Origin of the sequence: Spiroplasma mirum ATCC 29335 (genome assembly GCF_000565195.1) — a bacterium.
Lineage (GTDB): Bacteria > Bacillota_I > Bacilli_A > Mycoplasmatales > Mycoplasmataceae > Spiroplasma > Spiroplasma mirum.
On the sequence record NZ_CP006720.1, the window covers coordinates 576715 to 634385 of the forward strand.

A 57671-nucleotide genomic window follows, 5' to 3' on the forward strand; every position below is an offset into this window, starting at 1 on the left:
GATGAACTAGCCGAAGATGATGTAATTGATCCGCTTCGTAATTTTAAAGATGCTGAAATTGACCAGATAGAAGAATTAGGAGGGGAGCTTGATGAATTAAACTTAGGAAATAAAAATCGTTTTGTGAATGATGATGAAACTAATTATAATAATCCCCAACCAATTTTAAATGTTAATGAAATGCATGAGCGTTGAAAAGCCAATAAACAAAATTCAGTGCAAGAACGATTAAATTTCTTGCGTCATCGTAGCCAAGAACCAAAAATAAAGGGACGACAAAAATATAATTTTTTAGTTCCCAAGTCCTTAACTAATATTATCAAAAAACCAAATCCCGTGGTAATTGATGCTACTCCAACGGCTGGGAGTAATGAAGTTTTTGGTGAACGACGATTTTTTAATAATCCGAATTTAATTAAAAAAGTTCAGAATCAGGATAAAGAAGACATGGCAGAGGAAGTGAAAACTAATTCTTTCAATGAGGAAGGAAGAGCTTTTAATCCATTATTGCAAAATATTTTACAAGCAGCAAAACAAAATAAGGCAGAAGTTAACAAAGAAGCAATTTTTATTAATAATGATGATTTTCTTGACCCTGATCATTTAACTCCTGCTCAACGGTTAAAACTATTAAAAGCAGCAAATGATCCCAATGACCAACAACGTAAACAAATTTTACAAATGAAGTTAAACCGGGGAGTAATGGGATCATTATCCCAGGTTGTCAAAGAACGTTTACATAAACTTGAAAATGGGGAGTTAGAATTAGTCGAAGATGCTAACGAAAATGGTGATGATAATAAAAAATAAATATTTATTTTTTTTAAATGTCCTATAATTACCATAGGAAAGTATGGAAAAATATGAGAAACAAAAAATATTATGATGTCATTGTGGTAATTGTCAAAAATGAGTTACCCAGGAGATTAATATGGAAACAATTGATAAAATTTTAAACAACCACTTTTTAAAGTCAATTAATGAATTACTAGAAAAATTTAAAGCCACAACTATTATTTAGTAAATTAGAATTAAAAAATCACCATTCCGAATTTCTGTGGTTAATAAATTATTATAATAATATTAAGTTTATTGTTATTCACTTAAAAATTGATCATAATGAAAAATTAAAGTTAATCTTAAATTTCAAAACATTGCATTTAGAAGGATTTATCAATGCTAATACCAAATAATACTTACTATTATTTTATAAATTCAACAATTACCCAACTGCCAAGTGATTATTGTCAAAATAATGAAAATTTAGTATATAGTTCACATTATGAAGAATAATTAATTGGGGATGACAGTTTAAGCATTAATAAAAATGTCATTTTAAGTAAATATAATGCATTATAATGAAGAATAAAATATTTCTAAGGATTTTACAATAATCCTTTTTTTTGTTAAATTAAGTTTAAGTTGAGATCATTAATTTTAAAAAAATAGGGGACTATTATTGTATTAAACAAGTTATAATTAAACAAAGGAGTTGAAAAAAATGTTCTTGTTTAATGATGAATTTAGTTTATCAATTTTAATCGCTTTTATTATTATCCAGGCAATTTTTTTAACTTATTTACTAATTACTTACCAAAAAATTATAATTCCGGATCCAAATGCAAATTATTCTTCATCTAAAAATACAACTGCGCTCCAAATTATTGATAGATATCTGCTAAAGAATAATATTACTAATTTAAATGTTGTTAGCCATCCAGAAATGCTTAAAATTAAACGCTGTTATCGTCGTCAGACCTTTGTAATTAATGATTTACAAATTTTTAATCGTTCATATACTTTAACCGGATTGGGGTTAGACTATGTGTTGGGGAGATTATTTTATGCGAGTGAAATTCACCAAAAGAATAAACAGGTTCGCTTTTTAAGCTTTTGACTATACTGAGCACCCGTTATTTTTAATATTTTGTTTTACTTATTTGTGGCCTGTGGAGTTGCTTTTTACTTATTAGTCAAAATTCGCAGTGATTTATTAAATAATAATATTATTTATATAATTAATAAACTTCATATATTTACCTTATTAGCAACTATTTGTTTTGGGTTATTTTTATTAACAATTGGAGTTAATAATAAATTAAAACAAAATTTAGAGAATTTGTATGAACAAAAAATGACAAAGTTTGTAAAAAGTGATTTTCCTGAGTTATACTATGATTGAGGAATTGCTCGCCGTTATTCGTGTAGTATCAATTTTACCTATACATTTGGCTGTTCTTGAATCTTTCAAAAAAATTATAAATATACGGGACCATTTGGCTTATAAGGCATAGTGTAATTAATCCGGACCTGCAAGATAAACCGCTGGTTGTGAGTTCACCATCCCGCTGGGCAATTGTGGTCAGTGCTAATTATGTGGCTCGTAGTTACGGGATTCAAAGTGCGATGCCATTATATCAAGCCAAAAAACTATGTAGGGATTTAGTGATTGTTGACTTTGATTACCAATTATATGTTAACTTTGCGCAAAAGTTATTTGATTATATTGCTAATAACTATACCGATAAAATTGAAGTTGCTTCCATTGATAAATGTTATCTTGATGTGACAGAACAGAGCTTTACCCAAAATTTCATAGTGCTTTAAACTTAGCGAAAGAAATTCAGAGCAAAATTTACCAAGATCTTGGGTTAAGTAATAGTATTGGGATTTCTTACAATAAAGTTCTGGCGAAACTAGCAAGTGACTTAAAAAAACCAATGGGGATTACTATTATTCGTGATAGTGATATTGCGTTAGTTGTTCATCCCTTAGCAGTTAATAAATTATGAGGTGTTGGAAAAGTTACCACCCAAAAATTAGCAACCTTAAATATTAAAACAATAGGGGATTTAGCCCACTATGATAATCCGATTGCCCAGTTAAACTAATTGGCAGCCAAACGGCCCATGCGAATGGCGAAGGCAATGATGAAATTAATTTAGGAAATAATAGTATTAAATCAATCAAAACAAGTTACTTTGTCACATTATACAAATGATATTAATGAAATTTTACCATTAGCCCTTAATTGTTTTGAAAAATTATGAAACGGTTCACCGATTCGCTTAATTGGCGTGGGGTTAGTGGGAATTATTAATAAATATGATTTAAAAGAACAGTTAGCATGGGATAATTTTTTAACAACTTCCCTAACAAGTGACACTGAAAAGTTAATTAAAAAAATTAATTACCATTTTAAACAAGACATTCTCTTAACCGGTGCCAAATTAAATGAATCTAATCTAGCTAAAATTTTAAAATGTCGTTTTGACCAAGCAACCATTGATGAAATTGAAGCATCCGAATGGTTAAACTGACCACCAGAAAAAATCAGCGCCAATGTTGAATGATTAATTACGAAAAAATAAATTTTTATTCTGCCAATATGGTAAAATTCTTAGGAGAGAGTAAAAAAAATAAAATTATTATTTATAAGGTTCGCAATAATATTTTCAAAGAAGTCAACAAAATTAAAACATTATTAGCAATCTTAGGAGTAATTAGTTTTGTGGCAACAAATTCGATTAGTGTTGTTAGTTGCCCACCATTGCCTAATGATGGTAAAAGTTATTTATTAAAAGTAACAATGGATGCTAATAATACTGAACATTATAAGTGGCAAGCAAAAATAACTTTATTAGTAGTGGCAGCAACACTTGATTTAATTTATTTTAGTGGTGATTTTTCCCAAGATGGAAGTTATTCAATAAATTATACTAGTCAAGCAGAATTAATTAACGCAATTAATAGTGATGCTAAGATGAATCCAGTGATTAAATCTGCTGTTGCCTCGAGAGGTATTATTGTTACAACAACAACCAAAATTCTTCCTAATAATTAACCAACCGTTGTGCAAATTACGATTGATGCAACTAATACTAAAACCTATTTTAGCAAAGCAATTATTAAATTAACCGTTAAAAATAATTCCAATGATCCTTTTACAAACAATTAAGATTGGTGTGACCCAGTCAAAATCATTTAATGGGACTTCTTCGCCCTGATCCTGATATTCGACACAGAGTAAAAATTTTGTAGACTATTTAAGATTATGCCGATAGTATGGATAGTTTTTCAAAAAAATATCCAACAACAATTAATATTTCTGGTAAATTTTATGCTTAAAGTCAAAAAAATATCTTAGTGTTTTAAATGTTTGAACCGCTAGTATCATAGCACGTCATGCAGATCCATTTATTGATTTAAAAGTTGGCGGTCAATTTGCTGCAGCTTACCAGGTTATCCAATTTACTTTTGAAATTTATAATAATTATTATGAATCTTCTCAACTACATAATCTTTATTGAAAATATATAATTAATGAATATTCTACGTTGTGTAATGAAGGAGTATCTTATATTTTTAATATTGATAATATTACATTTAGTAGTTAATCAAATATTTTCTTAAAATAAGCAAGTTATTTAACACAGGTGGTTATAATACCAAAAAAATTTTTAAAAATATTTACAAAAATAACTTGTTTTTTTTATTTTTTGTGTAAAATTAATTAATATAAAGGGATTTATTAATTTATTAAACCAAAGGACAAAAACTATAAAAAATATAAGTCTTAACTTTTTGTATTAAACATGTACACAAGAATCAACGATATACTGATTAGTAGTATATTGTTGATGATACTTCTAGTCCGCAATTAAAAACAGCAGTGTTATCAATTCCAACGTTAAATGCCACTCTTAAAATGGCCGTTAATGATCCAAGCTCATTTTTAACAACTAAATATATTTTATCTTATGATGGCAAATACCATAATGTACGAATTGAAATAAATGCCAATAATACTTATCATTATACTGGTACAGCAACTGTTAGGATGAAGTTATGGGCAAAAAATGATATTAGTATTTTTAACCAAGACATTAGTAGTTTAGGCGATGTTGAAATTAAATCGGGAACACTTCAAAGTGTTCTAGAAGGGTTATTAAGTTCACCGCTTGTCTATAACAATATTTCCAAAACATTATATAGTACTTTACAAGATAGCAAAATTATAATTACCTTTGACCAACCAATTCCTAATGATAGGGCACCACATGTAATTTAGGTTAAAATTAATGGGGAACAAACAGAAAACTATTTTGGAACAGCAATTCTAAAAACAAGTCTTATTATTAAATAAAAAAGTGAAAAGGATAAAACTATGGGCCTAAAAGAAAAAGTATTCGCTGGACAAACAAAAAAATTTAAGCGAAAAGCTTCGAATCTTTCAATTATTAAATTTGCAGTTGCACGAGTTAAAAGTTCAATTATTATTTGAGTTTTATTGGGTTTATCTTCCGCACTATTTATTGGAACTGGTTTAATGCTCTTTTTATCATCTTCAACAGCTGAAAGTTTAATAATTAATTTTCAGTATGGGGTGTTAATCTTTAATAATATCTTTTTAATCTTATTTATTTTATTAGTAGTTACGAAAATATTTAGTCAAGAATTTGTGAATGGAACATACTTATTAATTTTATCAAAACCATATTCTCGTTTTAGTATTTTTCTTTTAAAGTTATTGTCAGTATGGCTAATGGTATTTTTTTTCCTTGGTTCTAACATGTTAATCGCGTTTTTAATTGGTTATCTTGGCGAAGTTATTACTAATAATGAAAATTATTTTAATTTATATAAAAATTTAATTTTAAAATTATTAATTTATTCATTGTTGTTAAGTTACTTTACGATTAGTGGAACAATTTTTACTTCAACTTTTTTAAATTCCCAAGTGGTATTAATTATTAATGTCATCTTTTGTAGTTTGTTTTTAATCGGGGGGATGCCATATTCATTAATTATGAATATTGGTAATAACATTAGTTTAAATTTTGAAAATGTGACCCAAGATTATCAAGTCAAGAATATTAAAAATGTGCTATTATTTCATGAAAATGTTGAAAAAGAAAAGGTTAAATATCCAAAAATCTCAAAAGCAATTTATGATTTTTACATGCAAAAAGATCTTCCAACAATAAATTTAATTCTTGCAAATAATGATGATAATAATTCTCACACTGAACGATTAGATAATTTATACCATCAAGTTTTTGACTTAACAAAATCTCAGCAACTGAATAAACTAACGGGAACTGATGTTTCAGCTTGAAAGGGAACTTTTAATGGTCAATCAATTAGTACTATTATCACTGCGAATGTTACCAATGGAAAAGATACTAATATTAATGTTACAGTTACTAACAAGTTTGCTTTTAAAACGATTGAGGAATTAGATGATAATCCTTACCAACAAGAACTTAAACAATTAGTTAATTATTATGCTCAAAACTTTGATTGAAGTACATATTATAATTTAAGATTATTTTATTTTAATTCTTTAGTAACCTTTGATCCCAACGAAACTTATTTTAATGTGTATGGTAGTTGTGATCCCGAACCAACAATTAATGATAAAGGTATTAACACCATTGATATTTTTCAAACTTTTTATCAACAAGATAATGGTGGGTCACTGCCTTACTATGTTATTAATGATCAAACATTTAAACAAAAATTTAAAGATTTTTTTCAAAACCCAGTTTTATTTGTAACTCAGGAACTTGAAAAAAATATTATTCAAAAAGTTTATGATTATAAAATAATTCAAACTCAACCAGTGAAAATTACTAATAATCTAAAACAATATCAATCATTATCGGAAAAATATAGTTTAATTTCGAAAGTAAATATTATTGAACATTGAAACCAAATTTGAACAAGTTCACTTTCTTATTTACCAGTAGGTTTTGCTCCGTTAGAAAATAGTCATATTGATTTTGATAACCAAAAAAACTTACTAATGAGTTATCAAAATTTTCCTTTAAAGTTAACAGCTGCCAATAAAATTGATCTTAATTATCAGTCTTATTTAAACATTGCCTTGATTCGAAATATTTATCTTTACTTAGCTGCCGGGTTAATTATTTTATCCACCATAATTTTACAACGTAAAAATATTACATAGCACGGAAGGGAGGTGAAGTATGAGAAAACAAAATATCACAAAGCTAACTAATGCACCAGTTATTATTGTTGATAATTTTGTTCGAAAATTTAAAAAAAATACCATTGGACCCTTTAATTTCAATGTTGCCAAAGGAAAGCTCCATACTATTTTAGGAGCATCCGGAAGTGGAAAAACAGTTTTAATTAAATCGCTAATTGGAGGATTAAAGGGATATAAGGGTTCAATTACAATCGAAGGTAAGAAGGCGGGGAAAATTGCCGCCAAACAAAAAATTGGTTATGTTCCCGAGTATATTACATTCCCGGAAAATATTAGTGCCTGAAGTTTTTTAAAAAACTTTGGTAAAGCTAACGGAATCCATGGGAAATATTTAAACTATCGATTGGAATACTTAATGAAGTCCTTAGGAATCTGAGATTCACGAAACAAAGATGTTAATTCATTTTCTTCAGGTATGAAAAAGCGGGTGATGATTATTCAGGGAATTATCCATGATCCCGAAATTTTAATCTTAGATGAACCTGAAGCGGGATTAGATGTTGAAAACCGGGAAAAAATAATTAAATATTTAAAAGCATTAACATTACGGGGTAAAACAGTCTTCTTTTCATCTCACTTGTTAAATGAAATTAAAGACTATATTGATGAATTTACAATGGTGATGAATGGTACTCAATATTATACTGGTAATTTCAAACAGTTTAACCTTAGTAACACTTACTTTATTGAATGTAAACGTCTGGACTTAATTTCGCGGTTCCTAACAGTCAATAAAGTAGTTAATTGGTATGATAAAAATACTAATCGGTTATTTTTTATCATTTCATCCCCCCTATCACTATTTTATATCACTAATTTTGCACTTAAATATAAAATTCCGGTCACTAAAATTTCAACTGCGGAGTTTACTTTTAATTTTTTAAATCAAAAAATTACCCATAATCAAAAATAACTTATTAAAGGAGAGGATAGTATGAAAAAGCTATTAATAATTTTAGGTACGATTAGTTTAACAGCTGGAGCAATAACGACACTAATTGCTTGTACCGGTTCTAAAACAAATAATGCTACTTCAGGTGCTACAACAACCAAAGATGCCAAAGTTTTAAATAATATTGTTAACAAAACTAATAAATATTTTTTAGACTTTTTAAATTCTAACCAATATGTTGATACTACGCAATATGGTTCAGAGGTGTTTGCTAATTTCTTCAATAAAGTTAATAAACAAGAACCAACTGCGGTTATTGATATTGCTGATAGTAATTTTAATCAGGGGATTAATAATATTAATACTATTTTTAAAAACTATTTAGACCAAATTAATATTAAAATTGCTCAAGAATACTCCAACGTATATGTTAACAGTTATCCCTTAACTTGAAACCTGGAGAAAAATATTAGTACCCTAAATTTTATTAATTTAGAAGATTTACATAATTTAAATCCGGGTGTCGGGATTGATGGTTTAAAAGCTGTTAACTACCAACTTAATATTAACTATACAGTTAAGTATAAAGAAATAACTTCAATTAATAAGTTTACCTTTAGTTTTATTGTGATAAATAATCCTGATAAAATTAAACAATTTCAAACTGAATCAATGGCGAAGTTATCAAGGAATATTATGAAATATTTTAGTGGGGAAGATATTATTATTGATAAAAATCCAAATTATCAGAGACTATATGATGAATTCGATATTAATTATTCGTGTGCCCACATTAATTTAGATAATATTGTGCAAACAGAATTAATTAACTTTTTAAATAAAGATACCGACTTAACTGATTTAATGAAACATGTTACTTGAAATGATGATAAATCAATTTTAACGTTATTAAGCGGAGCGTTAAACGATGCTACAAGTGACAAGTGGTAAAGCATTATCGTCATTACCCCAAAATAGTTCTTATGTTTGAACTGATGAAGGACCGTTTGATGCTAATAAAGTAACCGCAGAGGTATTTTATAAATTTTTAATTAATTTATTACAAGTATTTAATATTAGCGATGATGAATTACAATTAACTAACTTTAATGTTAACTTAGCAAAAATTTAGTGTATCAGGAATATCATTATCAGGAGCTGTTAGTAAACATGGCAAACCATTAAATGTTATCATTGGAATTTCCCAAGAAGGGTTAAAACAAAAATTAATGAATTATTCCCAAATTGTAGTTGCCTTCTATGTTAATCGAAATTAAAAATAACTTAATTAATATAATAAAATTTTTAAAACTATCTTAATAAAACAACATAAATAACATTAAAAAAGATTATATTAAATTAAAATATAATCTTTTTTTAAACTAGTCATTCAATTAATTCGTTAGCAAATAAACCATTATTAGTTGGTTATTGGTATGAATGAAATGATCAAATTAGTATGAAAAATGTTGAGTAATTGATGTTTCATTCATGACAACAATGACAGGGGCGTCAATATTTTTGCCCAAATTACAGCTGATAAATTAGTAATTGGTCTTCCTGCAACTCCAAGTGCAGCTGGTAGTGGGTATGCTACCAAAGCCGATATTAAAAAAGCTTATAATCTTTTAGTTAACAACCATGTTAATGCGCGGGAACTAATGACATGAGCTGTTAATTATGATGCAAAAAATAACTGAAATTTTGCCAATGCCTTTAAAGAAACTTGAGGTAAACAATAAGTTATTTTATGAATATAAAGAACAATTAACTAGTTTTATTCGAACTTATGAGAACATTTCTAAAATATTAATTGCAAAATTTATTTTTTTCAATTATAATAAAAGCAGTTAATGAGAGTACGAAAAGTACCAAACAAAAATTAATCTGTTTGGTACTTTTCTTTTATTAACATCTGAAAAAAATGAAAAACTTACATAATATAAAGGAGGGAAAATAAATGGAAAGCCAACATAATCAATCTAAATTATGTAAAAAATGTTATCAAAAAATTATTAATTTTTTAAAAACAAAAAATGATATTAAAGATTTAATTATTTTTAACGTTACTTCAACTGATAATTTTAGTGAAGAAAATAAAATTAACCCTGTTATTATCTTTAAATGTCAAAAACATTTTTTTGGATTATTTACAAGAAATAATTTAAGAGAAAATCCGCAGCAAGTTAATTTTCAAACCAAAACAGTAGCTTTACCTACTAGTTTAGTTATTAAGAAGTTTAAAGAAAGCAAAAAAATTCTTGATGTTAAAGTAAATAAAAATTCTCTTGTCAACGTCAAACCTTGACCTCTTGTCCCGGTTAGTTCACCATTTTCGTTAGAACCTACAAAAAAAGAACTTGCTTATTTTTTTAATAAGCAACAATTAAAATATTATAAAACAAATGTTTTTAACCAACATAAACATTATTTTAAAACATTATTTTTAAGATCAAATCATCGTTTTACCATCATTTCATTGTTAATTGGGACTTTACTGTTTGGTTTAGGAATTGGTGGGTGACAACTGTTTGAAGATTTAAACCATCCCCAAGCCCATGTTGACCGTCGGATTAATATTTCCCACGATGGGGGTGATTATTATAAAACCAAAGCAATTATTCATAATACTTCCTCAAAAGAATTATTATCCGCTGTTCAGCATATACCAAATTTAAACCCTGATTTACAAAGTGCAATTAATGATAATACCACAATTTTAACAACTAGTGATCCGCTCCAATATGATGGGGGATATCACTTAATGAAAATTAATGTTAATGCACAACATTCCGAGATTTTTGAAGGAATTACCAGCATTACGATGAATATTAAATCCAATAAATTTGATATTTCCTGGTTAGATGGTAACTTTACCCATAATAATGATGTTCATATTGCTAACATTGATCCAACTAATTTATTAAATGACCTAAAATTATTACCCAATTTGAATTCTAATTTAGCAAGTGCCTTACGTGAGAAGGGGATTAAAGTTATTAACATTAAGGGAAAAATGATTGATGATGGTTTCCCCCACCCAATTAATTTTACGCTGGATGCCAATAATACAAATGACTTTAAAGGACAACTTAATTGTCAGTTAAATTTAATTTCGGATAAATTTGATATTTCTAATTTAAAAAATGATTATACAACATCATCATCAGTTACAATTCATGATACTAGTTTTAATAGCTTAGTTTACTTAATAACTTCGGTAGCAGGCATGGATAAACATTTAATTGCCGCGGCCCAAGATGCTAATATTATTTTAACTACTGCTTCGCAATTACCGGATGATGGTCAATGTCATTTATTAAAAGTAACAATGGATGCTACTAATACACTTGCTTATAGTGGAAGATTGACAATTATGATTTCAGCCATTGCTGGTAAAATGAAAATTAACACTCTCAGCCAAGATTTAACCGCAAAACCACCCGTAGTTGAAACAAATACGGATGAAGAAAGTTTACGAAATGCGTTGCAAAAAGTGCAGGGTATTAACCAAACAACTTTAAATGTTTTAAAAGAAAGTAACTTGTTAATTGCTACTCATTCTAATTTACCAGATGATGGTTTACCTCATGAACTTGATATTAGTTTAAATGCTTATCGAACTTTAGATTATACAGGTACTGCCACAATTAAACTAATGGCCAAAACAAGTAAAATTGACATTAGTAAGGATGGGGGAAACTATACGACTTATGGAAACATTATTAGTACTAATGTTGATTCACCATCTTTAATTAAAGCGTTAAAACAAATTAAACAAACTAATCCGGTGATTCTAAGTGCCATTAATGATCCGAAGGTAATTGTTACCACAAATTCGAAATTACCCCAAGATGATTTAATCCATGACATTGAAATTACTATTAATGCCGATCAATCACAAGATTATACCGGAACGGCTAAAATTTTAATTTCAATGGTTTATCCAAAAACAGATATTACCAATTGAAACCAAGATTTAACAAGTTCACCGCCAATTGTCGAACCTGATTTAAATTCAAAAGAATTATTAGATGCCTTAACAAAAGTCAATGGTTTAGCAACTGATTTAAAAAATATTTTAACCTTACAAGGTCTAACCTTCACGACAGATTCAAAACTAATTTATGATAATCACCCCCATCCAATAACAATTTTTATTAATGCTGATAATACTGAACATTATAAAGGGCAAGCAAAAATAACATTATTAATAAATGCTAGTACAATTGATTTAAGTTACTTTAATGGTGATTATTCAACATATGGTGATTATACTATTAATGGTGTTAGTCAAGAAGAACTGATTAAAGCAATTACAAATGATCCTCATATGAATCCTGTTCTGAAAGCTGCTGTGGAAACCACCGGAATTACTGTTAGTACAACCACAAAAATTCCTCCTAACAATAGTGCTGTTAAAACAACAATTACAATTGATGGAACCCACACAAAAAAATATTTTGGCCATGCCACAATAACAATGATCTTACGAAATAATTCAACCGCCCCATTCCAAATTAATATTGGTTTTAAATCACATCAGTCTTATAATGGAACTTCTTCTAGTGATCTCCATTCGGAAACTCATATCTTATTAGATTATTTTGACTATGCTGATAGTTGAGATAGTTTTGTTAAAAAATATCCGTATGTAACCTTAAACGGTTCATTAAGTGTTCATGCCTGAGGAGAGGAGGGCAGTCTTACTAAGATGAAAACGACAACAACAAATATTGCTTTAAATAATCCCGAAACTTCACCCGCCACATGAGAATGTAAAAAAAGTGGGAGTGTTGTTGGGAGTCAAATTATGGCGGTTTGATTCTATTTATGACATGATGATCACAACATCTATTGAGCATTCCAACGTCAAGAATATTCGTTCTGATGTAGTTCATCACCCTATTATTATGCTAATTTAAATAGCATTTATTTTGGACAATAAGATAATTCAATTATAAAGAATGCTGATTAGAAAAATCTTAAGTAAAGCAGCATTTTTTTTTATTTTCTAGAACGCAATTTGTTAAAAAAATAAAATAGGATATAATAATATTAAGTAATATGGTAGCAAAACAACAGAAAAGGGGAATCAATTTTATGGGAAAACCAACTTTTTGTCTAATTCATTTAAAAATTCATGAATGTTCAGAAAATACTAACCGGGCAATATCTTCAGCTAATGAAATAAAAATTAAAGCAAAAATGAGTCGCATGTTAAATCCAACAATTGCGACTGTTGAATCAGTAAATGCGGAAAAGGGGACAATTCAATACATCTTACAAAATGCCAAAAAAAATAATGCTTTGTTAAAATCAAAATTAGGATTAGAAACAGAAGAGGGGATGTCAACCGGTGTGGATGAAAATGATATTAAAGCAAAAATGGCTCGTTTAAGAGCAGCTATTACTGGTCATCAGCCAGCTGCTAATTCCCCTGCTCTTAATTCGTCAAATTCGGGGTTAAGAGAAATTATTGATCATGCTTACCAAGCTAATCGTCATTTTAATAAAAATGTTCCTAATAATAAAGATGACAATAATAATACCTTATCAGCCATAATCTTAGCAGATGCTGATTTAGATCATCAGTTAAATCCTGAAATGACAAAAAAACAATTAACACCTAATAAACAAAAAAAATCCGGTTTTCCTGCATCGAAATCACAATCAGCGGATAAACCATTATCTCAAGTTGATAAAACGGCTAATAATAATGGTAAAAAAACATCAGCTAATAAAAAATTAACAACAGCAAAATTAACAACTAATAAGAAAGTACCTAATAAAGAAGAAGTTAATAAAACTGTCGTGTTATCAATTAATGAAGTTGAAAAATTAATTGAAGCTGCTGTTAATAAAGCAATTAATAAAAAAAATAAATAAAAAAAAGAATAGGAGATTTAAATTATTTATTGGTTTGTAACAAACCACCACATTCCCAGAATATTGATTGTTAAAATACTAAATATTAATAATAAGTTAGTATGTTGATAAGGCAATCTTTAATTAATTTCCTAATAAATTTATCAATTTTTATAGAAATATTTACTAGATTTAATTTTTATATATTATAAAAATAAGTTTATTTTCAATCTTTTCGCTTTTAGGAAGTAGATGTTTCTATCATATAATTGTCATAATGAATAAAATTTGATTAAAATCTAATCAAATTTTATTCATTATTAGAAGTTTTTATTGCTTGTAAGAAGGAAAAAGTTTTTTTGCCAATGATTGTTTTTTTATCGGTTTCCCCATCAACATTATAAATTAATTTTTTCGTGATTCCCTTAACAGCAATTCCAACAATAGCTTTCAGCGGGATTTCTTCATCTAAAAAGAAGATAACATTGTCATTAACTTTAATTCATAAACTATTCAAACATTGGGTTTGAATTATTAAATAAATTAAGATTAAACCATAATCAATTAAACCAATAATAACATATAAGTAAGAAAAAACCGGAGCAGTATCGGGGATCGTTAATAATAAAATATAATCAACAATAATAAAAATAATAATGGGGGTTAAAACAGCATAGATAAAAATAAAAATAAAACTAAGCATCGCAGTTCACCGAAATTCTTGATTATAGTCTTTAACACCCCGTTGGCGATGATATTGCATCATGAATAAAAAATTAAAAACATACAATGCTAACGCTAAAATTAAGGTAAAAACTAATATTATATGTAATTCCATTTTAACTTCCCTTCTCTGTGGTAATTAATTTTTGTTGTTGTAATAATAGTTTATATAGGATCATTGATATTTTAACATTTTTTGTTAAAAACTTATAAATATTATTCTTGGTACTAATGAAAAAACCAACTTCAAACGCAATATTAAGATTAAAAATGCTTGGATAGAAATAAATAATATCTTTTAACCAGATTATTTTATAAGTTTTAATATCATCAATTAGCACTCGTTTATTAGTAACATATAGATTTCCATTGTATCTTCTTGCACGGTGCGGTGATTTTAAGTTAATATAGCCATTTAAATTTTCAATTTTATATTGGGGTTGTTTGGGCTTTACCGGAGGGTATAAATAAAAACTATTATTATTAATTTCTTTGGTGTTTTCCAAGATATATACTTCAACTTCTTCTTTAGCATAACACACTTCATCAGATGGCAGTTGATAATCAATGGTAATTGCTTGTAAAGGGATTGTTAATTCTTGGTGTTGATCAGTAATTGCCGCTTGGAAACTACGATAAACCTTTTTATAATTTTGAATTTTAACTTGTTGGAGAATTCCTAAAATTAAAGTGATCAATACTGAAATTCCCATTACGCCAAAGAAAATAATAAATCCAATTTCCATGTTGCTACTCCCCTTCTGTTTGTACTTTTTTAATTAAATATGGTGTTTTTAAATCATTACTAATGATAAAATACTTACTTTGCTCATAATATAAGAAAAATCCCTGGTATAAGCGCTGATTAATCCGAATTATTGATAATTCTAAGTTAGTAATTTTTGTTAGCTCCCAAATCGTAGTAATTTCGGGGTTAACAATTAAAATTCGTTGGTTGGTAATAAATAAATACCCTTCTTGAAAAACAACTGGAACAGGATTTTTTAAAAAACGATTTTTCCCGGTATAACCAACGTTAATTCCCCCCGGAAATTCAATTACATATTTAGATTTAGAATAGTTACTAACTTGTTTTTTGTCTAATAAGGGCATTAAATAACTGCTAATTGCTGTTGTATAATATACCACTTCATTTCGTTGTAATTTAATCTTAACTTTAATTGGATTAACGGTTAGTTGGGGATAATCATTATTAATAAAACTTTGGTTATCAACTTCTAATTTTTTAAAAATTTCAAAAATAAGGTGTTTTTTCTTATAGTTAAACCATATTAAAAAACCAAGAAAAATTAGTGATAATCCGATAAATAAGCCAATAAATACTCACCCAATTGTTGTCATGTGGTTCCCCCCCCTTCTATTTAATATTATTAATCCCTTTATTAAAATTATTAATAAATGTTTGTAACATTAATTCTTCCCCACTATTGCGGGGTTGTTCAAAGCGATTGTAATAATAAATATTAATTAACTCTTTTGTTTTACTATTTAATTTATCATAATACTTTTGGTTAATTAATATGTGGTTAGCTTGGTTAATAATTAAACTTGAACTATAAGTTAACCATTCTTTTTCATTTTTAATTTTTTCTGTTCATTCATTAAAGTATAAATTATAAATCCGGTTATTTTTATGATAATAAAAGTTAATAACCCCCGTGTTATTTTCCACCGTGTTAATTACAAATAATAATTTATTTGGTAAAAATGGGTTGTTTGGGGAATTAATCGCTTGAAAAGTAATCGGGGTAATTTGCGCTAATAAAATATCATTAATAATAAATGAGGTTAATGGTTTTTTGAGTACAATTTGGTGTTTAAGATAGCTTTTATTAGTATTATCTAAATCATTAACTAAGCGGTATAATTCTAATTCATAAATTAAATGGAGTTTAATAAGTTTCCGAATTTTTAAAGTTAAGATTACTTGTTCAGCGACACTTAGTAACTGGTAAAAATTAATAAAGGTTTCATAACAAACCTGGTGGTCAATTAAGTTATTACCAATGTTCATTAATAAAGCTTTTAACTGGGGAGTTAATAACTTTGGATTATTTAAATATTCATCACTATGATTTTGACAAAGTAAATAAAAATAATAAGGACAATCCTCTGTACTTTCTTCTAATGCTAAAAAGTTATTCTTAATATTTTTAAAAAAATGTTTTTCTTGATAACGATCAATAAAATAATTCCCTTTAATTAACTCAGGGTTATAAAGATCATTGCGAACAACCGGATTTTGACAATCTCTTAAAATGCATTCATTTTGTTGTTGATGATTGCGAACGTTAGTATAATGTTTTTTTTCTTGATAAACATATTGTTCTTTTAACTGGGAATCACTAATTGCTTGTAAAATTGACAGATATTCATCCCGTGCATGGGGAGTTGCTAATACTAATGGCTTACAACAATCTTGGTATTTTTTCCCGCTAAAGCAAATGCAATCTTCATTATCCGAAATGGTAAAAATTGGTTTATAGTATTGATGCAAATAATCTAACTGGTCATCATCAAGAAAATAACTCTTTAGTAAAGCATCAAACATTAATCGTTCTTGGCCTTTTAAATTATCACTGAAATGTTTTTCGATTTGATCACTCATTTTGAATCCCCTTTTTCCTAATCATTATATATTATAAACTAAAATTAATATTTTATGCTGGTTACTATGTTTTTTCTCCCCTATCCTCAGAAAAACCTCCCCTTCCCATTAAAAAAGAGCCTCTTGTAAAAGAGACCCCCAAAGGCAACATATAGATTTTTTTAGTACTTATATTGTTTAATGAACTTTATTATTTTAACAAGCATTTTTTAGATATAAATAAATTATTTATCCAATACAGACCAATACAGACCAATACAGACAGCATATTTGACCTTAAATTTTTATACTATTATCATTATTTCTCATCAAAACAATATAATTACTTCTCAATTTTGTAGTCTTGATAGCAAGGTTAAACATAGAATCAATTATTTTTTACATGGACCGTGAATTAATAAGTAATATTTTTCATAGTTTTAACCGTTTCTTCTTAACTACAAATTCATTATATCGCAAATTTCATAAAATTCATAAAAATTTTCAAAAAATTTTATTTTTTTTATTAGTTTTTTATAAAAATATTCAATATTTTATAAATTTATAATTAGTAAATAATTATTCTTACCTTATCACATTCCCCTTTAACTGTCAAATAACTGACAAATTATTTAATAAACACTCACAAGGAGTATTTATTGCCCTTTTGTTAAGTCAATTAACCGTTTTGTTTTTTCATTCGCAATAAGATAAAGACTGTTTCTGCCACGGTTAAAGCTAATAATGCTAACACTACAATTACAATACTTTGTCATGAAAAAGCAAAGGTAAAGAGAATTCCCGTCATGTTAAAGATTAAGCGAACAATAATAATTCAGGCACCATAAGAGATTAGGAATGGCAATCCGAGTCCAATTTTTCAAAAGCAAAGATATATCAGGCTAAAACATAGGTTAAAACCTTACCATTCGAATATCCCATTGCTTTCATTGTTGCCATAATTGCTGCTTTATAATTGTTTTCTTCAATTGTCATGTTAATTAAAACAACCAAGATAAAGGCTACAATAATAAAGGTAAAGATAGCGGTAATTTCTAACAATAAAATAACATTCCCAAAAACTTTTTCTAACGCTTCTTAGACCATTTTTAATGGTGAAATTGTATTTTGACCATTTAAATTATTAGTGCTCTTAAGAAGAAACTAAACTATCCCGTAATTTTAGTGAGGTTAATAATTGCACAATCCCTACCGTTTTTTTGGAAACTGACTTAATGATAAAATTAATGAGAGAATTAAGACGATCATCATTGTAGTTCTCTTAAGTTATATTTCAATTCAATTAATTATTAACCAGTATTTGTTAAAAAAGAAAACTGTAGTTCAAAAAGAACTGGTTAAAAAATGGTACCATATTGTTTTAAGTGATAATCCCCAAAAATATTTAAATATTTTTTTCCTTAGCAGCAATTTCTTTTGTTGCCGCAATGATAACTTCCTTAACCGGAATGGGTGATGGAGTCATTATTATGCCTTTCTTATTACTGTTTGTGAAGTTAAATATTAAGGATTCAACCCCAATTTCGCACTCAATTATTATGATTACCAGTTTATTAGCAATTATTATTGAACCCACAATGGTTAACCACAACTACTTTTTAGACACCCTTGTGATGACAAATATCTTAGTTCCGATGTTAGTAGGAACTGTTGGTGGGACAATTGGTGCTATTTTTGTCAAAAAATATCTGAAAAAAGAAAATATTATTTTATGAATTTTAATTATTTTAATTTGAATTTCAATTGTAAAAATGATTGTCGATTTAGTTTACTGGTTAAAAAACAATTTTAATATATTAATTATTGCGAAGGTAAATAGTTACTAGCTTCTAAATCATTAATAATCTGGCGCGTCACAGTTAAAAAATCTTGATAAGAAAAGGCATATCAATTAGTAGTTGGCAGTTGATTTCGAAACCATGTCAACTGCTTTTTTGCATATATTTTGTTAGCATACACCATCTGGTCAATTGCTTGTTGGTAAGTAATTTTACCTTTTAAATAAGCAATGATTTCTTTACAACCAATTATTTTCATACTTTGTTTAGTTTCATCAAAATGACAATATTCATACGCAGCTGCTACTTCCGCAAATAACCCGCGCGCAGTTAGTTTATCAACACGGGTTTCAATTCGTTCGTGTAGTTCAGCTTTATCAGGATTTAAACCAATAATATAAGGTTCATAATATCATCTGTTTTTGGCATCATCATTGGCTGATTTTAGGCTCTTATTTTCTTGGAAATATTGTAAGGCTCGTAAGACACGTTTACGATTGTTACAATGGGTACGCTTGGCTTCTACTGGGTCAGTGCTTTGTAATAATTGCCATAAGGCAAGATTGGAATATTTTTCATATTGTTGGGCAAATTGGGGATCACGCTGATGGTTATCAAAATGATAATCTTTTAGTAAGGCATTAATATATAAGCCACTTCCCCCAACAACAATCGGGATTTTATGGCGTTGTCAAATTTCATTAATAATTTTGCGTCCTGCCCGTTGAAAGTCACTAATTGAATAATTATTATTTAAATCAATTGTTGATAATAAATGATGAGGGATGTTTTCTTGTTCAGAGGACAAAATTTTATTAGTAGCAATATCTAATCCATTAAAAATTTGAGTGGCATCAGTGTTAATACATTCACCATTAATTTTTTTAGCTAACATAATCGACAAGTCAGTTTTTCCACTTGCTGTTGGTCCCACAATAAGAATAATTGGTTTGTTCATTTTTGCCCTGCTTTCTTTTAAATAATATCATATATAAATATATCGCATTTTTAATATTTTTTTAAGTTTATCATTATCTTTTATTTCGATCTTTAATTAAAAATATCTAAGAAACCTTGTTCTTAGATATTTTTATAGTTAATATATATCATTTAAAAAGAAAAAAGTTATTTTAAAAACTAATTAATCCTCTTAATTGGCTTTTAAAATAACCCTAAACCGCTTTAAGTGTCTGGGTGTAGAGTTATTTTTTGATTTATATAGCGGTTAATAACCCCAAACACACCTTAACGTTGCATAAAAAACGTAGAAACTGTCCTTACGGACAAATTAATTATACTATATTTAATCATAAAAATCAGCAATTTTCTTAACAGATGAAATTATTTTACCTAAGGTAATTTTATCATTTGTTAATTTTTCCTGGTGCTATTGATTTTGGTTTTTTTAATTTCAATCTCATTTTTGTTCCTTGACAATTTATTTTAATTCACTAACAGCATTTCCCATCGCCACTGGTTAACCAACACTTTGCGCTAGTTTAATAACATTATGGTTATCATCACCATATGAAATAAATTGGTTTGGATCATATGCCTTAATATCACATAAAATTTTAACAGTTAAATTTTATTTTGCCGAACTTGTTCAGCAAAATCACTAGTAGTGTCCACTTCAATTTGGTATTCTGGTTTGGATGCTGTCTTGTTATAATTAAGAACCATTTGAATCCGATCGGTCTTTTCAGGACCATAAATCATGTTGCAAGAAATAATTGGAATTTTAATTTGTAATTTATCAGCATACTCTTTAATTATTAAATCTAATTGTCCCGATGCTAAAATTAATTTATAATCACTAGCTAGTTGATATATTCGTAATGCTTCATAAGTTTTATCACTAATCGTAAAATCTTTGCGGGTAATTGTTCTGTCTAAATCAGTAATAATATAAGGATACTTGGTAATTAGACTCATTATTACTCCCCCTTTTTAACTCTCAATAAGTATTATAAAATTAATTACCAATTAAATAAATCTTTTTGCCAAAGTAATTTTAATATTTTTATTTGTGGTAATTAATAATTTTTGACCAACAATACCTTGAAAAGTAATTCACCCTAATCCTGAAATTCATAAGGAATAATTATCTGCTTGAGAAATTGTAATTTCAGTTATTTGCATGTCATCATAATGATTTAATTGTAAACTTAGCTTATTCAAATTATTTTTCCAGTACTGTTCTTGGTTTTGATATTTTGTCCGATGTAAGATAATGTTATTGTTTTTATAAAAATGGAAACTAGTTTTAAATCCCGCTAAATATGTAAAACTCGCTAGTCCTTCATAAAAAATTGTTTGTTCAGCATTTAGTTGAAAAGTTATTGGTCGCAAAATTTTGTTAACTAATAATTTTTTATAATTATTTTTATTAACATAATTTAATAAATTAGTTGTGTTAATGACCCCGGGTGTATCATAAATTTTAACTGGTAAATTAAAATTTAAGGAAATGTTATCTAAGGTAGTTCCAAAATGGTTAGAAACCACAATTGGTTTATTATTCCTATTAACTAATTTAATTAAACAATTTAAGATACTACTTTTACCAGTGTTTGAACAACCAACAACATAGAGATCTTTAGTTTGATGAGTAATATATTGGTATAATTCGTCAACATGATAATTTTTTAAAGCACTCATCAAGATAATTTTTTTGATGTTGCGGTTAATTATTGCAGAGGAGAAAATACTTTTAACATAACTAATTATTTTTTGTTCATTAATTAATTTATTAACTAGATCAACTTTATTAATAATTAATGTAATTTCATTATGTTGGATAATTTCTTCTAAAGTGAAGTTTCGGGTTCCGGGTAAGTCATAAATATCTAATACATAAAAGTAATGATGATGTAAGTTAATATTATTTTTAAGTTGGACTAAAAATTGGTGGGGATCAACATCATAATCAATAATTTCATTATAATTTATTAACCGAAAGCAACGCAAACAATAATCCTGCTCAATATTTTTTGCAAACCCGGCGTGATTCTCTTCACTTGTTTGGAGAACCACACCACAACCAATACATTTTTTATTATTATAAGATGTCATAATCTACTCCATATTCTCCTTCATCAAAAAAACCTTTATGTAAAATATTCTTTTGTTCTAAGCGTTTATAAACTAAATTATCTAACATTCGGATTAAACGACTTGATTCATCAACACCAGTTACTGGGACTACTAAGATACTTTCAATGTGAGCGCGGTTAGCAAATAAAATATCAGTAATTAACTGGTCACCGACCATAATCATTTCATTTGGTTGCACATTAAATTGTTTACTAATCACTTTAAAATATTTTAGTAATGGTTTTTTAGCATTCCAATAAAAATACTTAATCTCTGCTTTTTGAGCAAATCGTTCCACACGTTTACGAGCATTATTCGATAATAAAACAAACTTCATTCCTAATTCTTCTACTTTCCGAATTAATTGGAAATTATCCGCATTCGGGATGCGGCGGTAAAAAGGGGCTAAGGTATTATCTAAATCACAAATAAAGACTTTAATCCCATGTTTTTTTAAAGATTCTAAATTAATTTTATTAACATCTTTCACATAAATTGATGGTTTAAAATAATTTAACAATAAGTTACGGTTTTTTTGTTTTCGAAAGATCTTATTTGACACTTGTTAACCCCTTTCCTATTTTCAATATTATATCTTAAAATTTAATAAAAAGAAAAGCATCCCTGTTGAAATGCCTTTCAAAAATAATTTTGTTAATTTCAGTTAGCTACTAATTGGTATAATTGTTCGCCCACTTGTTGATGTGCTCACGCGGTTGGATGGACATCATCAAAGAAAAAATGATTATTAATATTACTATCATCACATCCTGAAACATAAGTTGGTGTTAATTTACCCGTTACAATATCACTAAAATTAATTGTTACACACTGGTCAGTGGTATTATTTTTTGGATCTAACTTCCCAAATGTGGTTAGTAATTTATCAAATTCAGTAAATAGATCATATTCCTTAACTGTATTTGGATGATGAGCATTAACTTCAGCAATTACTGTCGAAAGCTTTTGATTATATTCTTTTGTAATTTGAGTTGCCAACGCGCTTTTTTGACTATCTTTATTAAAAGCAGGAATTTTACCAATATCAGGAACATTCATAACCACAATATGATGTTCTTGATGGTTAGCTAAGGCAAACAAGGCTTGTCGCTCATTTTTAATGGCCAAGTCAATCATTTGTTCTTGTTTATCGTGTTGATTTTCCTGAGGGTTAGCACTTTCTTTTAAAATTTGCATTACATCATTACCGCCAATTTCTAAAAAAGTCAAATCAGTTGGTTTAATTTGATGCTGTTTAATTAATGCTGTTGTTTGATTATAAATTTTAAAATTATTTAAAATTATACTTTGAATCGGATCAGTTACTTCTCCGCTGGTTGCGCCAGCAATTGCATAATTATTTCCTTGGAAATTATAATTACTAAAGTTTCAACCAGTTTCTAAATTAATTCCTAGCTTTTCACTTAATACTTTGCCAGCAACCTTACCATTTGTAAAAGAATCATTGGCAAAGGGTGGATCCATTTCAACGGGACTGCGACGACCTAAAATCTTGCTCGCTACCTGGGCAATTCCCCCTGAATCAGATAAACTATCTCCTAAAATATAAAAGTTAGTAAATTTACCCGAGTAGTTCGAATCATCAATTGCGTGGGAAGTATCAATATCCATCCCAATGGTACTTGTATCATCACTAGGAGGTGGTGACACATGAGAAGTTTCGGGATGACAAGCAACTAGATTTCCGGCAACGCCAAAATATAATGTTGCTGCATAAAACATTATAAATAATTTCTTCATATTTATTTTTTTTCTCCTTAATTAGTTTTTTTAAATTAGTTTGTAGTTATTTTTAGGTTTTATTTTAAATTTGAGTTATGAAATATTAAAATTAATATTTCATAATAAAATTTTAACAAAAATTTTTAAGTTTTAAGTTTTTTAACAACCATTTTAGCTATTAATTTTATTAAAATTTTTGTTAAGAAAAGCTGGTTATTTTTGAGAATATTTTTAAAACCCTTCTTTTCTAGTGTAAAATGTAAACAAGGAGTTGAAGATTTGTGAAATATTTGTATCGAATTTTATTTTTTAATTATTTTCATAGTATTTTTGGATTTTACCTCGGTTTTATCGGCCCAACTTTATTTGCCATCACCCTAATTGGTTTTCGATTTACAAATATTGTTACAATCCCCTCATTTATGGCCTTAGTTATTATTCGGAATGCGACCACTAACTTAGCAGTTTCCTTAACGCAATTACGCTTATCAGGATTTTTCTCCCGTTTAGCAACAACCCCGTTTGCCAAACCTCGTTTAAAATTTAAATTTTTTACGGTGATTATTATTTTTAACGGGGCTTTATCAGTTTTTATTGCCTTATGAATTTTATTATTATCTGTTATTATACAACCAAACGCCAATATTTTTGCAAATGTTAATTGAGGTTATACAATATTAGGCTTTATTTTATTATTAATAATGTCTTTATTATTAGGATTATTAATTGGCGGGCTGGCACGAAGTAATGGTATTTCGAGGATAATTGGTTTATACTTATATTTCTTATCAACCTATTTATTAGGAATTGTGTATGGTTATAACTTAATTAATAAATATGCTCCGGCAATTAATATTATTACTTTATTTATCCCATTTGATTATAGTGTTTCTATTATTCAAGTTGGCTGAAGTGGTAATGTCCATAATATGACAATTCCCTATTTTGATCACATTACTAACACAACAGTTAATTATACAGTGGGCTTACCCACAATGTGAATTGCAATTTTAGTTTCTATTATTATTATCATTCTAAGTGGCATTGGCTTTTGACAAACTTTTAAATATTATCAAAAATAAGGAAGGAACCAAGTAAATGAAAAATTGAAAAAAGAGAAACTGCGAAATATTAACTGATGCGGTTGTTGAAATTAGACATATTAAAAAAAGTTTTAATAAAAAAACCATCTTAGAAGATATTAACGCCACAATTTATCCTGGTGATCGAATTGCACTTGTTGGGGCAAATGGTAGTGGAAAATCATTATTATCGGAAATTATTGGGCAATTAATCGAACCAACTAGTGGAAAAATTATTTATCGTTTTAATAATCCCAAAAGGCACATTGGAATGTTATTAAATGGTCTTGATTGACCTCCTGGTGTGCGAGTGTGTGATGCTATTAATTTATACAGCTGAATTTATAAAGATTTAGATGAAACTTGAATTAAACTTTTAATCGCCCATTTTAAACTTCAAACTCATTATAAAAAATATATTACCCAATTAACTCCTGAATATAAACAATTATTTAACATGGTGATTTCAATTATTCATAATCCTAGTTTAATTATTTTTGACCGCTCCCTAACCGATGTTGATTTACAATGACAATATGTAGTGTGGAAAATTATTTCAGAAGTTCTATTTAATGATAATACCCGTTCCGCAATATTTATTACCCACCTGGTAAATATTATTCAAGATTTATGTAACCGCATTTGACTAATTCATGAGGGAAAAATTCTCATTGATGATACAGTAGAAAATATTGTCGCCAAATATGGTTCGGTTGAAACTTTCTTAGATAATTACTTTAAGGGAAATTTATAAAAGATGAGACTTTTTCGGATTTTATTACACCATTTCTTCCATAAAAGTAATGTTTTCTACCTATCAGTCTTATTTGGTTATCCCTTGTTAATTGTAATTGTCGCTTGTTCCCTAAATGCTGATTTTCCCATTACCTTACCAACTTATATTTCGGTCGGAATTATCCTGGCAACTGTTATTGTCTTACCAAATTTTTTAATTCAATACCGCAAAATTGAATTTATTTACCGGTTAAAAGCAACCACCATGAATATTTATTGAATAATTGCAAACATTTGTTTATTCTTTCTATTTATTGTGTTATTAATCACAATTTGAATGTTCTTATGAGCAATGATCTTTCCTCAACAACGAATGCTCGTCAAAACTATTAACTGAGGAATTTTCATCTTAGGAATTTTCTTAACAACAACAATGGGGATTGCTATTGGCTTTTGTGCCGGAGGTATTTTTAAAAGTAACTCGGTTTCGTTAATTATTATGTTTTCAATGTTCATAATTCCACTCTATTTAGGAGGAGTTACCATCCCCTTAGATATTATTTATAATAAAGCACCCTGGTTGTTCTATTTAACCCTCGCTATCCCATTTAAATACCCGGTAAGTATTCTACAATTAGCTTGGGGGGGAGATATTAATGGGATGAAAGTTATTAGTAGTACTGGTCATTTAATTAATGTTGGTTTCCCCAATATTTGAATTGGAATTATTGTTTCGCTGGCTGTTAGCGGATTACTAATTTTCTTAGGCATTAAGTTCTTCCGGTTACGTTAAATCTCTAACATTAGAGATTTTTTTAAGCCAAAATAAAAAACAACCCGGGTGAGGTTGTTTTTATAGGGTATCCATGAAGTATAAGAAAATATAATACAAAGTATGGTCATATTCTGATAGGGCTAAACTTGTGCTTTAAATTATTATTAATTAAAAGAACAAATCTTATACTTCTCTAGACACTTTTTATTATATATGGGTATAAATAAATTTCAACAAAAGTTAGCAAACTTTTTGATATTTTTTTAATTTTTAGAATGAATTTGGAACAAAAATGGAACAAAATTGAAACAAAGATGAAATTATTATTATAAACCCTTATAAATAAAGGGTTTATAACTGTTGATAAGCTCAAATCCCCCTGCTAAATTATCTTTATTTTTTTAAACATAAAAAAATATTTGAAATAGTTTATCCTAATAAGATTGACTATTTATCATTTTCAAAGTATGATGGGTGTATTATAAAAATATAATTCAAGAAGATATATAAATAACTAAAAATAACCAGAAAATGCAGTAAAATAAAGGGTTTTAAACTCCCCTACCGAGTTCTCCAAGTCCCCTACCGCATCTTATTTCCTTTTTTTCTACTGATTATCTTTAGTTATCATAAATAGAGGGATAAAATGACAAAAAGAGAACAAACACGAAAAATTTATATAGGTAACATTCAAATTGGGGGTCAAAATAAAGTAGTTATTCAATCAATGACAAATACGAAAACCCATGATATTGCCGCGACATTACAACAAATTAATGCTTTATATAATAAAGGTTGTGAAATTGTGCGGGTTGCGGTTCTAGGTATTGATGATGCCTACGCTTTAAAAGAATTAGTAGCAAAATCCCCCTGCCCATTAGTAGCTGATATTCATTTTAACCATGAATTTGCCCTAATTGCTGCCGATGCGGGAATTAGTAAGATTCGAATTAATCCCGGAAATATTGGAAAAATTGAAAATACTCGTAAAGTTGTGGAAAAATGTAAAGAAAAGAAAATTCCCATTCGAATTGGGGTTAATTCTGGAAGTTTACCATTAGATTTAGTTGAAAAATATGGTTGAACTCCCAAAGCAATGATTGAAAGTGCACGCCGCCATATTGAAATCTTAGAAAATGAAGGATTTTATGATATTATTTTATCTTTAAAAGCAACCGAACCATTAATGGCAATTGAAGCTTATACCCTAGCTAGTCAAGAGTGAAATTACCCTTTGCATTTAGGGATTACTGAAGCTGGTAGTTATCAAAATGGAACAATTAAATCAAGCGCTGGGTTAAGTCCTCTGTTATTAAACGGGATTGGTGATACTATTCGAATTAGTTTATCTTCAGATCCCATTAATGAAATTGAAGTTGCAAAACGGCTATTAAATTCATTAGGTCTGTATGATAACATTGTCGATGTTGTTGCTTGTCCAACTTGCGGTCGTTTAGAATTTGATTTATTTGATGTTGTCCACAAAGTTGAAAAGTATGTCAAAGAAATGAATTTTCCTTTAAAAATTGCGATCTTAGGTTGTGTTGTTAATGGTCCGGGCGAAGCAAAACAAGCTGATATTGGGATTGCTGGTGGTAAAAATGGTGGCATTATTTTTAAAAAAGGCAAAATTTTTAAATCATGTCCCCAAGACCAATTAGTTAGTGAATTAAAACTATTAATTGATGAATATTATCAAAATTGAAAAGCTAGTAAAAATATTAATAAATAAAATGCTGGTAATTAAAACATTTCCTATTAAATATTAACCATCAGAGGAAAGCCAGATTTCCCGATACTTATGTTATAATTTATCTATAAATTTATTTAATTTCAAATAAATTTAAAATAAATTGGGAGGATATTATATGGCCGTGTGTTGTCCAGCTAAAAATCATGAATGTAGTACTTGTCGTACTTGTAGTAAACCAAAAGTTGGTTGTCGTTCATGTTTGGTATGTATATCTTGCATTAATTGTGTTAATAAAGAATGCGCATGCTGTAAAGATAGTCGCTAAAAAATAACTTATTTAATAAGTTATTTTTTTAATTAGAAATTAAATGGTTATATGGAAATTCATTAACTAAGAAATCAAATTATCGCGGGTTTGGATTAATATAAGGATGAATCCGTTCAAATTGTTCAAACGCATTATCAAAGTATTCATCATTAATATATCCCCTTGGCGACTAAATACATAAAAACAATCGAAGCACTGCGATTTACTCCCCAAACACAATGAACATAAATATTTTTCATTTTGATATTATTATCAATGATTTTTAATGCTTGGATAATGGTATTGGGGTCTAATTCTTGTTAAATTGGATAATCTTTAAAATTAAAACAAACATGTTTATCATCAGTCCAAGCATATTTATCTTCGGTTTTGGGGATTTTATGCATAATAACTTGCTCACGAAAAATTTCTTAGGCACAAGAAAATACTAAATTAGCATCAGGAGGAATATTATGGCAATCACCTAAATATAAATTATCTAAAATTTTCTTTGACGACATTTGTGTTATCTCTTTTCTATTGGTGTTTTCCCATATTTTTGAAAGGGATCAGTAAATTTTTTATTTTTAATCATGGTAATTTCTTCTTGGTATGGGGAATACATTTTGCCTTCCTGGTCTTTAACATAAGGTGTTTCTAAAATTTTAACCATATTATTTAGTCGGGGATGATAAATAATTTTAAGTAAATTATCAAATCCTAAATAACCATAACCAATATTTTCATGACGATCTTTATGAGCATTTAAGGGGTTTTTACTATCATTAATATGTAAACATAAAAGTCGATCAAGACCAATCATCTGGTCAAATTCCTCAATGATAGCATCTAAATGCTCTCCTAGCTGGTAACCACTATCATGTAAATGACAAGTGTCCCAACACACCCCTAATTTATCGTTTAACTTAACATTATCAATAATATATTTTAATTGGGTAAAATTAACCCCTAATTCGCTCCCCTTACCCGCCATAGTTTCTAAAGCAACGAGTGCTTTTTGCTCAGCGGTTAGGACTAAATTTAAACCTTCAACAATCAGATCTAACCCGACTTGTTCTTCGGCTCCCACTGCACTACCGGGATGTAAAACTATTGTTTTAATTCCAATTTTATCAGCCCGGGAAATTTCTTTTTTTAAAAATTCAACCGCAATGTCAAAAGTTTCTTTTTTAAAACTATTTGCTAAATTAATAATATAGGGCGCATGAATAATAACATTATCAATACTTAAATTATTATCTGCTAATTGTTGATGAAATTCAGGGATAAAAAAATTTTTAACATCAACCCGAATCGTGTTTTGTGGGGGACCCGTATAAATCATTAGGGCGTTTGCCCCATTATTAAGAGTTTCATTTAAAGCTCCTAATAAATAATTATCTTGTTTATTCATACTAACATGACTACCAATAATTAAATTATAATCTTTCATTTTTTTACTCCTTATTTTTTAACTTGCTTAACTTATAATATAATATCATATATAATTAAAATATTGATATTTAAGAAAGGAAAATCTGATGATTGAACCTCCCGAAATTGATGAAATTGAAAAAACAGTAAGTAAAATTTATGATAATATTGTAACGAAAAAACACGAAAAATTCTTGGCTTGGCAATGAATTAACTTAGTTTTTATTTGTCTAATTAGCATTAGTCTTTTTATTGCGATTTTTTCTTATATTCAATGTTTTGATTCGCATTTTAAAACAAACCAGAACTTATTTTTATCCTTAGCAATTGTATTTAGTGGGTTATTTGTAGGGTTGCTAATTGGTTTAATTATAATACGCCACGGGCAAAATTGTTTAAAAGAAAAAATTAAGGATAATTTTGACCACCGGATGATTATTAATATTTATGATCAAGTCTATCAAGAGCAAGATAATAACTTAAAATTAAATGATTTAAGTTACCAATGAACCATTACACCGCTTAATTTACATCCCAATGATAATTTTTTAATTAATGACCTTATTTTAGATGGAGTTTATCAACAGTGCCATTTTAATATTGGTTCAATTAGTGAAGCAACTAATACTGTGGTTGATAACTTGGAGCCAAGTTTAGCACCCCAACCGTATAGTATTAATTATTATCGCTATTTATATTTAACAATTAAAAGTGAACAGTTCTGAAACCAAACATTAGAAATTACCCGCAAAATTAAACCACAAAAAAATAACTTAACTTTTGATAACTTCTTTATTTATGATCATCAAAACCCACACATTACTGAGGAATTTAAAGAAAAAGTAATTGCCAATATGATTAAAACAAAATTAATTCCTAATCTTAAAATTGAAAATAACATCTTATCAATTAATTTAGCAACAATCAGTACCAACGGATGAAATGATAACTATGATAGCTTTATTAATTTAGAATTTAGTTTAAATAAACGAATGATGATTGAACAGATTATTACTGCCATTCAAAAAGATTATGTCACTTTGCAAAAAGCGTTGGTGTGGTTTAACTTAATAAATGAAAAAACTGGTGGTTAACCAGTTTTTTAGTATTTTGAAATTGAGAAATTACCAATTAACTTGTCGAGTTTATGGGACAAGATTTTGGCATCGGGGTCCGAAACCATAATCGCGGCCTTCACATATTTATATTCTAATAAGGATGTTGAACAAATTAAAACTTCGTTATTAACATATTGTCCAGCAATATTATCCCGAACCGGAATGCGCATGATATCATTTGAATATTTAATAAATTGGAGTCCGGCGACAATAGCATCCCCTTTTGAAGTTACAATCATTAAACTACGGTATTTAAATTTTGGGAAGATTAAATCCGTTACAATTGACTGGACAATCACAAATAAATATGACGCAAAAAGAACGGGTCCAAAGAAGTATTTAATTTTATAAGTAATTAAGGCATTACCATAAAAGCCATTAATTACATCAAAATTACTTGGGTTCAGACCATTTCCATTGGCTCAAATTTCGTTTACATGGTTTCGCCAATTTGTACCAAAGTAAACTTCGGTTAACGTTTGGCGGCTCATTAATAATGTGTGTATTAAAACCATAATAATTACAATAAAATAATTAATAATTCGATTATAATTGGCAATTGATTTTTTATGTTTAACTGAATAATATGCTAAAACAAAGTCTGTTCCCGCTGATGAGCTGCCTCCTTTATATAATAAACCATAGGCAACCCCATTTAATAGTCCCGCAGCGCCGGCAAAAACAAATAATCAAATTTGATACATTCCTCCGGAATTTTGGTACAAGTCTAAATTAGCATAATCAACAATAAAGTGAAAACTACTTGGATTAATAAATGGAATGTAAGCAAAGGCAAAGTGAAAACCATTTTGTAAAATAATATAGACAATGGTGCGGATGGAAAACCGCCAACCAATTTTAATAACTCCAAACACAAATAAGGGAAAATTAATACAAAAATAAAATACCCAGTACATTCCAGTTTGCATTGTTAATTGTTCTGGTTCACTTCAAATATTAACCGCCATCCTCCGGGCGATGGCGGCGACCCCACTGGGCGTAATCCCATTACTAGTTGTGGAAGCAATAAAATAGTCATAAGCAATAACTCCCAATAAAGCAGCTAATACAATATAAGTATAGTCTCGAAATCGTCGCGACTTAAAATATTCTTTAAAACGGAGGTTAAACTCTTTTTTTGTAATCCGCTCACGATTTCTAGTTTTTCGCGTTATTTCTATTATCTTAGATTTATTGTTCATTTCCTTACCTTCTAAATTTTATTATCCAATTATCGAGCGGAATTTTTAAATTTTATACGTTGATAATTATAACACCTTTTTAAAATAAAAAAAACAATCTTATCGATTGTTTTTAAAAATTAATTATTCACTTTTTAAACGAATAGTTACTTTAAATGAACCAACTTTGATTGGGTCATAGTCATTTCTTGTAATATCAACCACAGTGTAATCTCTTTGTAATTTTTGGTTTATGTTTCCAAATTTAATTCCACGACTTACGCCTTTTGCTGAAGGAATAAAGATTGGAATTTTACGGTAATCCAATGCTGGTACTGTCATGTAAATTACAACTTGTTGGTATGGTGAATCAACATCTTTTAATGCTTCGTTTAAGTATTTAACAAATTCGTTACTTACTAATTGACTACCAAAGTGTTTGTCTTCAACAAACTCATGTGATTGGTTATGAGTAATGTAGAATGAAATTCTAGCATCGCAGTTAACTAATAAGTATTTTTGGGGAACAGTTGCTCCGTTATATGTGTATGATGATTTATCTTGGGCTTTTTCAGCAATTGCGGCAGCAATTTCGTTAGCCACGGTCTCCACTTTATATAATTTTTCAGTGTTTAAATCATATTTAGCTGATTTATTTCATAATAGTTCATCATCATTAACACGAACTTGTTCTAAGAATAATAATTTACGTAATCATTTTTTAGGAGCATTTTTTCATTCATCTTCTCCTAAAATAACTTTACTTGGTCCTTCGTTGTCTTTAACTTTATTCTTCATAACTTGAATAATGTCTAACGCAACTGGTGATTTTTCTTGTTTATCAACTAACATTAATGATGGTCCAAATCCTGATAATACTTTATGAGTATTTGGTTTGAATAATTTAATTCAATCATCATGTTTAATTTCAAATAATTCATTAATTGAATCTAAATCATCTGCTGATGATTGTGATAAATCAATAATGTAACGTGAACTTAATAAGTTAAATAATCTTCTTAATAAGTATTTTAAAGTATTAACTGTTTCATACATTTTAAATTTATGTAATGGGTCATTATCTCATGGTGATAATGCATTGTTATAAATAATTTTTAATGCTAAGTAATTAATACTTGATTTTTTCGCAACTTGGGCGATGGCCCCTGCTTCAGTATCAATAACATCAATTGTGTGACCATATTTGTCAACCATTTCTTTAAATTGTTTTGAGTTATAGATCAACATATCAGCTGTTCCAGTAACCCCTTCAGTTAATCCTAATTTAAAGTCTTTAATAACTTTGGCAAATTCACCATCAAATTGGAATGATTCTGGTTCATTAACAATTTGCCCATATTTAATGTCTTTAAATACTGTTAAATCAGCATCACGATAAATAAATTTTGTTGAAATTGTTGTATCAGCAGTATCATGTTTATCATTTGTTGATAACGCTAAGTCAATATTGATAATTGTTTGTAATCCTGGGTATTTTTCTAATAAGTAAGTTATTGCCATCGCTGCATTAGCTTTTCCATAACCTACAGTTGCAATAATAAAAGTTTTCCCATGGTATTTTAGATGTTGGATAACACAGTTTTTTCACCAATACTTTTTAATAGTCTTAATGCTGTGTTTGTCTTTCATCGTGAAATACGCAGTTGAAATAACTCCAATCATATCTTCACCTCAATTTCCCTTATAACTAATTTCCTATGTTGTGCCTTACACAAGGTTTTTCACCTCTGCGAAATACAACTAGATATATTTTATCTTAAAATGACTTTTTTAGCAATATCTTTAATAAAAAAACAAAAAACAAAGTTTTCTTCTTGAAAAACAGAATTAATTATGATTAAATTATTTTTTACAATAATTAATTACTTTATGTTTTTTAAATTTTTATGGAAATAAATATGGTGATGAATTGATAATTTTATTGTTCTTAAAAACCCATTAAAATTAAGGTTTAAGTTAATAAAAAATTATTAATCATTTGTAACTCGTGATTTACCTTTGCTTGCTGTTGTAACTGAGCAGTTTGGTGCTGTTGCAATAATTTTTGTTGTTTTTGTTGAATAACAGTACTACTAATTTGGACCCCTACTTGGGCTAATGTGCCAATACAAGACAATATTAAAGGAATTAACATTCAAAAAAAGCCTCGTTTAATGTTTTGGGTTGCGACTATTGATAATTTTTGCATCTTAATTGCCCTTCCTTTCTACTTATTATTTAACAGATCCCAAGGGGTTTTCCTTGTTAAAATAAAAAAATAATTATTAGTTAAAATAATTATTCGACATTATTAATACTTATTTTATAAGGATTTTGAATTCCTTTAATTTCAACAGTATCACCGAATTTTTTACCAATAATTGCTTTGGCAATTGGTGATTCATTAGAAACCGTATTTTCAAAGGGGTTTGCTTCCACCGCCCCGACAATTTTAATCTCAAAGTCCTTGTTAATAGCTAAATTAGTAAAACTAACTTTGCTTCCTAATTTTATGACCCCGGTTTTTGACTTAACTTCTTTAATTTCTTTCGCTTTTGTTAAAAAAGCTTCGATTTCTTTAATCCGACCTTCCACTTCTGCTTGGCGGTTACGAGCAGCATCGTAATCAGCATTTTCCGAAAGGTCTCCCTGGGCGCGGGCTTCTTTTAATTCTTCAATTACCGCGGGGCGAACCACATTAATTAAATTATTTAACTCCGCTTTTAATTCTTCCATCCCTTCTTTAGTTAATAAAATTTCTTCATTAATACTCATCTGAATGTTCACTCCTTTATTATTTTCAATGACTAATATTATAACATTAATCTTAAATAATGTCTTATTTTTCCGTTAATTTTAGTTATTTTCCCTAAAAAATTGCTTTCTTTTTCAATAATGACTTAATTTTTGTCGCAATCATGTCAATCGCAATTTCATTTGCTTCATAATATGGCACAATAATATCGGCATACTTAATACTTGGTTCAACAAAATACTCATGCATTGGTTTCACCGTGGTTAAATACTGGTTAATAACACTGTCAATACTGCGACCCCGTTCATTAATATCGCGCATTAACCGGCGAATAAAACGAATATCATCTTCGGTTTTAATAAAAATTTTAATATTTGCTAACTGGCGAATTTGTTCAATTGCTAAGGCTAAAATACCATCTAACATAATAACATCTGCTTCTTCAATATGAACAGTTTCGACTGTTCGTTGGTGTAAAGTAAAATCATAAATGGGGCGGTCAATTGGTTCATTATTTTTTAGTTTATTAATGTGGTCAACAAGTAATTCAATGTCAATTGAATCTGGGTGATCATAATTAATTAACTTTCGTTGTTCAAAAGTTAAGTCTGGTCAGTCTTTATAATAATTATCCATTGTTAAATAAACAATTTTTTGTCCTTTTAAAATATGGGCAATTTTGGTTGCCACTGTTGTCTTTCCACTAGCGGTTCCCCCAGCAATCGACACTAGTTTAACAACATGTTTTTTTACCCTGTATTCCAAACCATCTTCCTCCTTTACATTTTTAAATTAATAAGATAAAACCTTTTTTATTTTAACATAGAATAAAAAAAGTTTAGACCGAAAGGTTAAACTTTTTTAGGGTTAATCATTACGACGTATAATTTCTTCATCACTAGCCGAAGATTTTGAAGGATGTTCGGAATGATGTTTTGCATTTCAAGCTTGGTATCACTTAAATTGTCCTTCTTCAGGATAGCGCTCATTAACTTTTTCGCGAATTTTATCCATTTCCATGAATGGTAATTTTGATCACATTGCCCGGTTTGTTTTTGGATTAACATATTGTTCTAAATGTTCTTCCACTAAAATTGTTGCTATTTTTTTACTATTGTGGGTTCCGTAGAACATTTCCCGGTTGCGTTGAATGGAAACCCCTAACCCAATCGCTAAGAAGCCAACAATTCAAACTAGTAAAATTGCAAATTGTTGAAGGACATATGAAGCATCCGTTCAGTTTGAACCAACAATTCCAATACTGTAAATGATGGCCCCCTGGGCATGAATTGAATAAGTATATGGTGCTAAGTAACTTATTACATCAAAGAACCCAGCTTGCATAAAGGTTGGGAATGTTCCCCATCCTGATGATAAGTTAATAATCAACAAGATAACACATAAGAACTTCCCGATCGTTTCGTCGCGTAAACTAAACCATAAGGCCTGTTCAATAATGACAAAGACGGTGACGGTAAACATCATTCATAAATAAACTAATCCAAAGGTTGGACCAATCATTGATCATCCTAAACCATAGACTGTTAACATTAAGATTGTACATTGAATTCAAGACGTTACTAACATTAAGGTTGTTTTACCTAAATATCACGCAAATGGTCCGGCAGTTTTAACTCTTTTAGCACGGTCAAAAACAAATGTTTGCATTAGCGTTCCCACTCATAATCCAATACATAAGAAAAATTGTCCTAACCCAATTCCATAAGGGTTAAAGTTGCTTCCCACAATATTGGTTTGCATAATTCCCCCTAAATCAGGGAATAATAAGGAATTAATTCCCCCACCTAACATTGATAAGAAATCACCCGCTTGGCTAGCCACACTATTGTCCCCGTTGACACTACCACCTAAAATTAATTGTGATAACACATCAATATTTGTTTGGAAATTACCAACAATAGTTCCTTTGGCTGGGTTATTAAGATCACCAAAAGGCAAAACATAAGCATTTTTCGGAGTGTTACTTGGATTACCATCCCCTAGTAAACTCACTAAGCCAATTTTGCTAAAGGTTCCAAATTGGGTACCAAGAGTAATTAAATCTTTATAATTTTTAATCAGAACACTCGTTGCTCCTTTCCCAGTAATTGGAAAATTATAAGCAGTATTTGGAATAATAGCTCCTTCTTGTTCTAATAATCCCGCAATATTTCCCGCTGATCCCAATAGTTTTTTTACCCCATCAGCATCAATCGCTAAACTTCCTAAACCTTTTGGAAAGGGCAAAGCCGCAGTTAGTTTTTCCGAAAGTTTGGGTGCCAGTGCGGTTGCTAATAAATTACCTGTCTCACCACTCATTAATGTATTTCATAAATTAGCGATTTGACTTAAAAAACCATCTGTTTGTCAGTCTTGCGTAATATCTGTCCCCGCAGTTCCTTCTAAAGTTAAACTTGGTAAAGTTCAACTTGGATACTTCGCTATAATCGCCGCTAGCATTTCCTGGTTACGAATAACATATTCCTGGTCTTTAATAATGTTAAAATCAACGGTTTTGGCAGTTGGTGAACCATGGTCGGCCACTGTTAATTGTTCATTAACTGTGGCTGGTGCTTTAAATAACATGTTAGCTTTAACATTATTTAATTCTTTTTCTAATAATAACTGAATTGTTGTTTGTAAGATTTCGGGACCTAAATCAACTAGTAAACTACTTTTAAATTCATTAAAAATATACATAAATTGTCCAAATAAAAAGTTATGTTTATAAGTTGATCAAAAGTTAATACCACTGTGTTTTAAATCATTAATAAAATCAGTGGGACTTTTTTGATCCGGGGTTGATTTTCCAGCAATTTCGCGTAGAGTGGAATCAATATAGCCAATTAAATCATCAGTTAAGTTTTCTGGAATTTGTAACTGTACTCAGTATCTATCTTGGTCTTTTACATTTCATGACCCATCGCTATTTTGACTAGCAATATTAGCGGCTGCTTCACCACTTAAATATTTCAAATTAGTTAATTCCATGTTGTCATTAACTTTGACCTTAAATTTATCCTGATCTTTGTTATAAGAAATATTTGGTACTTTATTTTTTTCTCAGGATGACACTAAATCTTCAACAACGCCCGCTTTACTATGAATTGTGGTTGCTGCTTTTTCAATCACAGTTCCACTAGTTGTTGTTATTTTAGTACCATTGGGAATACTATTTCAGTCCGTGTTGATCGTAATTGGTACTTCCGCGCCCCCAACATCAGTATAGTATTCTCCAGCTCCCAACGCTAAATTACCATCAACTGATTTTCCGACAATTAACACCACTGGTTTATCGTTGTTAATAATTGCCATTGGTGCGGAACCAATTTGGGGAATCGGGTTTCAGAATGCTCAAATACAAATAAAAGCATACAGAAAAGGAACAAAACAAATTGCCACAAACTTAATGACCCTTTTTCTGCTACTAAAAACACGTTCTCTAAACTCGGCCTGAACAGTATCTAGATATCCTTTCATAATTTTCTTCCTATCTTAAATTAAATTATTTAGTACACAATATTTAATATATCACTTCTAAAAAGTTTGTCTAGGTTAATGCCCAAAAAGTTTTAAAAAATTTAGGAATAATTTTTGCAAATTAGGGTAATTTTTATAAAATTAAGAATTGGACTAAATTGCACTTCCTTAAAGGAACGGAAAATAGTCTTAGCCAAAAATAAAAAAACATAAATAATACTATAATATTTATTATTTATGTTAAAGTTTTTACTAATTTTCATAGATTTCGGAATCTTCGGCTGCTTCTAATTCACTATAACGATCAAAGATAATATTTAATTCCTCTAGCATATGCAGCGCGTCCTGACGGTTAGGGTTATCTTACCCCGCATGCAAAGCTTGATTGCGAACTAGATAGCTTCGTAATTCATTGTGGATTTCTTTCGAAGTATATTTTCAATCATCAACAACATTCAAATTCATCATCCAGTTTTACTTGTAACTCAGGCCGAGTTTGCATTCTTTTCAAGTATTTGTTACGATAGTATGTAAAATACCATAATGTTCCAAAAACAGCTGAACTTCCAACAAAGGCTAACTCAATCACCGCTCCAATTAAATGGCTTTCAAATTTATCATCCTTGGCAGTACCCACCCCATTAATTAATGAATAGTAGTGCCATACAAAGGCAAATGCTAAGATTACAATATTAATTGGGAACGCCACTCATTTTCAAACTTGCATTTTAACTTTTTTTATTGCCGCTAATTTTAAAGTAACGGCCATGACCATCCCATAGTCAGACAAAATCAACTAAACTAAATTTCTTAGTTTCTTTTTTTGTTTAGCCATAAAAAACTTTTTTACTCCTTTTCATTTGTATTATTCTCGCTTACACCAACATTCTTAATATAAAAATATTATAAATAACATTACTATTAAGAAAAATTATACTATTTTTTTTCAAAATAATATGCTTTTTATGATAACGAAAAATAAAGATAATGCAAATAAAATTAACAATTTTTTTAAAAATAATTATAGATTTTTATTTCTCGGATGTTTTCCTAAAAAATAGATGCTTGTTAAACGATCAAGAGAGAATAATCATAACAAATTGTTAAAATTAAGATAAAAATTAAAATTAAATAATATTTTTCCGAACGGTTATTAAAACTATTAGTTGCCAATAATCTTACTTTTGCCAGTTTATCACCTGGCCTTGTAAAAATATGTTCATGGGGGACTTGTTCGGGAAAATTAATGCTAACAATTTTGTTAAGATTGCTGGTGGTGCTCGCTGGTTTGCCCTGACAACTAAATTTTTTGCGTGAGTTTTTTGTTAAAAAAGTTCTTAAAATACTAATTGGCAAGACAACTAAACCTTCTGTTCATGATATCTTTTTCATATATGGATTATTTTCTAACTGTGACTTTTGAAATAAACCCGCATTTCCCCCATTACATTCAAAATATAGTAATAAATCCAAATCAGTAATTCGTTGTTTGGTATAATCTCACTCAACTTTTAAAAAAATTAAATCCTCTTTGTTATTTCAATAAAGATCATTATTTTTAATTTGCTTAATAAAGCGATAATATCTTTTTTTACAATTTGAACAAAGAAGTTTAATAATTGGTTGATTATTAATCATCTTCCTCAGCGCTCCTTTTAAAACAATAACATATTTTAAGTTCAATAGTTTTTTCATTTATTCTTTGTTCAGGTTTTTACTGATTCAATTTTTGAAAATATTACGTTGTTGTGATTTCAAAATAGCTTCTTCTCGTAATTTTTTATTATTTAATTAATTAAGATTTGTTTTCAATAATCAGTTGCGGTTGCAATATTTTTACTTTTTTGGCTTTTTAAATTGGCATAGACGTTAAAAAATGATTGGTGGTGTTCTCACTTAATTCTTAAATAGTTGTTAACAAAAATTAGTTTATCTAGTAAAAATTTTCATAGGTTTAAAATAAGAAAATACATAAAATTAAATAACTGAATAGCCAATAATAACATTAATTCAACCGCTCCAATTATTAAAACAGTATAAAAACTACTATTGAAAATCCCAAGGTCTTTTAAATTTCAATACATATTAACTAAGAAATGAATGATTAGTAATTTAATTAAAGCATTATGTTCTAACAGTAAATATAAATAAAAGATGAAAATTAAAGAACCAATTAAATAACACACCCCACAGATGTTCTGAAAAATAATACTACCAAAAAACTTTTTTTGTTTTGATAAATTGGGCATTTTGGCCAATAACCGGTGTAAAAATAATCTAAAAGCACGAAAAAATTGTTCAGTCAACACAAAAAAGACTGTTACAATAAATATCCAAGATAAAATTAAGCCATTAAAAGACGTAAAAATAGTGGTCCATAACATCGTCGTTTCATTCCTTAACATCGTAGTTTTTTCGTTTGTTTTTATGTTAATAAGCTTATTATACACTAATTATTTTTTGTATACAAAAAATAAAAAACCACCCCATTCTGAGTGGTATCTTAATGATGAAAATTAATGTTAATATTTTTTGGTTTAATTTTTAAAGTATAATCTAATTCTTTTTTAATAGCATCGTATAATTCCTGGGCTAAGACTGGTAAGTTTTCTGCTTGTAAAACCTTCCCGCTCACAAAAATGTGTAAGAAGTTATCTTCATAAATTCTACACTTAATTTGATCGGCAAAGAACTGTTCAGTCATGTCCCGTAAAGCGTACGAAACAATTTTTCGAATCACTAATAAACTAACATTTAAATTACCACGATAATTCTTATCAATTAATAATAAAGTATTATTATCCATCATTTCAAACTCCTTAATTATGCGCGTCCCACATATTTACCATCACTGGTGTTAATACTAATGATTTCCCCTTCTTTAATAAACAAGGGAACTTGCACTTCTCACCCAGTTTCCACAATTGCTTTTTTCATTGCTCCCGAAGAAGTATCACCCTTCACGGCAGCTTCTGCTTCAATAACTTGTAAATCAATTTTATCAGGAAGAATAACTCCTAAGACTTCCCCTTCATATTTAGTAACACTAGCGGTTACTCCTTCTTTGAAAAAGTTTTTTTCTCAACTTAAGCGTTTACTAGGAATTTCAACTTGGTCATAAGTTTGACTGTCCATAAACACTAGGTTAATTCCATCATCATATAGGTATTGCATGTCCACTTTATCAATCATTGCTTTTTCAACCTTATTGCCGCCCGTAAAAGTAATTGAAGTAGTGGCCCCGGTGCGTAAATTCTTGGCCTTTGTTTTAACATGGGCTTGTCCCCGCCCTGATTTTGAATGTTGAGCTTCAATTACAACATAAATATTACCTTCATATTGGAAAGTAACCCCTGGTTTAAAGTCATTTACATTAATCATATCATTTTCCTTTCTTTGTAATTAATACCAATTGTAATTATTAAATCTCTCCTAATTATAAACTATTAAGTGCTTTTCACCAATCAAAAATGAGTTATTTAATTGGTAGATCAATAATTTTGGCATCACGATTTTCCGACAGAAAGTTATCTTTAATTAAAGCATTATATTTGTCAAAGATTTCATCTTGTAAAATTCGTCATTTAATTTTTTGTTTTTTGTTATTATTAGCATTCATCATTTTAAATTCATGTAAAACTTCTCGGCGCAATTTTTGGTATAATTTTTTATCAATATCTAATAATTCTAAGCGAATGTAATTATTAAAGAAGGTTAAAATTAAGGCAATAACTGGTCCCGAGAAAAACGCCATCAGCATGGTAGCATAACTAATTCAAGAGTATAAATGGTTCAAACGATCTTGTAAGGGATAATTGCCCAGAAATAATAACCCGACTCCCAAAACAATTAACATACTATCGACAATAATCCGACACGCAGGATAAGGTAACTGGGTAATTTGTGATAATTCAGATGATAACCCGTTATAAGGTCCGGGCATCATTTTTGTCGCCACAATAATTCCTAACCCTAAACAAAAGTTTAGATAACTAGCTCATAAAATTCAACTACGCACTCATTCATTTCAAATGGCCTCGTTTCCTGTCATATTAGTTGGATCAATTGGTTTAATATTTCAATCGGGATTAACAATTCAAATATTAAGTTCCACTGCTAATGGTCATAAGAAAACGGGAATTAAATCTAAGATAATCTTAATAATTTCATCAAAAATAATATTTAAAGTTAAAATTTTTTGCTTCTTAAATTGAAAAATCTTAATTGTTTTAAAGAGAACAACCACTAGTCAAAAACAAGAATAAATAATTAATAGGGAAATTGAATAATATTCAGCAATATTACTCCCCCCTTTTACTCAAATATTAGCGGCTAATGAAAAAACTAGCAAGTCTTCATTAACAACCCCTAAGTTTAAATCCATGTATAATGCATTTGCTAATCCAAAAATATAAACTCCTAATAAGTAAAATAAAAAGCGTACCAAAATTGATTGATAATGGCTCTTAAAGAATAATTTCTTTTCATTAATATATAATTGGAAGGCCTTTGTTTTTTTATGAAACTCTTTTAATACTAAGTACTTTTTATAGCGGCTTTTATTTTTTTTATCTTTATTATCTATCGTTTTTGCTCATCATTCATTGTCGGCCCTCAGTTATTTTCTAAATTAACATTATTATTCCCAATAATTCTTATCAATAATTATCTTATTTATAATAATTTTAGCATACATTCAAAAAAGTTAAAAAAGAAAAACAAAATTTTTGGGAAAAAGACTTTTATTATTATTATTCCATCACAACTAAGGCAATTATTATTTCCTAGTAGAATAGCTATTACATCCAGAAAGGAACCTGTATCACAATGAAAAAGTTATTAACTTTTTTAACTTCATTAACAATAGTGCTCCACCTGCCAACTACCTTGGTGTCTTGTCATTTGTTGTTCCATTGGTAGGATAAAACCCCATCCGGGAGCCAGTACAGTACGTGTTTACTTTACAAAAATTATCAGCCAACAAAAATTATTGATGATCGCTCGGGGCGAGATAAATTATGATGACAATTAACAAATCCCAAGGATGGTTTTTATATTTGCCAGCAACAAAAAATTAGTTTATCGCGATTAACAACCGAAGATCAACAATTTGTAAATGCTTGTGAAAGTAACATGCTTTACCAAACCAGTAGTCCGGTAAGTATTAATCATTTTCATGAACTGACAACAACTAGTTTTTACGCGGATATTACAACTTTAGCAAATGCTATTTATCCATTAAACGCCCCTTCCCTTATTCATTAGAATTTCAAGAATTAATTGACAATGCGACAAACTTAGCGGGATTTAAAACTAACTAGTCAGGAAAAGGAAGAGTTTAGTGCCCAAATCAATCTTAACCTTTTTTAATATTATTACTAAGGTATACGCTCAAAATGTTTGTTATTAATAAATTATTGTATGAATTAATGAGTGGAACGACAATTAGTAATTCCAATGTTGTGGCAGAAACCGGGTTTGCATTATGACAAATGGGGGGATTCAAGGAATGATGTTAGTGGGGTTACCAAAGTGCTAGTTTAAAACTAGCCCAGCAACAATATGAAATTGGTTATTAAAGTAATTAATCAATTGCTGGTACCCCTAGTTCATGAAATGGGTCATACCATTAGTATGCCGGTCTAGCACCCCCTTCGCGTTATTATATTAATAATTTTGATCCGAATATTATTGATCCCCAAACAGTTCCCCACCTAGAAGATATTGTTTATTAAAATCCTAGTGATAGAAATCCAATACTATTTTATAAATTCCGTCCGGGTGATGCCCTTGTTGAATATCTTGGTACCAAAGTAGGAATTGGTGATTATTATCCATTCCAACAAAAATTGGCAGCCTGGTATTTATTCAATCTGGTTATGGTTGGGGTGGTAACCAAGATGGTGGGAATGAAGAATTATTTACCGAAGGATTTAGTCAGTGGTTATTAACTCCTGATAATCTAAAGGAATTAAATTGAGAAGAATTAAATGAGTTCTATACTAGCCATTTGTTAGATGTTTATCAAATGAATTAAAAAGATCAATTCAAAATCGAATTGATCTTTTTAAATGTTATCTTTTAAAATACTGGGATGAGTTTGTAAATACTGATTCTTTTCCCGGCGAGTTAATTGTTTAAAGGCATATTCTTGTTGCATTGCTAATGATTTGGTTGCATATTGTTCAGCATGAATTAACTGAACGGGACGGCGCGTGTTAATTTTGGTATATTTTGCTCCTAACCCAGCGTTGTGTTTATCAACACGAGCTTGTAAATCAACAGTATAACCAGCATATAAAGTATTATCAGCACATAATAAAACATAGAAATAAAAATTTTGCGGTGCCATTATTATTGTAACTCTTCAAAGTCAAGAATTTTATTTGTTCAATTAGTGCTGAAGTTAATATCATGGGTAGTAATCAGAACGGTTCCTTTGAAGACTTCAATTGCTTCTAACAAAGCTTCCTTGGCTAAAATATCAATGTGATTAATTGGCTCATCAAAAATTAATAAACTACAAAGGGTTAATGATAATTCGGCAAGGCGAGTTTTTGTTTGTTCACCCCTGATAGTTTTATCATTTTATTATGCATTAGCGTAGTTTTTAATCCAAAGTTTGCCAAAGTTATCCAAATAATTTTATCATCTAAGTTGGGATTAATCTTCTTTAAATATTCAATCGGGGTTAAGTCACTAATTTTTTCAGTTTGTTTAAAATAAACCACCTCGACATTTGCTCCTAATGTAACTTCGCCAGCTAACGGTGGAATCTGGTGGGTAATTGTATTTAAAAAAGTAGTTTTCCCAATTCGGTTCCGCCCTTTGATAATACATTTTTCACCCTCACGAATTTCAAAAGTTAAATTTTTAATTAAGGGCAATTGAAAACCAATTGTTAAATTAGTTGCTTTAATAATAACTGCTGTGGCCGGACGTTTATATTTAAAATTAAATTTTGGTTTTGTTAATTTCTCTTGTTTTTCTAAGATTTCCATCTTATCCAATTGTTTTTTGCGAGATCGGGCCATTCGGGCGGTAAAAACCCGAGCCGCATTCTTGGCAATAAAAGTTTCTAGCTTCTTAATTACCTTTTTTTGCCCTTTACGTTCTTTTTCATATTGTTCAATTCGTAATTGGCTTTGTTCTTGATACTTGGAAAAGTTACCAACATAATGATTTAAAGTGTAGTTTTCAATGGCATAAATAATTTTACAAGTTTTATTAATAAAATCACGATCATGGGATACGAGTAAAAAAGCACTACTATAATTTTGTAAAAACTTTGCTAATCATTCAACTTGAGTTAAGTCTAAAAAGTTAGTTGGTTCATCTAACAATAAAAAGTCATCTTCTTGCAGTAATAATTTTACTAAGAAAACTTTCCCCCGTTGACCCCCTGATAAAGAACCTAACGGGTGGTCTAATAAAGTAGGGTCAATACCAAGACCATCAACTAAACTACAAACTTTTTTATTAATTGTTTCAAAATCAATTTTGTCTAAGTATTCTTGTAACTTTAAAGCTTTCACTAAATCTGCTTCCTGATAATTATTCGCCATTTCTTCATATAGTTTTGTAATTTTATTTTTAATGTTATACAACTCTTGATAAGTCTCTTTTAAATACTGGTCAATAGTTAAAGTTAAATCAACAGCTTGGTGCTGGTCTAAATAACCAATTTTTAACCGGGGGTGCAGGTTAATAATCCCGTGGTCGGGTGTAATCTTATGGGCAATAATATTTAGTAATGTTGTTTTACCAGCGCCGTTTGGGCCAATTAAAGCAATATGCTCGCCCTTATTAATTTTTAAATCTGCATTCTTATATAATAATTTTTCCCCATTACTATGTGTTAAATTTTCAAGATTTAAAATACTCATTATGAACTCCTTTAAATATTTTAATAAAATTTCTTAATTGTTTCGGTTAAGGTTGTTTTTCGTTTTTTTGGTAAATTATTCACTCCATAAATAAAGGCCTTACTATCCCCAAATAAATATAATTGATGTTTAGCGCGGGAAATTGCTGTATAAATTAAATTGCGCTGTAACATAATTCAAAAAGAGTGGGTCACAACAAACAAAATGTGGTTATATTCACTACCTTGTAATTTATGAACACTACAAGCATACGCTAAGGTAATATCATAATATAGTTCTTTATTATATTCAACAATACTTTCATCATATTCAACTAAGATGACCGGATTTAAATTCTGGTCTTTTTTAATATCTACAATGATACCCACATCCCCGTTATAAATTTCTAAATCTGGCCGATTTTTTAACTGCATTACTTTATCACCAACTTTAAAAAGGCGGTGACCAACCTTACATGTTGGTTGTCCATAATCAGGATTTAAATTTGCTTGGAGATATTCATTTAAAATATTAATTCCTAAGTTACCATTATACATTGGTGATAAGACTTGAATTTGATGATGATCATTATCCTCCTGCGCTAAAATTTCTTGGTACTTATTTTTAATTTGACTTAGTATTTCCTGGGGCGCACTATTTTCATAAAATTTAACATCCGTTTTATTAAACAAGTTATAATCAAAATCATTATTTTGAATCGCATAACTTAGTTCTAAAATATCATTTCCCCTAGTCTGGCGATAAACTTCATCTAGTTTAACAATATCAAAAACATCGCTTTGAATAATATCTTTTAAGACATCGCCACAAGCAACCGATGGCAGTTGGTTGGGATCACCAATTAAAATTAATTTTTTTAACTTTAAACTAGCTTTTGCAATGGCGGCTAATAATAAACTATCAACCATACTTACTTCATCAATAATTAAAATATCATATTCTAACGGGTTGGAAATATTATAAAAAAACTGGTTAACTACGGAATCATACTTTAACATTTTATGAATTGTCACTGCTTTTTGGTTTGTTTTTTCCCTTAACCGTTTGGCAGCTTTGCCAGTCGGGGCGGCAAGAATAATTTTATCCTGGGGATAAGCACGACGTAATAAGCGAACAATTCCATCCACCACTGTCGTTTTTCCGGTTCCTGGTCCTCCAATAATAGTTAAAAAATTAGTGGTTAAACTTAAACGTAAGGCTTTTTCTTGTTGAGCATTATAAATTACCCCATGGTTAAAACTAGTTAGCAATTCGCTAATTCGTTCCTGGGTAAAATTAGTCCGTTGGTTTAAATTAACTAGCATGTGGGCAATATCAAGTTCACTATGGTAAATATCACTGACATAAATTTTTTCATCCTTAAAAATTAAAATGCCAATTTGTTTTGCAAACATTAAGCCAGCTAAAATAATTTCTTTGGTTAGAGATGATAAATGCTTTTCAAGAATTTTTGATAAGCTTTGCAAGTCAAGATAGGTGTCACCAGTCGTGTTGCAAAATTCTTTGGCATAATACCAGGCATAATAACCAATCCGAATATTTGACGTTGGAGTTTTTGTAAAGGTTAAATAAATTTTATCAATTGTTTTAAAAGTAATATTATCTTTTAATAATAATGAATATGGATCTTTGGCAAAGATTGCTTTAATCTGGTCGACATCATACTTTGTTTTTAATAAGGATAGCACTTGTAATGATAAGTTATTACTATTAAAGAAATGGATTAACTCATCATCTTTGTTCATATTAGCAAAAGTATCTTTAATAATGCCAATTTGTTTGGAAGTTAATCCCGGAACATTGTGCAAACTATCAAAATCCGCTTTTATTTTGGCAATAACATTATCTTGGTAATAATCAATAATGGTTTGGGCGGTTTTCGGACCAATCGTCGGGAATAAATCACTAGCTAAATAACGCAAAACTTCATCTTGACCTTGAGGTTCAATCTTAACAATTTTTTTAACCTCAAAGTTTTGACCATATTTTTCTAATGTTACAAATTCACCAGTTAGTTCATATAAATGATCAGGTTGTAAACTACTTAAAAAACCTTTAATAAAAATAAAATGTGATTTATCCTTTTCTAACTGAAATTTACAAATCCGATAACCATTCTTGGCTTCAAAAACAATTAGTTTTAAATACCCCCGAATCACTTCCATTACTATCCTTTTCTCCTTTTATAAATACCATAGTTTTTGACCATTTAAATAAGCTTCGTTAATAATTCCTCCTCCTAAACAAACTTCCCCGTCATAAAAAACTGCTTCTTGGCCTGGAGTAATTGCCTTAACTTTTGTGGCAAAACTAATCACCGCTTGGTTATTTGGTAAGATTTCGACTTGCACCGGAATGTCTTTTTGGCGATAACGGAATTTTGCCGTACAATTAAATTTTTGAGCTGGTAAACGATTAATTCAGTTAAGATCGCTAACTAAGCAACTGGTTGAAAATAATCATTTATCCTCGCTCCCCTTGCTAACATATAAAATATTATCTTTGATGTTTTTCCCAACCGTAAAATAACGTTCATCCATTCCCCCAAGGTTTAAACCTTTGCGTTGACCAATGGTATAATACATTACTCCCGTATGACGACCAACAACATCATTAGTTTCAATATCAACAATATCACCATGTTGGTTTTGAATATAGTTTTCTAAGAATTGTTTAAAATTTCGTTCGCCAATAAAACAGATCCCCGTTGAATCTTTTTTGTGGGCAGTTGCTAAGTATTGTTCATCAGCAATTTTTCGCACTTCATCTTTAGTTAATTCACCAATCGGAAATAATGTTTTTGATAACTGTTGTTGATTTAGTTGACATAAAAAATAAGTTTGGTCTTTGTTAACATCAAGTCCTCGTAATAATTGATATTCTTGTAATACTGGGTTAAAACGAACCCGCGCATAGTGACCCATCGCAATTTTATCGGCTTTAATATTATCTAAGGCATACTTTAAAAAATAATTAAATTTAATATATTTATTACATAAAATATCGGGATTTGGTGTCCGCCCATTTTGATATTCACGTAAAAAATAAGTAAAGACATAATCTCAATACTCCTGGATAAAATCAACCCGGTTAATTTCAACCCCTAATTGATTGGCAACCATTTGAGCATCATTATAATCAATTTCTTGGGGACAAATAGTGCTAGTGAGGACTTTATGTCCTAAAATATCATTATTTAAATTACTATCCCAATTGCGCATAAATAAAGCACTAACTTGATATCCAGCTTTTTTCAATAAATATAAGCTTACCGAAGAGTCAACGCCCCCCGATAAACCAACAACAACTTTTTCCATTTTGGTGATTCCCCTTTTTAATAAAATTTAGCAATATTATTTTACAATAAAAAAACTAAGTTTAAAACGAAATAAACCTAGTTTTTAATGGAATTTTAAATTTCTCATTGTAATAATAAAACTCCCCATCGCTAACATTAAGAAAAATAAGCTTAACCATTGAAAGATACAACGCACTAGTTCAAAATTATCATCCCAGTAAGCATAACCATAAATATAAATTACTAACATGAAAAGAATCACAAGGATGTTAATTGGTAAAATAACATATACTAAACTTTTCTGATGATTAATACTTACCAACGGGACAATTGCTATTCCTAAGTAAATTGCTAACACAATCATTAAGAAAATCCGGTTGGCAGTTCAATAACTACTCTGATCACTTAAAAAACTAACATCAGCGCCTGCTTGTTTAAAAAAAGTATATAAATCAAAACTACTTGTTTCGCGTCAAGTATCTCAGGCAAGGGTTAAAATTAGTAACATTATAAACCCAAGGAGTAAACTAGCGCGGCTAAATAATAACATTGGATTATTTCAAATTAAGTTAAAATTTTTGGTAATCTGGTTGATTTTTTGACGACCATTTGCCAAGCGTTTAATTTTAAAATTGTGATTGAAAGCCGCAGAAGTTTCATAAATTGTTTTATTCACAACTCCCCCGGGATGGGTGGTAATTTTGCTAGTTGAGGGATTAGTATTTTTTGTCTTAACTTTAATCCGACAAAATAATTTTGGCGCAGCTGGGGTGGGACTTCCGGTAAATAAGTCAGCTGCTTCATCATTAAATAACCGGTTATAAAAATTACTAAATTCAAGTGGTTTATTTGGATTAGCTTCTGGTGGCTCCTGCTCTTTTAACTTTGCAATTTCACTTTTAAAAGCTTGTTGGGTTAAAATTGCTGGTTTTTCAACTTTTTCAACGGTGGGATTACTGTTAAAATTTGGCCGTTTACTGGGATCTCATTCCATCACATCTGCTTCAGCATAATAATTTGGTTTCATAATTTGTAAATCCAATTCCTGTTCTTTTTCTTTAAACACGGGTGAAGTTAAAACTGAGTAATTATTTAACTCTGGTGCTGGTTCGCGGTAAGGTTGGTTGCTAGCTTCTGTGTCAATATCATTTGAATTTTCACTATATTTAACCTCTTTTATCCGCGTATTTGGAAGTGATGGGTTAAATAAATTGGGGACTAGTTGCTTTACCTTAGAAAGCGGTTCAGATGTTAATTTAACTGATTGGTTAGTTGCTTGTTCTTTCGCAAGTATTTTTTTAGCAACCATTCGTGCTTGTTCGCGCAGATTAGTTTGGTCAATTGTCGTTTGATCAGTTGTCGGTGCCCTCTTTGCGATGATTGGATTTAAGTTAACTGGTACTTTATTATCCTGGTTAAAATTTTTTAAATATTCATCATTTTTATTAAAGGCTGCTTCATCAAAAACATCTTTAATTTTATTGACACGTTGGTGAAAATTTAACTTCTCTTGTTCTAAATGGTTAGTTTGTTTTTTTAAAATATTAATGGCGTTAGGATTATCTAAGTTAATTTTAACTTCACGATTATGAAATGTTAATCGTTCTGATTGGTTAACAGGGGTTGAAATTGGGGCAGTTGCAGCAAAAACAGAAGATTGGTTAAAAAAATGACTATTTGGATGATTCCCGACCACTAGTAGTTGGTCAGGGTTATTTGCAACGTTAGTAGTTTCCTTAATCGGTTTAATTTTTAAAATTTTAATTTCGTTATCCTTCACAGACATGCACTCTCCAATATCAATTTACATTAATTATATCCGAAAATGACTAAAATTTAAAGCGTAAACTATACTTTAATTTATATATTTTTCAATCATTTTTATTATTTTTATTGGATAAAAATTTACAAATTAAAAAAAGAACTCTTACACAGGAGTTCTTTTAAATTATTTGCTTACTTGTTCAAGTAATTTATATCATCGTTGTGATTCTTTTGCTCATGATTCTTTTGATAAAACTAGTTTACGAGCACGCATTGCTGATTTAACTCTGGAAATATTGTATTCACGAGCTCTTTTTTTCGCTCTTTCTTCAACTAAAGCATTATTTTTAGCAATTTCTTCTTTGCGTTTTTGTTCTAACAACTGGATTTTTGCCTCATCAACTTTGCTAGCTTCTTTTTCTTTTAAAGCTTCTTTTTCTGATTTTGCTTTTGCTAAAGCAATTTTTTCTTCTCATTTTTTTTGTTGAGCAATACAAGTTTCATTATTTTTTTTAATTCATTCTTCACGAGCTTGTTGTTCTTTAATTGCTTTTACCTCTTCTTTGGTTTTTAAATCTTTCCCATCTTGAATAATTTGCTCAATTAAATCAGATACATCTAAACTAGCTGTTGTCATGATTCGTTTTACTGCCATCGACTAATTCCTCACTTTTCTCTATTAATTACCTTATATTACATAGAATATGCATATTATAGCAAAAAAAATAAAAATTAAAATGGTTAACTATTTTTTTTTCAAAAAAATGATATTTTTAACTAAAATTTGCATGAAATATCAATTTTAATAGCTAAAATTATTAAAAATCCTATCATTATAGATAGGATTATTCTTAATTTAAAAATTTGTTAAAAATTATAATGCAGTTGGGGGAATTAAAGATTCACCTTGACTTTGAAACGAAATATAGGTATCACCTTGTCTTAAGATTAACTGCAAATCTCAGGTTACTTTTAGATGTTTATAATTTTTAACGACTTCTTTTGTAATGACACTAGTAGAAAAATCATAAATTTGTAAACTTTTTAGTGGAAAATAATCGATAAGACCATCATTTTCTTTCTTCCAAATTGCTTTGGTTATTTTTTCGGTTGGCTGATTAATTTTACATATTTCATAAGTTAATGACCCAGTTTGTAACTTAAATTTTTGATGAGTTTGATCATAAGCAAAAAAATAAATTAAGACCTAAAATACTCAAAACATCATAATCATAATTAATATTGTCATTGGTTTGGTCATTTGTTTGATTTTTGCTTTCATGTGGGGGTCATCGCCTCTTTTTGATGGCAAGCAATAAGACTACTTATTTCCGTTGCTGTTAACACCCTACCGTGCGAAAAATTGTTAATAACTTTTTCATATTAATTTTCCTTTATTGTGGCAAAGTTTTAAATATTATAGTTTGAGACTAATATTTCATATGATTCTCATTACATTAGACTTATGAGTAAATTGATATTTATTATTATTACTTAAGGCATCAATAGTAATGTTATCAAAAGTTCAAACATTAGTGTTAAGTTCGTTATTATAACTTTTATTAACATGTTAGTCTTAAGTTAAATCATAAAGATTTAACCGATGATGGTAAAATATACTCAACTGATTTTAATAGTGCTGGTGATATGAATTTTGTTGATATTTCGCAAAAATCTTAAAAATTAAGAAAATCTAAATTTTAATATTTAGATTTTTTATTTAATAAGTTAACTTTTTTCTAAATTATGAAACTTATTGTTTTTTAATGAAATTAAATTAAGATTTTTTTAAGAAACAATTATCTTTTTGTTGTTTCAATAACAATTAATACAACAATAAGGTAGTAGCTAATTTTTTATACTCTTGTTCAATTCATGATATGAACAGCCAGCTCTAAAACAATCAAGTGCCCTATTTATTTGAATCTCTGGTAAAGAAGAAATCTTACGAAATAAATTGTTAGAATAAAGAATTAGTCGTGAATTTCCAGAAGTTTATAAACAATTAATTCCCCAATACTTGCAAGGATTAAGAATTACAATTGATGGGAATAATTATGATATGGCAGCATGATTAAAACAGCAAGCCTATGTTTCATTAGGAACCGCAATTTTAGAAGCGAATGAAATTGGGTTAGATGTTAGGTAGAAAAATAATTCAATATTTTGAAACCCCACTGACTAACATTATACAAAATAAGATTATTGACCCCGCCGAAGTCAAATACAAATTTACCCTTACTTGCTTCAGACCTAGAAATTACAAATTGGCAGCAAAAATATGATCATCATCATTTACTTGAATTAGCAGAAAAGCAAAAACAGAGGAAAGAACTTAATGATAAAGAAATAGATAAATTAAATAAAGAATTAGAAGCATTAGAAGTTCAAATGGCTTATAAATGATACGTAATTTCATTTTAATTTATTAGAAAATCATATTAATGAAGACATCGTTGAATTAATTAATAAATATAGCAGTTCTGAAAATTGTTAATATTATTTTATTATTTCATTAATTTAATCAATGATATAATAAAAGAGAAGAAAGTGAGAACATCAACAATGTTAAAATTTAATGATCCTAAATATGATGAACTAGTCGAAAATTTTATTGCTTATACAACTGATCCCCACCATAATGACGGCCAACAAAAAGTTAAAATTGATTTAATGAACAAATTTTATTATGTTTCTTCAATCAATGCGCCCAGTAATTTAAACATTGTCATTAGTGGTGAAATTACCACGCCGGATCAAAAAAACGCGGCACAAGAAATTGTTAAGCCTTATTTAGAACAAGACTTAGCTTTTACATGGTGTACCATTAGTAAAAATAATAGTGCTGAAGAAAAGAAATTTATGGAAGCAATTGGGTTACACTACCATGAAACGTACTTAGGAATGATTATTAATTTAGATGATTATCAAGAAAAAATTTATGATTCTCATCCAGAGATTGTCTTTAAAAAAGTAACTACCCAGGACGAAGTTGATGATTTTCGTAAGGTCATCGAAAATGCCTTTGATCTTTCTTTAATCGACTTAACCAAATACCCAACCTTATTAAAACTAAACCAGCAAGATTATATTAGTCACCTGGTAATCTTATATCAAAATGGACTGCCAGCCGCAACTGGGCACTTATATTTCCAAAATAATTTGGCAATCATTGATGATATTGCCACCCATGCTTATTTTCAAGGCCAAGGGTTAGCAACAAAAATGTTAAATTACTTATTAACCTTAGCAAAAAATAGTGGTTATCATGATGCGGGGCTAATTGCGACAACTGGTGGTTATCCCATTTATAAAAAAATAGGGTTTGAACCCATTGAAATTTTCTTTAATGTTTATATTACGAAAGAAAACTATGCACCAAAAAACTCTTAAATATTATTCCTTAAAACCAATGAAAAAAAATGAATCTAAGTTAATTAGATTCATTTTTTAAATAACCTGGCATCGCCCTATTTTCACTCGAAAGCTATCGTCGGCGTAATAGTGCTTAACTTCTGTGTTCGGGATGGGAACAGGTGTGACCACTATGCCATAGACACCAGATTAAATTTGCTGAGCGGAATTATCCCCTCAAAACTAGATAATAGACGTTTCTAAACTTTGTAAATGAGTTCTTTATTGAAGTCCTCGACCTATTAGTATTGGTTAGCTGAACACGTCACCATGCTTACACATCCAACCTATCAACCTTGTCGTCTTCAAGGGGTCTTACTCCACGAAGGATGGGAAGTCTCATCTTGAAGTATGCTTCTCGCTTAGATGCCTTCAGCGATTATCATTTCCACACATAGCTACCCAGCTGTGCCACTGGCGTGACAACTGGAGCACCAGAGGTGTGTCCATCCCGGTCCTCTCGTACTAGGGACAGATCTTCTCAAACTTCCTACGCCCACAACAGATAGGGACCAAACTGTCTCACGACGTTCTGAACCCAGCTCGCGTACCGCTTTAATGGGCGAACAGCCCAACCCTTGGAACCGACTTCAGCTCCAGGATGCGATGAGCCGACATCGAGGTGCCAAACCTCCCCGTCGATGTGAACTCTTGGGGGAGATTAGCCTGTTATCCCCAGGGTAACTTTTATCCGTTGAGCGACGGCCCTTCCACACGGGACCGCCGGATCACTAAGCCCAGCTTTCGCTCCTGTTCGACTTGTAAGTCTCACAGTCAAGCACCCTTCTACCTTTGCGCTCTATGTATGATTTCCGACCATACTGAGGGTACCATTGGGCGCCTCCGTTACACTTTAGGAGGCGACCGCCCCAGTCAAACTACCCACCTGACACTGTCTCTGATCTGGCTTACAGATCTAGGTTAGGATTTCAATATAACAAGGGTGGTATTCCAAGGATGACTCCATAACAACTAGCGTCGCTACTTCAAAGTCTCCCACCTATCCTATACATGCTATACCAAAACCCAATATCAAGCTATAGTAAAGCTCCATGGGGTCTTTCCGTCTAGTTGCGGGTAACCTGCATCTTCACAGGTACTAAAATTTCACCGAGTCTGCAGCCGAGACAGCGAAGGGATCATTACGCCTTTCGTGCGGGTCAGAACTTACCTGACAAGGAATTTCGCTACCTTAGGACCGTTATAGTTACGGCCGCCGTTCACTGGGGCTTCGGTTCAAAGCTTCGCCTTGCGGCTAACAAATCCCCTTAACCTTCCAGCACTGGGCAGGCGTCACCCCCTATACGTCGTCTTACGACTTAGCAGAGAGCTGTGTTTTTGCTAAACAGTTGCCCCTTCCTCTTCACTGCGGCTCATATTGCTATGAGCACCCCTTCTCGCTAACTTACGGGGTTATTTTGCAGAGTTCCTTAGCTACAGTTATCTCGCTTGCCTTAGGATTCTCTCCTTGACCACGTGTGTTCGTTCTAGGTACAGGCACCATAAAGATAGTGCTAGAAGCTTTTCTTGGAAGCGTGGCGTCATATACTTCGCTACTAGGCGAACCGTTCACTCCCCATCACACTTCAAGGTTAATGCAAGGCGGATTTGCCAACCTTACCCTCTTTGTGCTTAGCCCGGAATCCAATAACCGGGATATACTAGCCTTCTCCGTCACTCCATCGCTCAATATGGTGGTACAGGAATATCAACCTGTTGTCCATCGACTACGCCTTTCGGCCTCGCCTTAGGTCCTGACTAACCCTGGGTGGACGAACCTTGCCCAGGAAACCTTGGTCAAACGGCATGGAAGATTCTCACTTCCAAACGTTACTCATGCCGGCATTCTCACTTCTAACCAGTCCAGCAGTCCTCACGGTCTACCTTCATCCCTGTTAGAACGCTCCCCTACCGCCCTGTATATTGCTATACAAAACCCATAGCTTCGGTATTATGCTTAGCCCCGGTACATTTTCGGCGCAAATTTACTCGACTAGTGAGCTGTTACGCACTCTTTAAAGGGTGGCTGCTTCTAAGCCAACCTCCTAGCTGTCTAAGCGACTTCACATCCTTACACACTTAGCATAAATTTTGGGACCTTAGCTGATGATCTGGGCTGTTTCCCTTACGTGCATGGACCTTATCACCCATGTACTGACTGCCGAGTATACAATAATGGCATTCGGAGTTTAATTGCATTCAGTACCCCTAGGTGGGGCCATCATACATTTAGTGCTCTACCTCCATTACGCTAACCTCAACGCTAGCCCTAAAGCTATATCGGGGAGAACCAGCTATCTCCAGGTTCGATTGGAATTTCACCCCTAGCCACAAGTCATCCACGGTCTTTTCAACGAACGTTGGTTCGGTCCTCCATCAAGTGTTACCTTAACTTCAACCTGCTCATGGCTAGATCACCTGGTTTCGGGTCTACGACTACATACTAAACGCCCTATTAAGGCTTGCTTTCACTACGGCTCCATGTCTTCCACTTAACCTTGCATGCAATCGTAACTCGCCGGCTCATTCTACAAAAGGCACGCCGTTACCCATTAACGGGCTCCGACTTCTTGTAGGCATATGGTTTCAGGTGCTATTTCACTCCCCTCCCGGGGTGCTTTTCACCTTTCCCTCACGGTACTGGTTCACTATCGGTGAATAGGTAGTATTTAGCCTTACGCGGTGGTCCGCGTGGATTCCGACAAGATTTCACGTGTCTCGCCGTACTCAGGATCCCATTTCGAGACTTGTTTATTTCGTATACGGGGCTATCACCCTCTGTGGCATGGTTTCCCAACCATTTCTACTATAAACAAGTTTTGTAACTCTACTAATATGGTCCTACAACCCCAGATAAATCTGGTTTGGGCTTGTTCCCCTTTCGCTCGCCGCTACTAAGAGAATCGCATTCGCTTTCTTTTCCTCTAGGTACTGAGATGTTTCAATTCCCTAGGTATACCTTCACTATAACTATGTATTCATTATAGGATGATGAGAGATTAATC

At 30.1% G+C, this 57671-nt stretch carries 54 protein-coding genes, 2 rRNA genes and 1 pseudogene (2 of these 57 only partly in view); 25 read left to right on the top strand and 32 right to left on the bottom strand.

Annotation, left to right across the window (positions count from 1 at the left end; all coding sequences use genetic code 4):
* The 14 genes from P344_RS02855 to P344_RS02910 form a co-directional block, all read left to right on the top strand.
* Positions 1-810: the 3' portion of a hypothetical protein gene (locus P344_RS02855; protein ID WP_025317394.1), read on the top strand. The gene continues 210 nt to the left of window position 1, outside the view; the window shows 810 of its 1020 coding nt (coding positions 211-1020); its start codon lies off the left edge, out of view; it ends in the stop codon at positions 808-810.
* 691 nt (positions 811-1501) lie between these two features.
* Positions 1502-2287, top strand: a complete 786-nt coding sequence (locus tag P344_RS02860; protein WP_025317395.1) for a hypothetical protein — start codon at positions 1502-1504, stop codon at positions 2285-2287.
* A 44-nt stretch (positions 2288-2331) separates the two neighbouring features.
* On the top strand, positions 2332-2607 hold the full coding sequence (locus P344_RS07865; protein ID WP_025317396.1) for a Y-family DNA polymerase: 276 nt from the start codon (positions 2332-2334) through the stop codon (positions 2605-2607).
* Positions 2553-2891: a Y-family DNA polymerase gene (locus P344_RS07870; RefSeq protein ID WP_025331873.1), complete on the top strand. Its 339-nt coding sequence runs from the start codon at positions 2553-2555 to the stop codon at positions 2889-2891. The genes P344_RS07865 and P344_RS07870 overlap by 55 nt, the downstream gene beginning before the upstream one ends.
* Positions 2892-2981: 90 nt before the next feature.
* The gene (locus P344_RS06060) at positions 2982-3371 is read left to right on the top strand and encodes a DinB/UmuC family translesion DNA polymerase (RefSeq protein WP_025317397.1); all 390 of its coding nucleotides are present in this window, start codon (positions 2982-2984) and stop codon (positions 3369-3371) included.
* Entirely contained in the window at positions 3350-3844 is a 495-nt protein-coding gene (locus tag P344_RS02870; protein ID WP_025317398.1) for a hypothetical protein, read from the top strand. The genes P344_RS06060 and P344_RS02870 overlap by 22 nt, the downstream gene beginning before the upstream one ends.
* Positions 3845-4672: 828 nt before the next feature.
* On the top strand, positions 4673-5071 hold the full coding sequence (locus P344_RS02875) for a hypothetical protein (protein ID WP_025331874.1): 399 nt from the start codon (positions 4673-4675) through the stop codon (positions 5069-5071).
* A gap of 96 nt (positions 5072-5167) precedes the next feature.
* Complete coding sequence (locus tag P344_RS02880) at positions 5168-6973, top strand: ABC transporter permease (RefSeq protein ID WP_025317400.1); 1806 nt, start codon at positions 5168-5170, stop codon at positions 6971-6973.
* 19 nt (positions 6974-6992) lie between these two features.
* Positions 6993-7928 (top strand): ABC transporter ATP-binding protein, encoded by a 936-nt coding sequence (locus P344_RS02885; RefSeq protein WP_025317401.1) that lies wholly within the window; start codon positions 6993-6995, stop codon positions 7926-7928.
* Positions 7929-7949: 21 nt separating this feature from the next.
* The gene (locus tag P344_RS02890) at positions 7950-8858 is read left to right on the top strand and encodes a hypothetical protein (RefSeq protein WP_025317402.1); all 909 of its coding nucleotides are present in this window, start codon (positions 7950-7952) and stop codon (positions 8856-8858) included.
* Positions 8836-9039: a hypothetical protein gene (locus tag P344_RS02895; RefSeq protein ID WP_025317403.1), complete on the top strand. Its 204-nt coding sequence runs from the start codon at positions 8836-8838 to the stop codon at positions 9037-9039. The genes P344_RS02890 and P344_RS02895 overlap by 23 nt, the downstream gene beginning before the upstream one ends.
* Positions 9040-9343: 304 nt before the next feature.
* Positions 9344-9649 (top strand): glycoside hydrolase family 18 protein, encoded by a 306-nt coding sequence (locus P344_RS02900; protein ID WP_025317404.1) that lies wholly within the window; start codon positions 9344-9346, stop codon positions 9647-9649.
* A 218-nt stretch (positions 9650-9867) separates the two neighbouring features.
* Positions 9868-12855, top strand: a complete 2988-nt coding sequence (locus P344_RS02905) for a hypothetical protein (RefSeq protein ID WP_025317405.1) — start codon at positions 9868-9870, stop codon at positions 12853-12855.
* Between the two features lie 155 nt (positions 12856-13010).
* Positions 13011-13796, top strand: a complete 786-nt coding sequence (locus P344_RS02910) for a hypothetical protein (RefSeq protein ID WP_038677576.1) — start codon at positions 13011-13013, stop codon at positions 13794-13796.
* 289 nt (positions 13797-14085) lie between these two features.
* Here the strand turns inward: P344_RS02910 and P344_RS02915 are convergent, their stop codons facing one another.
* From P344_RS02915 to P344_RS02935, 6 genes are all read right to left on the bottom strand, one after another.
* Positions 14086-14613, bottom strand: coding sequence for a hypothetical protein (locus tag P344_RS02915; protein WP_025317406.1), 528 nt, complete (start codon positions 14611-14613; stop codon positions 14086-14088).
* Between the two features lies 1 nt (position 14614).
* A complete protein-coding gene (locus tag P344_RS02920; RefSeq protein ID WP_025317407.1) occupies positions 14615-15244 on the bottom strand; it encodes a hypothetical protein in 630 nt (209 codons plus the stop codon).
* A gap of 4 nt (positions 15245-15248) precedes the next feature.
* Positions 15249-15860 carry a hypothetical protein gene (locus P344_RS02925; protein ID WP_025317408.1) on the bottom strand — a complete coding sequence of 204 codons (612 nt, stop codon included), beginning with the start codon at positions 15858-15860 and terminating at the stop codon, positions 15249-15251.
* Positions 15861-15876: 16 nt separating this feature from the next.
* Positions 15877-17127: a YchJ family protein gene (locus P344_RS02930; RefSeq protein WP_025317409.1), complete on the bottom strand. Its 1251-nt coding sequence runs from the start codon at positions 17125-17127 to the stop codon at positions 15877-15879.
* Between the two features lie 658 nt (positions 17128-17785).
* On the bottom strand, positions 17786-17971 hold the full coding sequence (locus tag P344_RS06725; protein WP_148552305.1) for a hypothetical protein: 186 nt from the start codon (positions 17969-17971) through the stop codon (positions 17786-17788).
* Positions 17959-18168 carry a hypothetical protein gene (locus tag P344_RS02935; protein WP_025317410.1) on the bottom strand — a complete coding sequence of 70 codons (210 nt, stop codon included), beginning with the start codon at positions 18166-18168 and terminating at the stop codon, positions 17959-17961. The genes P344_RS06725 and P344_RS02935 overlap by 13 nt, the downstream gene beginning before the upstream one ends.
* 368 nt (positions 18169-18536) lie before the next feature.
* Between P344_RS02935 and P344_RS02940 the strand changes: the two genes are divergently transcribed.
* Positions 18537-18953, top strand: a complete 417-nt coding sequence (locus P344_RS02940; protein WP_269078627.1) for a TSUP family transporter — start codon at positions 18537-18539, stop codon at positions 18951-18953.
* On the opposite strand, the gene miaA is transcribed toward P344_RS02940, so the two are convergent.
* The 5 genes from miaA to P344_RS02965 all read right to left on the bottom strand — a co-directional run bounded on the left by miaA (position 18928) and on the right by P344_RS02965 (position 23762).
* Entirely contained in the window at positions 18928-19863 is a 936-nt protein-coding gene (gene miaA / locus P344_RS02945) for a tRNA (adenosine(37)-N6)-dimethylallyltransferase MiaA (RefSeq protein ID WP_025317412.1), read from the bottom strand. The two genes, P344_RS02940 and miaA, sit on opposite strands and share 26 nt — an antisense overlap.
* A gap of 623 nt (positions 19864-20486) precedes the next feature.
* The gene (locus P344_RS02950; RefSeq protein ID WP_025317413.1) at positions 20487-20840 is read right to left on the bottom strand and encodes an HAD family hydrolase; all 354 of its coding nucleotides are present in this window, start codon (positions 20838-20840) and stop codon (positions 20487-20489) included.
* 51 nt (positions 20841-20891) lie between these two features.
* Positions 20892-21980: a ribosome biogenesis GTPase YqeH gene (gene yqeH / locus P344_RS02955; protein WP_025317414.1), complete on the bottom strand. Its 1089-nt coding sequence runs from the start codon at positions 21978-21980 to the stop codon at positions 20892-20894.
* Positions 21967-22563, bottom strand: coding sequence for a YqeG family HAD IIIA-type phosphatase (locus tag P344_RS02960; protein WP_025317415.1), 597 nt, complete (start codon positions 22561-22563; stop codon positions 21967-21969). The genes yqeH and P344_RS02960 overlap by 14 nt, the downstream gene beginning before the upstream one ends.
* 92 nt (positions 22564-22655) lie before the next feature.
* Positions 22656-23762 carry an SGNH/GDSL hydrolase family protein gene (locus P344_RS02965; protein WP_081717387.1) on the bottom strand — a complete coding sequence of 369 codons (1107 nt, stop codon included), beginning with the start codon at positions 23760-23762 and terminating at the stop codon, positions 22656-22658.
* A 263-nt stretch (positions 23763-24025) separates the two neighbouring features.
* Here P344_RS02965 and P344_RS02970 point away from each other — a divergent pair, with 263 nt between their 5' ends.
* The 4 genes from P344_RS02970 (at position 24026) to ispG (ending at position 28068) form a co-directional block, all read left to right on the top strand.
* Positions 24026-24826, top strand: a complete 801-nt coding sequence (locus P344_RS02970; protein WP_025317417.1) for a hypothetical protein — start codon at positions 24026-24028, stop codon at positions 24824-24826.
* Between the two features lie 16 nt (positions 24827-24842).
* Entirely contained in the window at positions 24843-25580 is a 738-nt protein-coding gene (locus P344_RS02975; RefSeq protein WP_025317418.1) for an ATP-binding cassette domain-containing protein, read from the top strand.
* Between the two features lie 3 nt (positions 25581-25583).
* Positions 25584-26354 carry an ABC transporter permease gene (locus tag P344_RS02980; protein WP_025317419.1) on the top strand — a complete coding sequence of 257 codons (771 nt, stop codon included), beginning with the start codon at positions 25584-25586 and terminating at the stop codon, positions 26352-26354.
* Between the two features lie 628 nt (positions 26355-26982).
* Positions 26983-28068 (top strand): flavodoxin-dependent (E)-4-hydroxy-3-methylbut-2-enyl-diphosphate synthase, encoded by a 1086-nt coding sequence (ispG, locus tag P344_RS02985; protein WP_025317420.1) that lies wholly within the window; start codon positions 26983-26985, stop codon positions 28066-28068.
* 794 nt (positions 28069-28862) lie between these two features.
* Here the strand turns inward: ispG and P344_RS02990 are convergent.
* A complete protein-coding gene (locus P344_RS02990; protein WP_025317421.1) occupies positions 28863-29789 on the bottom strand; it encodes a deoxyribonuclease IV in 927 nt (308 codons plus the stop codon).
* A gap of 88 nt (positions 29790-29877) precedes the next feature.
* Between P344_RS02990 and P344_RS02995 the strand changes: the two genes are divergently transcribed.
* Positions 29878-30864: a hypothetical protein gene (locus P344_RS02995; protein WP_025317422.1), complete on the top strand. Its 987-nt coding sequence runs from the start codon at positions 29878-29880 to the stop codon at positions 30862-30864.
* Between the two features lie 8 nt (positions 30865-30872).
* On the opposite strand, the gene P344_RS03000 is transcribed toward P344_RS02995, so the two are convergent.
* The 12 genes from P344_RS03000 to P344_RS03055 form a co-directional block, all read right to left on the bottom strand.
* On the bottom strand, positions 30873-32090 hold the full coding sequence (locus P344_RS03000; protein WP_025317423.1) for a YitT family protein: 1218 nt from the start codon (positions 32088-32090) through the stop codon (positions 30873-30875).
* 123 nt (positions 32091-32213) lie between these two features.
* Positions 32214-33752 carry a cytoskeletal motor fibril protein Fib gene (gene fib, locus P344_RS03005; RefSeq protein ID WP_025317424.1) on the bottom strand — a complete coding sequence of 513 codons (1539 nt, stop codon included), beginning with the start codon at positions 33750-33752 and terminating at the stop codon, positions 32214-32216.
* A 289-nt stretch (positions 33753-34041) separates the two neighbouring features.
* Positions 34042-34278: a hypothetical protein gene (locus tag P344_RS03010; protein ID WP_025317425.1), complete on the bottom strand. Its 237-nt coding sequence runs from the start codon at positions 34276-34278 to the stop codon at positions 34042-34044.
* Positions 34279-34367: 89 nt separating this feature from the next.
* Positions 34368-34838, bottom strand: a complete 471-nt coding sequence (gene greA, locus P344_RS03015; protein ID WP_025317426.1) for a transcription elongation factor GreA — start codon at positions 34836-34838, stop codon at positions 34368-34370.
* Between the two features lie 100 nt (positions 34839-34938).
* The gene (gene udk / locus P344_RS03020) at positions 34939-35589 is read right to left on the bottom strand and encodes a uridine kinase (protein ID WP_025317427.1); all 651 of its coding nucleotides are present in this window, start codon (positions 35587-35589) and stop codon (positions 34939-34941) included.
* A gap of 102 nt (positions 35590-35691) precedes the next feature.
* Positions 35692-38304: a hypothetical protein gene (locus P344_RS03025; protein WP_025317428.1), complete on the bottom strand. Its 2613-nt coding sequence runs from the start codon at positions 38302-38304 to the stop codon at positions 35692-35694.
* A gap of 358 nt (positions 38305-38662) precedes the next feature.
* On the bottom strand, positions 38663-39073 hold the full coding sequence (locus P344_RS03030) for a hypothetical protein (RefSeq protein WP_025317429.1): 411 nt from the start codon (positions 39071-39073) through the stop codon (positions 38663-38665).
* A 299-nt stretch (positions 39074-39372) separates the two neighbouring features.
* Positions 39373-39942: a hypothetical protein gene (locus P344_RS03035; RefSeq protein WP_025317430.1), complete on the bottom strand. Its 570-nt coding sequence runs from the start codon at positions 39940-39942 to the stop codon at positions 39373-39375.
* A gap of 149 nt (positions 39943-40091) precedes the next feature.
* Entirely contained in the window at positions 40092-40688 is a 597-nt protein-coding gene (locus tag P344_RS03040; RefSeq protein ID WP_025317431.1) for a hypothetical protein, read from the bottom strand.
* 119 nt (positions 40689-40807) lie between these two features.
* Positions 40808-41113: an MMB_0454 family protein gene (locus P344_RS03045; protein ID WP_236681342.1), complete on the bottom strand. Its 306-nt coding sequence runs from the start codon at positions 41111-41113 to the stop codon at positions 40808-40810.
* Between the two features lie 14 nt (positions 41114-41127).
* Positions 41128-41685 (bottom strand): elongation factor P, encoded by a 558-nt coding sequence (gene efp / locus P344_RS03050; RefSeq protein WP_025317433.1) that lies wholly within the window; start codon positions 41683-41685, stop codon positions 41128-41130.
* Positions 41686-41779: 94 nt separating this feature from the next.
* A complete protein-coding gene (locus tag P344_RS03055; RefSeq protein ID WP_236681343.1) occupies positions 41780-42688 on the bottom strand; it encodes an SPE_1075/MLC_0560 family membrane protein in 909 nt (302 codons plus the stop codon).
* 749 nt (positions 42689-43437) lie between these two features.
* Here P344_RS03055 and P344_RS07875 point away from each other — a divergent pair.
* Together P344_RS07875 and P344_RS07880 are read left to right on the top strand one after the other, a co-directional pair.
* Positions 43438-43569, top strand: coding sequence for a hypothetical protein (locus P344_RS07875; RefSeq protein WP_269078576.1), 132 nt, complete (start codon positions 43438-43440; stop codon positions 43567-43569).
* A 131-nt stretch (positions 43570-43700) separates the two neighbouring features.
* Positions 43701-43823, top strand: coding sequence for a hypothetical protein (locus P344_RS07880; protein WP_269078577.1), 123 nt, complete (start codon positions 43701-43703; stop codon positions 43821-43823).
* Between the two features lie 548 nt (positions 43824-44371).
* On the opposite strand, the gene P344_RS03060 is transcribed toward P344_RS07880, so the two are convergent.
* The 6 genes and pseudogenes from P344_RS03060 to P344_RS03085 form a co-directional block, all read right to left on the bottom strand.
* On the bottom strand, positions 44372-44656 hold the full coding sequence (locus tag P344_RS03060; protein ID WP_025317435.1) for a GIY-YIG nuclease family protein: 285 nt from the start codon (positions 44654-44656) through the stop codon (positions 44372-44374).
* A 2-nt stretch (positions 44657-44658) separates the two neighbouring features.
* Positions 44659-46190 (bottom strand): annotated as a pseudogene (locus P344_RS03065) (ABC-F family ATP-binding cassette domain-containing protein).
* Positions 46191-46210: 20 nt separating this feature from the next.
* Positions 46211-48355, bottom strand: coding sequence for an SF1B family DNA helicase RecD2 (gene recD2, locus P344_RS03070; protein WP_025317436.1), 2145 nt, complete (start codon positions 48353-48355; stop codon positions 46211-46213).
* An 18-nt stretch (positions 48356-48373) separates the two neighbouring features.
* A complete protein-coding gene (gene mnmA, locus P344_RS03075; protein WP_025317437.1) occupies positions 48374-49507 on the bottom strand; it encodes a tRNA 2-thiouridine(34) synthase MnmA in 1134 nt (377 codons plus the stop codon).
* A gap of 84 nt (positions 49508-49591) precedes the next feature.
* Positions 49592-51268 (bottom strand): hypothetical protein, encoded by a 1677-nt coding sequence (locus P344_RS03080; protein WP_025317438.1) that lies wholly within the window; start codon positions 51266-51268, stop codon positions 49592-49594.
* A 168-nt stretch (positions 51269-51436) separates the two neighbouring features.
* On the bottom strand, positions 51437-51907 hold the full coding sequence (locus P344_RS03085; protein ID WP_025317439.1) for a hypothetical protein: 471 nt from the start codon (positions 51905-51907) through the stop codon (positions 51437-51439).
* A gap of 1365 nt (positions 51908-53272) precedes the next feature.
* On the opposite strand from P344_RS03085, the gene P344_RS07885 reads away from it, so the two are divergent.
* The 3 genes from P344_RS07885 (at position 53273) to P344_RS03095 (ending at position 54645) form a co-directional block, all read left to right on the top strand.
* Positions 53273-53401, top strand: a complete 129-nt coding sequence (locus P344_RS07885) for a hypothetical protein (protein WP_269078578.1) — start codon at positions 53273-53275, stop codon at positions 53399-53401.
* Between the two features lie 56 nt (positions 53402-53457).
* Entirely contained in the window at positions 53458-53676 is a 219-nt protein-coding gene (locus tag P344_RS03090; RefSeq protein ID WP_148552308.1) for a hypothetical protein, read from the top strand.
* Positions 53677-53817: 141 nt separating this feature from the next.
* The gene (locus P344_RS03095; RefSeq protein ID WP_025317441.1) at positions 53818-54645 is read left to right on the top strand and encodes a GNAT family N-acetyltransferase; all 828 of its coding nucleotides are present in this window, start codon (positions 53818-53820) and stop codon (positions 54643-54645) included.
* A gap of 64 nt (positions 54646-54709) precedes the next feature.
* On the opposite strand, the gene rrf is transcribed toward P344_RS03095, so the two are convergent.
* Together rrf and P344_RS03105 are read right to left on the bottom strand one after the other, a co-directional pair.
* A 5S ribosomal RNA gene (rrf, locus tag P344_RS03100) occupies positions 54710-54816 on the bottom strand.
* A gap of 72 nt (positions 54817-54888) precedes the next feature.
* A 23S ribosomal RNA gene (locus P344_RS03105) occupies positions 54889-57671 on the bottom strand; it runs 134 nt beyond the window's last position.